The sequence below is a fragment of the Leclercia sp. M50 genome (assembly GCF_037150775.1).
GTDB lineage: Bacteria > Pseudomonadota > Gammaproteobacteria > Enterobacterales > Enterobacteriaceae > Enterobacter.
Genome location: NZ_JBBCPK010000032.1, coordinates 1 through 46,361, shown reverse-complemented (window position 1 = coordinate 46,361; position 46,361 = coordinate 1). Strand labels below are relative to the sequence as shown.

Sequence of the window (46,361 nt, the reverse complement as noted above, 5' to 3'; positions counted from 1 at the left end):
TTACACCTCAACGAAAACACGGAGGAAGTACAGATGTCTTTAATTAATACCAAAATCAAACCTTTCAAAAACCAGGCGTTCAAAAACGGTGAATTCATCGAAGTTACCGAGAAAGATACCGAAGGTCGCTGGAGCGTCTTCTTCTTCTATCCAGCTGACTTCACCTTCGTCTGCCCGACTGAACTGGGTGACGTTGCTGACCACTACAGCGAGTTCCAGAAGCTGGGCGTAGATATCTACTCTGTCTCTACTGACACCCACTTCACGCACAAAGCATGGCACAGCAGCTCTGAAACCATCGCGAAAATCAAATATGCGATGATCGGCGACCCAACTGGCGCCCTGACCCGTAACTTTGACAACATGCGTGAAGATCAAGGTCTGGCAGACCGTGGTACCTTCATCGTTGACCCGCAGGGCATCATCCAGGCGGTAGAAGTTACAGCTGAAGGCATCGGCCGTGACGCATCTGACCTGCTGCGTAAAGTGAAAGCGGCTCAGTACGTTGCTTCTCACCCAGGCGAAGTTTGCCCGGCGAAATGGAAAGAAGGCGACGCGACTCTGGCTCCGTCCCTGGACCTGGTTGGCAAAATCTAAATTTCCGTCGTATTTCGCGCCATAGCGGCGTTGGCGTCGCCTGCTCACCCCGGTCACTTACTTATGTAAGCTCCCGGGGACTCACAGGCTAGCCGCCTTGCTCTGACGCGAACCACTTTGGAGATTCGTTTGCAACGCCCGGCGGCGCTGCGCTTGCACAGGCCTACAAAACGCAGGCCGGGTAAACGAAGTGCCACCCGGCATTCAATGGGCGCATCCGCGCCCATTTCATTCCAGCACCATGATGCAAGTTGCACTCAGGCAGCCAGGATTAGGCCGCTTGCATGATGATGTTTTTTAAGCAGGAGATAAAGAATGCTCGACACAAATATGAAAACCCAGCTCAAAGCCTACCTTGAGAAGCTGACCAAACCTGTTGAGCTGATTGCCACGCTGGATGACAGCGCTAAATCGGCAGAAATCAAGGAACTGCTGGCGGAGATCGCCGACCTGTCCGAAAAGGTCACTTTTAAGGAAGACAACACCCTTGCGGTGCGTAAACCCTCTTTCCTGATCACCAACCCAGGTTCGACCCAGGGGCCGCGCTTTGCCGGTTCTCCGCTGGGACATGAATTTACCTCACTGGTGCTGGCCCTGCTGTGGACCGGTGGTCATCCGTCGAAGGAAGCGCAGGCATTACTTGAGCAGATCCGCGACCTGGATGGTGATTTTGAATTCGAAACCTACTACTCGCTCTCCTGCCATAACTGCCCGGACGTGGTGCAGGCGCTGAACCTGATGGCGGTGCTGAACCCGCGCATCAAACACACCGCCATTGACGGCGGGGTGTTCCAGAACGAAATCACCGATCGTAACGTGATGGGTGTTCCGGCGGTGTTTGTGAACGGTAAAGAGTTTGGACAGGGTCGTATGACGCTGGCTGAAATCGTCGCTAAAGTGGATACCGGCGCGGAAAAACGTGCAGCAGAAGAGCTGAACAAGCGTGATGCCTATGACGTGCTGATTGTCGGTTCCGGCCCGGCGGGTGCGGCGGCTGCGGTTTACTCTGCCCGTAAAGGTATTCGCACCGGTCTGATGGGCGAACGCTTTGGCGGCCAGGTACTGGATACGGTGGATATTGAAAACTATATCTCCGTGCCTAAAACCGAAGGTCAGAAACTGGCTGGCGCCCTGAAAGCGCACGTCAGCGAATATGAAGTGGATGTGATCGACAGCCAGAGCGCCAGCAAACTGGTGCCGGCAGCGCAGGAAGGCGGTTTCCACCAGATTGAAACGGCATCTGGTGCGGTGCTGAAAGCGCGCAGCGTGATCATTGCTACCGGTGCCAAATGGCGCAACATGAACGTGCCTGGCGAAGAACAGTATCGCACCAAAGGGGTAACCTACTGCCCGCACTGCGACGGCCCGCTCTTCAAAGGCAAACGCGTGGCGGTAATTGGTGGCGGTAACTCCGGTGTGGAAGCGGCCATCGACCTCGCCGGTATCGTGGAGCACGTTACGCTGCTGGAGTTCGCGCCAGAGATGAAAGCCGATCAGGTCCTGCAGGATAAAGTGCGCAGCCTGAACAACGTCGACATCATCCTGAACGCGCAGACCACCGAAGTGACAGGCGATGGCAGTAAAGTGACCGGCCTTGAGTACCGCGACCGCGTGAGTGGTGACGTACACAGCGTTCAGCTTTCGGGGATCTTTGTGCAGATTGGTCTGCTGCCGAACACCACCTGGCTGGAAGGCGCCATTGAGCGTAACCGCATGGGCGAGATCATCATCGACGCCAAGTGTGAGACCAGCGTGAAGGGCGTATTTGCGGCGGGCGACTGCACCACCGTACCGTACAAACAGATCATCATCGCCACCGGCGAAGGGGCGAAAGCGTCACTGAGCGCCTTTGATCATCTGATTCGTACCAAAACAGCATAAGAACGTAAGACAACACCTGCACTGTAAAGAGGCTACCCTGGGGTAGCCTCTTTTTTTTATCTCACGACCAGCACCGGCACAAAGGCGTGGCGGATCACGCTGGAGGCGTTCGACCCCAGCAGATGGGTGGAGATTGACGGGTTACGTGACCCGATCACCACGATATCGGCCTTCAGCTCGCTGGCCATCTCATTCACGACGTCACGCACGTGACCAAAACAGACATGGGTTCTGAGACGTGAGGAGTCGATGCTGAAGTGGCCGATCATGGTCTGCAGCCGGGCTTGTGCTTCTTTTTCGATATGCTCTTCAAAGCGGCGCATATCGGCGGCAAAGCGATGCAATCCGAAGGTGGACGAGCCCGGTAAAACATGCAGTAAGTGAATAATACCATCCTGCTGCGCCAGGAATTCAGCGTGGCGAATCGCCTTGTCGCTCAATTCCATCTCAAAAACATCCACCGGCATAATAATCGTCTAGTACATACCCGTTTCTCCCTGTTTATTTACGCTTATTCCATTCAAACACAAAATATAAGCAAATTCTGATAGCTGGCAGGCATTTTTTAATATCGTCGCGCTTGTAGGCCAGGAATAATCCCAAAGGCGTGCAATTTCCCGGTATATCCCCGCTGATGGCTACCCTTTTAAGGTAAACCCGCATTTTTTCTCTGAATCCGGAGGTCGAATGAAAGCATTGACGTATCATGGCCCACATAACGTTAAGGTTGAAACGGTACCCGATCCGGCCATCGAGCAAGCTGACGATATTATCCTGCGCATCACCGCCACCGCGATCTGCGGTTCTGATCTGCATCTCTATCATGGGAAGATCCCGAAGGTGGAACATGGCGATATCTTCGGCCATGAGTTTATGGGGGAAGTGGTGGAGACCGGCCGAGAGGTGAAAAATCTCGCTAAGGGCGATCGCGTGGTGATCCCCTTTGTGATTGCCTGCGGCGACTGCTTTTTCTGCCGCCTGCAGCATTATGCCGCCTGTGAAAATACCAACAGCGGGCGCGGCGCCTCCCTGAATAAAAAACAGATCCCACCTCCGGCTGCGCTTTTTGGCTATAGCCATCTTTACGGTGGTGTGCCCGGCGGCCAGGCGGAATATGTCCGCGTGCCAAAAGGCAACGTCGGCCCCTTTAAGGTGCCGCCGCTGCTGTCAGATGATAAGGCCCTGTTCATGTCGGACATCCTGCCCACTGCCTGGCAGGCCGCCAAAAATGCCCAGATCACTCAGGGCAGCAGCGTCGCGGTATTTGGCGCCGGGCCAGTAGGCCTCCTGACCGTTGCCTGCGCACGTTACCTCGGGGCCGAGCAGATTTTTATCGTCGATCATCACGACTACCGACTGCGCTTCGCCCAGGATCGTTACGGCGCGATCCCGATTAACTTTGATCGCGACGACGATGCCGCAGAAAAAATCATTGAGCAGACCCGGGGCCAGCGTGGGGTGGATGCTGTTATCGATGCGGTAGGTTTTGAGGCGAAAGGGAGCACTACGGAAACGGTGCTGACCAACCTCAAGCTCGAGGGCAGCAGCGGTAAAGCCCTGCGGCAGTGTATTGCTGCGGTACGGCGCGGTGGGATCGTCAGCGTGCCGGGCGTCTATGCCGGCTTTATTCATGGTTTCCTGTTTGGCGATGCCTTTGACAAAGGGCTCACCTTTAAAATGGGGCAGACTGACGTTCATGCCTGGCTGGGTGAACTGTTGCCGCTGATCGAGCAGGGGCTGCTCACGCCTGAAGAGATCGTCACCCATTATATGCCGTTTGAAGAGGCGGCTCGCGGATATGAGATCTTTGATAAGCGTCAGGAAGAGTGCCGGAAAATTATTCTGGTGCCTGGTGCACAAAGCGCGGAAGTGGCAAAAGAGCGGGTCACGGGGCTGGTCAACCCTATGCCTGGCGGCGTGATCTGATAGCGGAAGGCCGGAAAGAGGATGCCCCGGCATCCTCTGGGTTAAGCGCGTAAACGCTTATTCAGATGGGCTTAACGCAGGTATTCGCCTGCTGCTTCAGGCTGCCAGAGCAGTTCCAGCACCTCCAGATGCGTGGCGGTACCGCCTGGCAGTTCCCAATGGATAGTGTCGCCGGTACGCAGGCCAATCAACGCGGCCCCCACCGGTGCCAGGACCGACAGTTGCGTGCTGCTGTCGGTCATCTGCGCCGGGTAGACCAGCGTGCGGGTACGCACTTCGCCAGTGGTCAAATCGCGGAATTTCACCTGGCTGTTCATGGTGACCACGTCAGACGGCATGTCCTGCGGGGCACACATCTGGGCACGATCCAGTTCAGCGTTCAGGGCATCTGCGACGGGCAGCGATGCAAAGGCCGGTTGCTCCAGCAGGCGGTCGATACGTTCAGCATCGAGTTCGTTAATGATAATGGTGGGTCTGGACATTATTTACTCCATGTCGTTAATGCTGCGACAACCGCAGAAGATGCCAAAAGAAAACCCTCGCCATCCGGTAGCGAGGGTTTAACGATAACTGATAATACTGAGTCTGCGCCCGGGTTTGAAGTGATGGCTGTCACATTCATGGTGTGGATTGAGTTCCAGGCTGTCATCTGCCTCTATAGTATGAATTTTGTACGAAAAACGTGATCGTTCGCCGATTTGGATTATCCTTTTTATGCGCCCTTACAAAGTGAGCGCCGCTGATAAGCGTTGATAAACGACACATATTCATTCTTCATTTCATACGGATTGCGTTACGCTGATCCTCTTGGGGCAGGGGGATGAGCGAAGCGTAATCCGTGCCTGCCGGTTTACATTCCAAACCTGTTCAGAGAGCGCTATGTACTTTTATCAACCTTCCCAGGGACACGGCCTGCCGCACGATCCACTTAACGCCATTGTTGGCCCACGTCCGATTGGCTGGATTGCCTCGTGCGATCCTGAAGGACGCCCCAATCTGGCCCCCTACAGCTTCTTCAACTGTTTTAATTACCATCCGCCCATCATCGGTTTTGCCAGCACCGGCTGGAAGGACAGCGTGCGCAATATTGTCGAGACCGGGGAGTTTGTCTGGAATCTCACCACCCGTGAGCTGGCCAGCGCCATGAATGAGACCTCTGCCAGCCTCGCGCACGGGGAGGATGAGTTTTTACGTGCCGGGCTGACTAAAGCGGAGAGCCAGCTGGTGAAGGTGCCGCGCGTCGCCGAAAGTCCGGTCAATTTTGAGTGCCGCCTGTCCCAGTGTATCCAGTTGACTGCCGCCAGCGGCGCTCCGGTCGATACCTGGCTGGTGCTGGGGGAAGTGGTGGGGATCCACATTGACGAAAACCTGCTGCAGGACGGGATCTATCAGACGGCGAAAGCCCAGCCGGTGCTGCGCGCCGGTGGCCCGACGGCGTACTTCGCCATTAGCGAGGATCAACGCTTTGACCTGGTCCGCCCGGACGCGCGAAAAGGGTAAGATCTCAGTAACCGATTTTGTCGATCACAAACTGTTTGCCACAGTTGCCCGGATGCGGCTGTGGCACAAATGAGGAGGTTGCCAGCGGGGCGTTGATGCTGGCCGCGGTGAGGGAAAGCTGTACTTCCGTGAGATAGGCCGGATTACCGCTGCAGCTGAGCTTGACGGCTTTCACCGTTGTCGGCCCCCAGCTTCTGGCGACGGCGGCGTCAAAGGCGCTGCGGGTGACGGTTTTGCCGTAGTTGGCCGCGAGGAACTGCCCCAGCGGGCTGGCTTTGACTTCCTGGTTCATGCGCACCATGGTGCCGAAATAGGCGTCGGGATCGAACCCAAAGCAGACGCCGTGTTTGGCATATTCGTAACGTTCGAGGCAGGAGTTGCCGCCTGCGCCGGGCATCACCTCATTTAGCTTCGCTGCACCGGTCAGCGACAGGCCGGTCTCGGCGGCGTCGCATTTACGGCTGGCTTTTGCCTCCGGCATATTGGGAATGGGGCGGGTGGCGCAGCCATAGCGCATCCAGCGGCGATCGTCGACGCCGCGAGCGGCGATAGATTTCGGCAAGCCCGGCCACAGGCCGTGAACGGTGAGGATCGTCGTTTTGTCGTTACGCTCTTTTTGCAGGCGGCACTCATCTGGCGCTGCGCGGTTGCGGTCATGCAGGCTCTGGCAAAAACCAGATTGCCATGAGAGCGCCAGCACGTAGCGATCGAAATCCGCATATTGCGTCGCCTGAAGCGGGGCGGCCTGCCCCGGGAAAGCGCACAGCGCAACTGCGGTTACGCTGACAGGCAAAACGAAATCCTTTCTGAACATGTCAATTCCTGATGGTTGAATGCAAAATATTGCTGGTGCTTATTAAAGCACAAAAAGCGCCCGCAGGCGCTTTATGCTGTGGCGTGGCTTAGCCCACGGCGGTGCCAGGCACCAGTACTTCCGTGGCAATAATCACGATAATCAGCCCAACCAGCACCGGAACAGAGGTGCGTTTTACCACTTCGAACGGCGAAATCTTCGCCATCCCGGCAACGGCGACCACGACACCGGAAACCGGGGAGATGGTGCGGCCCAGGTTGGAGGCCTGCAGCATCGGGATGGTGAGATAGGCCGGGTTAATACCGGACGAGTGCGCCAGTTTCGGGATCATTTCCACGAAGGCGTAGAACGGCGCATTACCGGAGCCGGTGGTCATCGCCGCCAGCATGGTCAGGACAACCAGCACCATCATCAGGATGATACTCGCCGAACCAAACGAGGTGGCGATGGAGATCAGGCTCTGGATAAAGCCGATAGTGCTCAGCCCCTGGGCAAAGACCCCGGCCGCCACCAGCAGCATCACCACCCCGGCGAAAGCATCCGCCATGCCGCGATAGGCCACTTCCAGGCCGCTAAAGACTTTCTGAGTATTGAAGCCGCGAACAAATTCCAGCAGTGCGGCAATCAGCATGCAGAGCACCAGAATGGTGATGATATGCAGTTCCGGACCCCATTTGCCGTCGAAAATCAGCACGCCGACGATGGGCGTAAACGGCAGAATCGCATAGAAGGAGGGGGCGGTGGTGGTGATTTCGCTGACGTCGAGGCGTTCGTGCGAGATGTTCTCTTTATTATCGAGGTAGCGCTGCCAGAAGAAGTGCGCAATTGCCATGCCGATAATGGCGGCAATAGAGATCGGCAGTGTGGTTTTAAAGGCGAAATCGATCAGCGGCATCTCGGCGGCTTTAGCGGCCAGTACCACGTCACCGGAGGTGGGGGAGAGAATAATCGCTGCCGGGGAGGCACAGATGGCTGCCGCCGCACCGCGACTGATCCCCACGTTGACCATTACCGGGAACAGGGTCGCCATCAACAGTACCCCGAGGCCCGTCGCTGACGACACGGCCAGTGACATCAGGCAGGCGACAAAATAGGCGGCAATCATCAGCAGGTAAGGGGAGTTGATATAGCTCAGCGGCTTTGAGGCCAGCTTAACGACCATATCATTGGCGCCGATGTGGGTCATATAGGCGGCAAAGCCGCAGAGCATCATGATCATCATCCCCAGATCGCCACCGCGGCTCATCAGCAGGATTTTGATATATTCAATGATGTCGGTTGCGGTGTAACCGGTGCTGGTGGCACTGGACGGCAGCACCTGGTGACCCATCAGGGCACTGACAATCAACAGAGTCAGACCGCCGACAAAGAGCACCCCGGTAGCGGAGTAACCTTTAATGATGTAGCGTGCGACGCCGACAATGACAACCACCCCGATCAGGAGCTCGATAAACGTTAGCATGGTTTCCTCTGTTTCCCGACGCCCCCAGAGCGAAGGATAAAGTAGCAATGAAAATAAGGTGACAAAATGTGCCGAAATAATGGCCCGGTCTCGCTGACTAAAATCAATAAATCGGCGACTAAAGCGTCGTTGTTGCCGATTTTCTGCTGCAGCGCTATGTATCTTCGCTGGTTGGTCCTGGTTCGCGTGTGGACGCGCGATCACCACACTCCTTAAACCCGCCTCTGGCGTCTCTCTGCTGCAGAAAGGAACCCGATACATTCAGATAATCAAATTTCAATACGCTTTAACCGTCACTTCGCGGATAATATTTTACCGCTCGGATCGCTCTTAAAATATATTTAAGATGGGCTTATGCGGATAAAAATATTACCTTTTTAGCCGTTATTTCAATGCGGATAAATATCCGGCAAAGGCGTCCTGGCGCGATGCGTGTTGCCAGCCTGAGGGGTGGGCGGTTGAGGGGTTCTCGACGGTATAGGAGCCGCGCAACACCGCTGCGATAGGGGGTAAGCTATTCGTATGCTATATAAGCTATTGCATCATCATTAATTTTTCTTAAAACCATCTTAATATTTTGCGGTAAGCCATTTTTTATCAGGACAATTCTTATCTGCTGCGCTGAATAATTAAGATAAACGCCAATGTCGTCATGTTTCCATTCCGCTATTCTGTGCGAGAAGATGCGGTGAATATGAAAATGGTAATTTGATTGTGACGTTTTTTAATAAATCTTTCCTTATTTTTTCTTTTATTTTTGCTCAGTTACCTTTTTCAACTGCGGCAATGGCTAAAGATGTACCTACTCTCAGGGACTGGGTCAAAACGATCCACAACGATATGGTTGAAACCTGGGAGGCACCCCAGCATTACGATCTCTATGTCCCCGCCATCACCTGGCATGCCCGCTTTGCCTACGATAAAGAGAAGACCGATCGCTATAACGAACGTCCGTGGGGCGCGGGAGCGGGCCAGTCGCGCTGGGATGAAAAAGGTAACTGGCATGGACTTTATGCCATGGCGTTTAAAGACTCTTACAATAAATGGGAGCCGATTGCGGGCTACGGTTGGGAGAAAACCTGGCGGCCGCTGGCCGATGACAACCTCCACCTGGGGCTCGGATTTACTGCTGCAGTGACGGCGCGCGATAACTGGAATTACATCCCCGTTCCGGTGCTCTTACCGCTGGCTTCTGTGGGATATGGTCCGGCAACCTTCCAGATGACCTACATCCCCGGTACCTATAGCAACGGCAACGTTTACTTCGCCTGGATGCGGTTTCAGTTTTAACTGAAAAAACTTTACACGCTGGTGATTTAATAGCCAGTTATTGAATAGTAAAGGATAAAAATTGGGCAGGAAAAATTAACGCGACTTTTGTCACTTTTCTTCAAAAAGCCACTGGACAAAACCGCTAACAATTGTTGTACTGATACCCGACACAGCATTTGTGTCCAATTTTCATGTAAAGGTAATTTTGATGTCTAAGATTAAAGGTAACGTTAAGTGGTTTAATGAGTCCAAAGGATTCGGTTTCATTACTCCGGAAGATGGCAGCAAAGACGTGTTCGTACACTTCTCTGCAATCCAGAGCAATGGTTTCAAAACTCTGGCTGAAGGTCAGCGCGTTGAGTTTGAAATCACTAACGGTGCCAAAGGCCCTTCTGCTGCTAACGTAATCGCTCTGTAATTCAGACGAGACAGCAAGAATTTCAAAACCCGCTCACCGAGCGGGTTTTTTTCGTTTTCAGCTCAGCTAAACATGTACAGTTTCAGAAAGCTGGCGATAATCAGTATGCCCAGCATCACCGCCCCTGCGCTTGCCATTTTCTCTTTCATTCCCACGCCCTCTCAGTCAACTGCCTCAAGGGTGCCTGAGAAAAATTAAGCCAACATTAAGGGCCGTGGTTTTAGTGCGCGTTAATTGCAGAAACTAACCAAAATGCGAGCGCGGTCATCATTAGCGAGCCCAGCAGATTGACCGCGACGTTCAGCAGCGCCCAGGCGGCGCGGCCATCCTGTAACAGGAACACCACTTCCGCCGAGAAGGTTGAGAACGTTGTCAGCCCGCCGCAGAAGCCGGTGGTGATCAATAATTTCCACACCGGATCGATGTGGGTCATCCTGTTGAACCACGCCAGCCCCAGGCCAATAATAAAGGCCCCCGTGAGATTCGCTGCCAGCGTGCCGAACGGGATTTGCTGATGCAGCGGATTAAACCGCATGCTCAACAGCCAGCGCGCCACGCTTCCTGTGCCCCCACCGATAAAAACGGCTAAAAGTAGTTGAAACACGAACAATACCTGCTGTTTGATGTGTAAGGGCTATGAGTGTAACGCCGTTTGAGGCAGGGGGAAAATATGTACGTGGCGGTTGGACAATTTGCAGTAACAGCGGAGTGGCAAAAAAATGCCGAAACCTGCGTGTCGCTGATGGCGCAGGCGGCAGAGCAGGGGGCATCGCTGCTGGTGCTGCCCGAAGCGCTGCTGGCACGTGATGATAACGATCCCGACCTCTCTGTAAAGTCCGCCCAGCAGCTCGACGGTGGCTTTCTGACGCGGTTGCTGGAGGAGAGCGCACGTAATCACCTGACCACGGTACTGACCGTACATGTTCCTTCAAGCGCAGGCAGGGCCATTAACACCCTTGTCGCCTTGCGCGACGGCAGGATCGTTGCGCAGTACGCCAAACTCCATCTTTATGATGCGTTCAGTATTCAGGAGTCCCGTCTGGTTGATGCGGGCTCGGTTGTACCGCCGCTGATTGAGATCGACGGCATCCATCTGGGGCTAATGACCTGCTACGATTTGCGCTTCCCGGAGATGGCATTGAATCTGGCGCTGGCGGGAGCAGAGGTATTGGTTTTACCTGCGGCATGGGTCAGAGGGCCGCTCAAGGAGCACCACTGGTCAACGCTTCTGGCGGCCCGGGCGCTGGATACAACCTGCTATGTGATCGCAGCAGGCGAGTGCGGCAATAAGAATATCGGTCAGAGCCGCATTATCGATCCCCTGGGCGTGACCATTGCAGCCGCGGCTGAAGGCCCGGCACTGTTGCTGGCTGAGATCGACCGGGAGCGCATCATCAAGGCGCGCCAGCAGTTGCCGGTCCTGCGCAACCGACGTTTCGCGCCACCGCAATTATTGTGAGTTTTTTAAACAACGCTTGATTCACCTTGTTACAGATTGCTATTGTGTGCGGGCGCCAAATGACCGTTAATAAGGTCGGGTTTTTAAGGCGCGAAATGCAGCCTGTTTACGTCAAGAAGGTATCTATGGGTGAGATTAGTATTACCAAACTGCTGGTGGTAGCCGCACTGGTTGTCCTGCTGTTTGGTACCAAAAAATTACGTACGCTGGGTGGAGACCTGGGTGCTGCCATCAAAGGCTTTAAAAAAGCGATGAACGACGATGACGCAACGGCAAAAAGAAGTGCCGACGCGGATATCACTGCCGAGAAGCTCTCTCACAAAGAGTAATGGCGACGCGATAAAGCGTTTGATAAAAAAAACCGGCCTGTAGCCGGTTTTTTTATGGGTGAACTGTAAGCTTTTGTGACGGGCTTACTTCACTTCTTCGCCTTTCGCCTGCATATCGGCGTGATAAGACGAACGCACAAACGGACCACAGGCGGCGTGGGTGAAGCCCATTGCCATCGCTTCGGCTTTCATCTCGTCAAACTCTTCCGGGCTGACGTAACGCTGCACCGGCAGGTGGTGACGGCTTGGCTGCAGATACTGGCCCAGCGTCAGCATGGTGACGCCATGACGACGCAGATCGCGCATCACCTCAACGATCTCTTCGTTGGTTTCACCCAGACCGACCATCAGGCCCGATTTTGTCGGGATATCCGGATGGGCTTCTTTAAAGCGCTCCAGCAGCTTCAGGGACCAGTTGTAATCTGCGCCCGGGCGTACCTGACGATAGAGGCGCGGTACGTTTTCCAGGTTATGGTTAAAGACATCTGGCGGGTTGGCGTTGAGGAGCTCCAGCGCGCGATCCATACGGCCACGGAAGTCTGGAACCAGCGTCTCAATCTTGATGGACGGGCTTTTTTCACGGATGGCAGTGATGCAGTCAGCAAAGTGCTGAGCGCCGCCGTCGCGCAGATCGTCACGGTCGACGGAGGTGATAACCACATAGCGCAATGCCATATCAGCAATGGTCTGCGCCAGTTTCTGGGGTTCATTGGCATCCGGGGCGACAGGACGTCCGTGGGCAACGTCACAGAATGGGCAACGGCGGGTACAGATTGCGCCGAGGATCATGAAGGTCGCGGTGCCGTGGTTGAAACATTCAGCGAGGTTCGGGCAGGAGGCCTCTTCACAAACAGAGTGAAGGCCGTTTTTGCGCATCGCCGCTTTAATTCCCTGAATACGCGAAGAGTCCGCCGGAAGTTTAATTTTCATCCATGCCGGTTTTCTTAACAGCGCTTCGCGCTCCGTAGCCACGTTTTTAACCGGGATTAGGGCCATTTTATCGGCATCGCGGTATTTAACACCGCGTTCCATCACAATGGGTTTACTCATAGCGTGCGTCTTCCAGTTGCGAATATCGAAGGAAAGCGTTTCAATTCAAGGGAATGTTGTATTTATCAACTATTTTTGAACGAACGACAGGCAGTATATCATTGATACGGACGATAAAGCAGCCTGCCCGGTCGCCAAATTGTAAAATAGTTGTTGTTTTGAGCCTTTTGTGCGGCATAACCCGCTTTTAGGGATGTGGATAAGGCTTAAAAGGCCTAGCGGATGACGTTGATGAGATTTTCCAGCACCGGGTCGCGCAGGCTCAGCTTGTTGTAATACAGCGAGATTTCTACGCATTCAGCATTGAGCGGGGCGAAGGGGATCTGCTCCAGCGGCCAGCAATGGCGTACCAGGTTAAACAGGCGCTCCGGGATGATACCAATCAGATCGCTGTTGCCAATCAGGGCGGCAATCGTAAAAAGATTGTAACTGCTGAAGTTGACCTGCTTTTCCGGGAAAATGTCGTTAATGCGCTGTCGCAGCCCATTCAGATTTTGGCCTTCCAGCGTCAGCAGCGTTTGCTCATAGCGCTGCAAATTGTCTACCGTAGCGGCCTGGCTCAACGCCGGATGGTTTTTACGGCAGATTAGCAGCAGTCTGTCGGCGAAAAGTACGTGGTGGCTCAGTGCACGGGCATTGAGGGAATTGCTGTCCACAATCAGATCGGACTGGAACTGGCCTAACTGCGTCTCGGCGTCAACGATCGAAATATTACGCAGCATCAGGTGTGGCGCATGAATCTTGACGGCCTGGTAGATTGGCGGCAGAACCAGAGCGCCTACGGTCGGGGTCGTGCCAATGGTGATAGTGCGCTGCTTATCGTAGCTGCCGGTGAGATCCAGCGCCCCGAGAATCGATTCCAGCCCCTGGCTGATATATTCGTGCAGATGTGTGGCGTAGGCGGTGGGGGTTACCCCCTGGCCTTTACGAATAAAGAGCGGATCGGGAAAAATGGTCCGTAATTTTTGAATGGACTGGCTAATTGCCGAGGGAGTGAGATTCAGAATTTTCGCAGCATTAACGATCCCTTTATGGACATATACCGCTTCAAAAATCGTCAGTAAGTTGAGATCGATATTACGTAAAGTCCGAAAAATTTGCGGTTTTGCATCACTGTCGATTTCACTCAAGCGCTTTTCTGAAACTTTATTATTATCCACGCTATCCCTCCATATATATTCACGATATAAATAATAGTTGAATTTAAATAATGTGCTTATTGAGATGGGCAAACTGCTTCTGTTAATTGAGGTTCTTTACATTAACTCTTTGAATGACATTGCTTTTAATCAGGCGTGACTGCGCCAGCCGGTTGGCCATGCCGACGCGGAAAAACAGGTGAAACGCGATTGTGCAGACGTGTTGCAGGCGTTTTGAAAATATAGAAAACAGGGGGTGTTGTAAAGGATAAATGGTTCAAATAAGAATGGCTCATCAAATAAATGAGCCAATCGGGAAGGGGAATTAAGCAGCAATATATTTATGTGGTGGATTGTTTAGCAGCGCTAAAATAGAGTTAACCAAATGTGGGCGCGCCATCTCGGGCGTAATGCCCTGGACCCACTCGCACATTTGCGCCATTTCCATCCCGGCATAACCGCAAGGGTTAATGCGCTGGAAAGGCGAAAGATCCATATTGATGTTTAATGCCAGACCGTGAAAAGAGCACCCTTTACGGATTCGCAGGCCGAGGGAGCATATTTTTCTTTCGCCGACATAGACGCCGGGCGCGTCCGCCCGCGGGTGCGCTTCAATATCAAATTCAGCCAGCGTATTCACCACCGTCTGTTCCAGCACCGTCACCAGCTCGCGCACGCCGAGCTTTCTGCGTTTCAGGTTGAGCAGAACATACATCACCTGTTGACCCGGCCCATGATAGGTAATCTGCCCACCACGATCGCTCTGGATAACCGGTATATCGCCAGGCATTAACAGATGCTCAGCTTTGCCCGCCTGACCCTGGGTAAAGACGGGGGGATGCTCTACCAGCCAGATCTCATCCGGCGTGTTCTCGTCGCGTGTGTCAGTGAATTCATGCATAGCCTGGGAGACAGGCTCATAGGGCTGCAGCCCTAGCTGGCGAACGAGAAGGGTATCCTGATACAAAACGATCTCTCCGAACGAAGGAACAAACTGTAGCGGGGAGTATATCACAGAGGGGAAGCAGGTTACCCGGCGATGCGGGTAACCGAAAGGCGTTAAAGCACCATACGAACGATATCGATATTGCCGAGCTCTTCGTACAGGGTCTCGACTTGTTCAATATGCGTGGCCGTGATGGTGATCGACACAGAGTGGTAGTTACCTTTGCTGCTTGGTTTCACCGTCGGAGAGTAGTCACCTGGCGCATGGCGCTGTACCACCTCAACCACCTGATCAACCAGCTCAGGCAACGCCTGTCCCATTACTTTGTAAGTAAAAGGAGTAGGGAATTCAAGCAGTTCATTAAGTTTGGTTTTCATGGGAGCTCCGGCAGTACGTCAAAAAAATAATAACTCCCACATCAGGTGGGAGTTATCAGGTTACATAGTATATGGGGACAGAAATCACACTTTCAAGTGTTCAATTCTTAACCAAACCAGTGATGGAACATCAATTTAATGTAATCAATGATTTTGCCGAAGAAATTGCCTTCAGGGATTTCATCCAGCACCACCAGTGGGCGCTGATCGATGGTTTTACCATCGAGCTGGAAGTTGATGGTGCCGACAACCTGGTTTTTCTTCAGCGGGGCGTGCAGCTCGCTGGCGTTCAGCACATAGCTGGCCTTCAGATCTTTCATGCGTCCACGAGGAATGGTCAGGTAGAGATCTTTATCTACACCCAGGGAGGCACGATCGTTATTACCGAACCAGACCGGCTCAGAAGCAAACTCTTTCCCTGCTTTAAGCGGGTTAACGGTTTCGAAGAAGCGGAAGCCCCAGGTCAGCAGCTTCTTGCTCTCAGTCTCGCGTCCTTTAAAGGTACGACCGCCCATCACGGCAGAGATAAGACGCATCTGGCCTTCCGTCGCCGAGGCGACCAGGTTGTAACCCGCTTTTTCAGTGTGGCCGGTTTTGATGCCGTCAACGTTCAGGCTGTTGTCCCACAGCAGGCCGTTACGGTTGGTCTGACGAATACCGTTAAAGGTGAACTCTTTCTCTTTGTAGATGGTGTATTCGTTCGGTACGTCACGGATCAGCGCCTGACCAATCAGCGCCATATCGCGCGCAGAGCTGTACTGACCTTCAGCATCCAGGCCGTGAACCGTCTGGAAGTGGCTGTTTTTCAGACCCAGCGCGCTCACGTAGCTGTTCATCAGGCCGACGAAGGCATCCTGGCTGCCAGCCGCAAAGTCTGCCATCGCCACGCAGGCATCGTTACCGGACTGCAGGTTGATGCCGCGGATCAGCTGAGAGACAGGCACCTGCATACCCGGTTTCAGGAACATCAAAGATGAGCCCTTAAATACCGGGTTGCCGGTAGCCCATGCATCGTTACCGATGGTGACCAGGTCGGTCTCTTTGAATTTACCTGCTTTCATGGCCTGACCGATGACATAGCTGGTCATCATTTTGGTCAGACTGGCCGGATCGCGTCGTGCATCAGCGTTCTGTTCAGCCAACACTTTGCCGGAGTTGTAGTCGATCAGGATGTAGGATTCCGCGTCGATCTGCGGAACGCCTGGGATCATGGTCTTGATATTCAGGTCATCGGCGTGAGCAACAGAGAGCGTGGCAGCGCAAAGCGCCGTAGTGAGCGCCATGCGCTGCATAAAACGAGCGGAGAAAGTGGTCTTCATGGTCAGAACAACGACATCCGTGATGGAATTAAAAAAAGTGCCTTACTATAGCAAATGCTATACAGGCAGGCATCCGACTTTCAGCATGAGAATGTGAATCATCATGACAAAAACTGACAATTCGGATACCGCCGATTATCATTTTGCAACAGCGATAAATGACTGTAACTGCGCTTCATTCTGCAGGCGCTGCTGCAACGCGGCGGCCTCAGATTTGCTGGCAAACGGGCCTAACTGGATACGCCAGACTGCGCCATTTTGCTCAACACGACCCGGAACACCAAACTGCTGGCCGAGGCGCTGCTGATACTGCTGCGCACGTGCCCGATCGCTGACTGCGCCAACCTGCACGACATAGCCACCGGCCTGGGCAGGGGCGGAAACGGGGGCCGTAACCGGCGCCTGAGTCGGAGCGGAAACTGGCGCAGTGACCGGAGCCGTCTGGTTCACCGGCGCGGTGACGACCGGCTGCGGCGCTGGCGGTTCGCTGCCTTCCAGTACACCTGGCGCAAGCGTGGTGGGTGCGCCGAGGAAGCCGCTGCTGCTGACCGGTGCGCCCATGCTGTCTTCGCTTTTCAGCGTGTCGTTACTGATGGGGCGCACGTCACCCTGCGGCGCAGCTTCGGAAACGGACGACGCGCTACCCATACCGCCGCTCAGATCGGGACGCGCGGGCAGGGCATAAGTCTGTTTTGCCACGGTAGTACAGGCCATACCCGGGCCGGATAGCGAACCGTCCTGGGCGACAATAATCGGGTCGATCCGCACTTTGGTGTTGTTTGACGTGTTCAGGCGGTCTGCCGCGGCGCGCGAAAGCGAGATGACGCGATCGTTGCCGTAAGGGCCCCGGTCATTAATACGCACCACGATCATCCGGCCATTCGCCAGGTTGGTGATACGCGCATAGCTCGGGATCGGCAGGGTCGGATGCGCAGCCGTAAGCTGCATTGGATCAAACACTTCACCGGATGCGGTCAGGTTGCTTCCCGGCTCAGCATCATAAATAGCCGCCAGGCCTGCCTGACTGAAGCGGGAAAGATCCTGGACGATTTTGTAGCTCTTACCGTCTCGCTCGTAATCCTGGTTCGCGGTAGCGCTGAGCGGTTCAAAACGCGGATCGGCTCCGCTGATCTCAACCACCGGACCATTACATACTGCCGGCTGCGGCGGTGCGATGGTCGCTTGCTGCTGACCATCGTCACTTGTACAGGCTGCCAGTAAACTCACTGCGATGCAGATCCCAGACCACTGCTTACGCATTGCGTGCCCCTTATACGCTTTTTGACAACATTTTTCTGTGTGTGTGGATCGACATGACGATCCCGAACCCGGCCATCAGAACAATCAGGGCCGAGCCTCCGTAACTCACCAGGGGAAGCGGTACGCCTACCACCGGCAGAATACCGCTCACCATACCAATATTTACGAAAACATAAACGAATAAAATCAACATCAAGCCACCGGCCATCACGCGGCCAAAGGTGGTTTGCGCCCGGGCAGCTATCCACAATCCACGCATGATCAACAGCAGGTAGAGCGCCAGCAGAATCAAAATCCCCACCAGACCTAACTCTTCGGCCAGTACCGCGAAAATAAAGTCGGTGTGACGTTCAGGCAGAAACTCAAGCTGCGACTGTGTTCCGTGCAGCCAGCCTTTACCGCGCAGGCCGCCAGAGCCGATTGCAATCTTCGACTGTATAATATGATAGCCTGCTCCCAGCGGGTCGCTCTCCGGATCCAGCAGCATCATCACACGCTGGCGCTGATAATCGTGCATCAGGAAGAACCACAGAATCGGTACAAAGGCTGCGACCAGCACCACCGCAATGCCGATAAGCCGCCAGCTCAGGCCAGAGAGGAACAGTACAAACAGGCCGGAGAGGGCGATCAGGATTGAGGTGCCGAGGTCTGGCTGCGCCGCCACCAGCAGCGTCGGCAGGAAGATCAGCACCAGCGCGATAGCCGTATTTTTCAGCGACGGCGGACACACATCACGGTTGATAAAGCGCGCCACCATGAGGGGGACGGCGATTTTCGCAATCTCTGAGGGCTGAAAACGCACAATACCCAGGTCGAGCCAGCGCTGCGCGCCTTTCGAAATCGCCCCGAACGCATCGACCGCCACCAGCAGAATAATACAGAAGATGTAGAGATAGGGGGCCCAGCCTTCGTAGACGCGCGGCGGGATCTGCGCCATCACCACCATGATGATCAGACCCATGGTGATCTGGCCGATCTTGCGTTCGGTCATCCCGAGGTCCTGGCCGCTGGCACTCCAGATGACCAGGGCGCTATAAACCAGCAGCGCCAGCAGGATCAGCAGCATGGCCGGGTCGATGTGGATCTTGTCCCACAGCGATTTTTTATTCGGATTATCCGTCACGATTATTGGTCCTCCGCGCCGGCGGCAGCCGGGCTCTCGCTCGGCAGGTCAGTGTTGTTGTCACCCAGCATAATGTGGTCAAGGATCTGGCGCATAATGGTGCCGACCGCCGGGCCGGCACCGCCGTTTTCCAGAATGATCGACACAGCAACCTGTGGGTTCTCATAAGGGGCAAACGCAATCATCAGCTTATGGTCACGCAGGCGTTCAGCAATTTTGTGTGCGTTATAGGTTTCGTTCGCCTTCAGGCCGAAGACCTGCGCAGTACCGGATTTGGCAGCAATTTTGTACGGTGCGCCGGCAAAGTACTTATGGGCTGTACCGTTCGCGCGGTTAGCAACGCCGTACATCCCGTCTTTGGCAATTTCCCAGTAACCGGAGTGGATGTCTCCCACCGGCGGTTCATGGGGCTGCGCCCACGGCACTTTTTTGCCATCTTCGACGGTGCTCATTAGCAGGTGCGGCACTTTCACCACCCCGTCGTTGATAAGGATCATCAGCGCTTTGTTCATCTGGATCGGGGTCGCGGTCCAGTAGCCCTGGCCGATGCCTACCGGAATGGTGTCACCCTGATACCACGGCTTTTTAAAGCGTTTCAGCTTCCATTCGCGGGTTGGCATGTTACCGGAACGCTCTTCGGCCAGGTCGATACCGGTGTAATGACCATAGCCAAATTTGCCCATCCATTCCGAGAGACGGTCGATGCCCATATCGTAGGCCACCTGGTAGAAGAAGGTGTCCGCCGACTCCTCCAGCGATTTGGTGACGTTCAGATGACCGTGCCCCCACTTTTTCCAGTCGCGGTAGCGTTTTTCAGATCCCGGCAGCTGCCACCAGCCCGGGTCGAAGAGACCGGTGTTGCGGGTGATGACCCCGGCGCTCAGGGCCGAGACCGCCACATAAGGTTTCACCGTTGACGCAGGCGGATAGACCCCCTGGGTCGCGCGGTTGACCAGCGGCGTATTCGGGTCGTTGAGCAGGCCAGAATAGTCTTTGCTGGAGATGCCATCCACAAACAGGTTCGGGTCATAGCTCGGGGTTGAAACCAGCGACAGAATGCTGCCGGTGCGCGGATCGGTGACAATCACCGCCGCACGACTGCCTGCCAGCAGGGTTTCGATATACTGCTGGAGCTTAAGATCCAGGGTCAGATAGATGTCATGTCCGGCCTGCGGCGGCACCTCTTTCAACTGACGGATCACCCTTCCCCGGTTGTTAACCTCAACTTCTTCATAACCGGTCTGGCCGTGGAGAACGTCTTCGTAATAACGCTCAATACCCAGCTTACCGATATCGTGCGTTGCCGCGTAGTTGGCGAGCTTGCCATCTTTATCCAGCCTGTCGACATCTTTATCGTTGATTTTCGAGACATAGCCGATAACGTGGGTCAGGGCAGAGCCGTACGGATAGAAGCGACGTTTGTAGCCTTTAACTTCCACGCCGGGGAAGCGGTACTGGTTCACGGCGAAGCGGGCAACCTGCACTTCGGTGAGGTTGGTTTTTACCGGGATCGAGGTAAAGCGGTGCGAGCGTGAGCGCTCTTTTTTGAAGGCGGCGATATCGTCATCAGTAAGATCGACCACGTTGCGCAGCGCATCAAGCGTCTGCTGCACGTTATCGACCTTCTCCGGCATCATTTCAATCTGGTAGATGGTGCGGTTCAGCGCCAGCGGCGTACCGTTGCGGTCATAGATGATGCCGCGACTGGGGGCGATGGGAACAAGTTTGATGCGGTTTTCGTTGGAGCGGGTCTGGTAATCGGTAAAACGGACAATCTGCAGATTATAGAGGTTGGCGATCAGCACGCCAGTCAGCAGCAAAATCCCCAAAAAGGCGACCAGCGCCCGGCGCACAAACAGCGCGGACTCAGCCGTATAGTCGCGAAAAGAATTCTGTAGTTTCATCCGCTGCTTAATTTATCCAGGACTTAATCATTACTCACGGTGATAAGGGTGGTTGGTCGTGATGCTCCACGCGCGGTAGAGGCTTTCAGCAACCAGAACCCGAACCAGCGGGTGGGGGAGCGTCAGCGCGGAGAGAGACCAACTCTGTTCTGCTGCCGCTTTGCAGGCGGGGGATAACCCCTCCGGTCCGCCAATTAACAGGCTGACGTCGCGACCGTCCTGCTTCCAGCGTTCCAGCTCAACCGCCAGTTGCGGCGTATCCCAGGGTTTGCCCGGAATATCGAGAGTGACGATGCGGTTTTTACCGGCAGCAGCCAGCATCAGCTCACCCTCTTTATCGAGAATACGTTTGATATCCGCGTTTTTACCGCGCTTGCCAGCGGGGATCTCCACCAGCTCGAACGGCATGTCTTTTGGAAAACGACGCAGATATTCAGTAAACCCCGTTTGTACCCAGTCGGGCATTTTTGTACCGACGGCTACCAGTTGCAGCTTCACGCATTAACCCCAGAGTTTTTCCAGTTCATACAGGCGACGGCTCTCTTCCTGCATGACGTGGACAATCACATCGCCAAGGTCAACGACGACCCAGTCAGCGGTCGCTTCGCCTTCAACGCCGAGCGGCATCATGCCGGCAGCGCGAGACTCCTGAACCACATGATCGGCGATGGAGGCAACATGGCGCGTAGAAGTGCCGGTGCAGATAATCATGCAATCGGTGATGCTTGATTTGCCCTGAACGTCGATGGCAATGATGTCCTGACCTTTCAGATCATCAATTTTGTCGATAACAAAATCCTGGAGTGCTTTACCCTGCAAGTTTTCCCCCTGGGAGAGTGAGATTGAACAACTATAAATTCGTAGCCAGACAGTATACCTGAACTGGCTGCAGTGTCGGGACAAATGTCACCGGACGGGCATGAGAAGGCGGGTATCATCCCACCCTCAGCCGAAGATTGCATCGCCATTTTTGTAAAACAGTTTTTGTAAAACAGTGCTGGCGGGAAGTCTGGCAGCGGAGGATATCAGCCTGGTCGGGGGTGTCAATGGCGAGAGCGCGAATGGCGCGCTTTTTCTCCCGGGCGCCAGTCAGTTGCTGCTTTTCTGATACAACCCCTGCTGTTGAATATAACGCAACACCGGCATCGGTAACATCTCATCACAGGGGAGCCCCTGCTGCAGACGCTGGCGGATAAGCGTGGCTGAGATATCAAACCAGGGCGTCTCCGCGAGGTAAATTTTGCCGGCAGGCTGGTTGTGCAGATCTTCAGATTGATAAGTCAGGTGCTGCTCCAGCCACAGCTGATGCCGCTCCTCTTTCATCGCCAGGGGATAGCCTGGCCGACGGCAGACGATTAAATGGCTGTTATCAAGGATTGTTTCGTACTGATACCAGCTCGGGAAATTGAGCAGCGAGTCCTGGCCGATAATAAAGGCCAGCGGTTTTTCCGGCCCCTGTTCGCGTCGCCACTCCTCTAGCGTCTGTGCCGTATAGGAAGGGCTGTTCCGGCGCAGCTCGCGCTCATCAAGAACAAACAGCGGTTTATCGGCGATCGCCAGCTCCAGCATCTGTTTGCGCTGGGCGGGGGTAGCCTCGGGCTGCGGGCGATGCGGCGGCACGTTGTTCGGCATAATAGTGACGCATTGCAGGCCAATCTGGTTGGCCAGGATCTCGACCGGTTTCAGATGCCCATAGTGGATGGGATCAAAGGTGCCGCCATAGAGTGCCTGTAGAGAGTGCATCTCTTACCCTTCTATAAAAATGTCCGCCAGCGCCTTGTGGCACAGCAGCAGCGAAAGACTTTCCAGCTCAGACCAGATCGACTGACCGTAATCCTGCTTCAGGGTCAGTTCGGTGCGTGTCAGAAGCTGAACGGCCTGGCGCAGCTGTTCCGGGCTCAGCCGGTTCAGGGCTTCGGTGGTCATGACGCGACGGTTCTGCCAGACCCGGTGTTTATCAAACAGCGCGCGCAAAGGCGTATGCGCTGACTGGCGTTTAAGCGTCACCAGCAGCAGCAGTTCCCGCTGTAAGGTTCGCAGCAGAATCACCGGCTCGCTGCCTTCGAGACGCAGCTGCTGCAGAATATGCAGAGCGCGTTTGCTCTTAGCGGACAGCAGGGCATCGACCCAGTGGAAAGGGGTAAAGTGCGCCGCGTCGTTAACTGCCTGCTCAACGCGCGGTAAGGTCAGTTTGCCATCGGGCCAGAGCAGCGCCAGCCGCTCCAGAGCCTGGGCCAGCGCCAGCAGATTACCTTCGTAACAGTAACAAAGGAGCTGATTGGCCGCGTCATCCAGCTGCAGATTGCGCTGCTTTGCCCGGGCTGCCACCCATTTTGGCAGATGCGCCTGCTCCGGTGTCTGGCAGGTCACCAGCACCGAATGGTTTGCCAGCGCCGTAAACCAGGCGGCATTTTCCTGCGCTTTGGTCAGTTTATTGCCGCGAACGATCAACAGCAGATCGCTGTGCAGCAGGCTAACCAGCGTGGCAAGCTGTTCGTTGATCGCCGCGTTAGGGCCGTTTTCCGGGAGCTGGATAAGCAGCGTTTGCCGGGCAGCAAACAGGCTCATGGCCTGGCAAAGGGAGAAAATCTCCTGCCAGTCGGTGCTGTTATCCAGGGTGAAACTGTGGTGCTCCTCAAAGCCCTGAGTGGCCGCAAACTGACGCACGGCGTCCTGGCTTTCCTGGAGCAGCAGCGGATCGTTTCCGAGAAGCAGATACGCCGCGCGCAGCCCTTCATTGAGCTGCGCGCGGAGTTGTTCAGGGTACAACCTGAGCATTACTGACCCAGCGTCGTGGAGACGCGCGAGGAGGATGCCGTTGGCTGAGCAGCAGGCTGAGCTTTCAGGTCATTCTCTTTTTCAGCAGTCTGGACGCTCGGCAGCTTACGGATCAGCTGTTCCGCCGCCTTGTCGTACATTTCGTTGATGATAATGGTCTGCTCAGCGTCTTTCGCCAGTGCCGTCTGCGGGTTATCGAAGAACGAACGGTAGACCTTGGTGCTGATAGGGTAAATGTCGCTACCCGGGATCAGTACCGCAGCGTGCACTTCCATCACCATCTGGTATTCCGCAGTACGACCATCCTGGAAGATGGAGGCGGTATCCTGGCTCAGGGTAGAGTTCAGGATGCGGAACGATGGGATGTCCTGGCGCAGCGTACCTTTTTCGATCAGTTCAACGCCGTTTAGACGCAGCTGGTTACGAATGGCACGGCTAAGCGGACCATTTGGATCGCCCGAATCGAAAATCATCGTTTTCATCTGCTCCGGCACCTGTGTGGTGTTACGCAGATGCCAGCCACATCCGGCGGTGACCAGCACCGCCAGCGATAACAGTAATGTTGCCAGTTGTCGCACGCTTCCTCCCGCGCTTAGCCAACGACCAGGTTCAGCAGTTTACCAGGCACGTAGATCACTTTACGTACGGTAACGCCATCAAGATACTTCGCCACCAGAGTTTCCTGGCCAGCACGCTCGCGGACCTGCTCTTCGGTTGCATCAACCGGAACAGTAATCTTACCGCGAACTTTACCGTTGACCTGCACGACGACCAGCGTGGTGTTTTCCACCATTGCGGATTCATCAGCCACCGGCCACGGCGCATTGTCGATATCGCCTTCGCCGTTCAGCTCCTGCCACAGGGTGAAGCTGACGTGCGGGGTGAACGGGTTCAACATACGTACCACTGCCAGCAGCGCTTCACGCATGATGGCGCGATCCTGCTCGCCCTCCTGCGGGGCTTTCGCCAGCTTGTTCATCAATTCCATAATAGCCGCAATTGCGGTATTGAAGGTCTGACGGCGACCAATATCATCAGTCACTTTGGCAATCGTTTTATGCACATCGCGACGCAGTGCCTGCTGATCTTCCGTCAGCGCCGCGGTATTCAGTGCCGGTGCGTCACCCTGAGCGGTGTGCTCGTAAACCAGTTTCCAGACACGTTTCAGGAAGCGGTTAGCCCCTTCCACGCCGGACTCCTGCCATTCCAGAGTCATATCCGCCGGCGAGGCGAACATCATGAACAGGCGCACGGTATCGGCACCGTAGCGCTCAACCATCACCTGCGGGTCAATGCCGTTGTTTTTGGACTTCGACATTTTGCTCATGCCGGTATAAACCAGCTCGTGGCCCGCGGCATCTTTCGCCTTCACGATACGGCCTTTTTCGTCGCGCTCAACGATGGCATCAACCGGGGAGACCCAGTTACGCTCGCCGTTTGCGCCCACGTAGTAGAAGGCATCTGCCAGCACCATGCCCTGACACAGCAGCTGTTTGGCTGGCTCGTCAGAGTTCACCAGGCCCGCGTCGCGCATCAGCTTGTGGAAGAAGCGGAAGTAGAGCAGGTGCATAATGGCGTGTTCGATACCGCCAATGTAAATATCTACCGGCAGCCAGTAGTTTGCGGCTTTGGAATCCAGCATCCCTTCCTGATGCTGCGGGCAGGTGTAACGCGCATAGTACCAGGAGGACTCCATAAAGGTGTCGAAGGTGTCGGTTTCACGCAGCGCAGGCATACCGTTTACGGTAGTCTTCGCCCACTCAGGGTCGGCTTTGATTGGGCTGGTGATGCCGTCCATGACCACATCTTCCGGCAGGATCACCGGGAGTTGATCTTCTGGCGTTGGCATAACGGTGCCATCTTCCAGGGTGACCATTGGAATTGGCGCGCCCCAGTAACGCTGACGGGAAACGCCCCAGTCGCGCAGACGGTAGTTAACTTTACGCTCGCCGACGCCCAGCGCGGCCAGTTTGTCAGCAATGGCGTTAAAGCCCTCTTCAAAGCTCAGGCCGCTAAATTCACCGGAGTTAAACAGGGTGCCTTTTTCGGTCAATGCCTGTTCAGACAGGTCAGGCTCGCTGCCATCTGCTGCCAGGATAACCGGCTTGATCGCCAGGTTGTATTTGGTGGCAAATTCGTAGTCGCGCTGATCGTGACCCGGAACGGCCATCACCGCACCAGTACCGTATTCCATCAGGACGAAGTTGGCGACCCAGACCGGGATCGCTTCGCCCGTCAGCGGGTGTTTGGCATAGAAACCGGTGGCAACGCCTTTTTTCTCCATCGTTGCCATGTCAGCTTCGGCAACTTTGGTGTTGCGGCATTCGTCGATAAAGGCAGCCAGTTCCGGGTTGTTCTCTGCCGCTTTCTGCGCCAGCGGGTGACCTGCGGCCACGGCCAGGTAGGTCGCACCCATGAAGGTGTCCGGACGGGTGGTGTAGACGGTCAGCGGCCGATCGTAGTTTTCAACGTTGAAGGTGATCTCTACCCCTTCAGAGCGGCCGATCCAGTTACGCTGCATGGTCTTCACGGTATCTGGCCAGTGGTCCAGGTTATCCAGATCGTTCAGCAGTTCGTCGGCGTAAGCGGTGATTTTGATAAACCACTGCGGGATCTCTTTGCGCTCAACTTTGGTGTCGCAGCGCCAGCAGCAGCCGTCGATAACCTGTTCGTTCGCCAGAACGGTCTGATCGTTCGGGCACCAGTTAACGGCGGAGGTTTTTTTGTAGACCAGCCCTTTTTTGTAGAGCTCGGTGAAGAACTTCTGCTCCCAGCGGTAATATTCCGGGGTGCAGGTCGCCAGCTCGCGGCTCCAGTCATAGCCAAAGCCCAGCATCTTGAGCTGGTTTTTCATGTAGGCGATGTTGTCGTAGGTCCATGGCGCAGGCGCAGTGTTGTTTTTTACCGCGGCACCTTCTGCAGGCAGACCAAACGCATCCCAGCCGATTGGCTGCAGGACGTTTTTACCCAGCATACGCTGATAACGGGCGATCACATCACCGATGGTGTAGTTACGCACGTGGCCCATGTGTAGTCGGCCAGAAGGATAGGGAAGCATCGACAGGCAGTAATACTTCTCTTTGCTCTCGTCTTCGGTGACTTCAAAAGTGCGCTTCTCGTCCCAGTGTTGCTGGACTTTCGATTCTATCTCTTCCGGGCGGTATTGCTCTTGCATGGCAGCCAGTGGTCCTGTGTTCAATACAGCTACAAACGTAGCCAATGGATGTGGTAATTCAGATCCGCATAGCATAGCCCAAACGCCCGCGTCAAAACAGCCTTTACCACTAAAAGCGCCTTGCAGGAATTTACGTAGAGTGTGGATGACCTGACAAAGCGGGGCGCAAATAAGGTCTATCATTAGAGAGGTTTACTTACCCGGGAGGCAAAATGATGAACAAGGTTGCTCAATTTTACCGTGAACTGGTCGCCACATTGACAGAACGTCTGCGGAATGGTGAGCGTGATATTGATGCGCTCGTCGAGCATGCACGCGTTAAGGTGATGCAGACGGGTGAGTTAACGCGCACCGAAGTGGAAGAGGTGACCCGCGCGGTTCGCCGCGATCTGGAAGAGTTCGCCCGTAGCTATGGCGAGAGCCAGGATGAGGCCACCGACAGCGTATTTATGCGGGTGATCAAAGAGAGCCTCTGGCAGGAGCTGGCGGACATTACCGATAAAACCCAGCTGGAGTGGCGTGAGGTCTTTCAGGATCTGAACCACCACGGGGTGTATCACAGCGGTGAGGTTGTCGGGCTGGGGAATCTGGTGTGCGAGAACTGCCATTTCCACATGGCGATTTATACACCGGAGATGCTGCCGGTCTGTCCTAAATGCGGCCACGATCAGTTCCAGCGTCGGCCATTTGAACCCTAATGTTGTCGTAATATAAGCTGGCACAGTGATGCCAGCTTTTTCAGTTCAAAGGTGGTGCGTGGCGTTAAGCGTAAAACGCCAGCCGTTCGGCTAATAAATCAACAAAGGCTTCACGGTTAATATTTGTCATAACAGTGGTATTCGGCCTGTTACCCGTCAGGAAGTAATAGTCCACCACCGTCATTCCCTGAGTGTATTTCCCCTGCGTTTCCACGCCTACCCAGCGCTCCACGGTGGTAAATATCTCCGGTTTCAGTAGCCAGGCGATGGTACAAGGGTCATGCAAGGGTGCCCCCTGGAAACCCCACTTCTCGGTTTTATGGTACTCCATAAAGAAGTCGAGCAGCTCCGCCACGGTGGTTGCCACCGGGTTGCCGATCCGGCGAAAACGTTCGATATCCTCCGCCATAATTTGCGCCTGATGCGTCACATCCAGCCCGGCCATGACCACCGGAATGCCGGACTGAAAGACGATCTCGGCCGCCTCGGGGTCAACAAAGATGTTGAATTCCGCCGCAGGCGTCCAGTTACCCAGCCCCATCGCACCGCCCATGATCACAATCCGGGCGATTTTCGCATGCAGTTCAGGGTGGCTGTTCAGCAGCAGGGCGACGTTGGTTTGCGGACCGGTAGAGACCAGCGTTACCGGCTCGGCGCTTTCGCGCAGTACGTTTGCCATCAGCTCCACTGCCGTGCAATCCTGCGGCGCAAAATCTGGCTCGGGCAGGGCAGGGCCATCAAGCCCACTTTCCCCGTGTACATTGTCGGCAATGATCAGATCGCGCATCAGGGGCTTAATCGCGCCGCCTGCCACCGGAATATCGCTGCGTTTCAGCAGGGTAAGCATGCGCAGCACATTGCGCAGGGTTTTGTCAGGGGTCTGGTTACCGGCAGAAGAGGTTACAGCCTTGAGCTCAAGCTCGGGTGAGGCGAGGGCAAGGACGAGTGCTATCGCGTCATCATGACCCGGATCGCAATCGAGGATAATGGGCAGTGCCATAGAAATCTCCATTTCTCAGTGTTGTTTGGCGACAAGGCTAACGCTGAAGGCAGAGGCAGACGAGATAAAGAGATAAAAAGCGTGAAGCGGTGCGCAATCTGAGCGATTGCGCACCGGGGAGATTAATGCAGAATTTTGGCGAGGAAGTCTTTAGCGCGTTCAGACTGCGGGTTATTAAAGAACTCCTCTTTCGCGGAGTCCTCGACGATTTTCCCCTCATCCATAAAGATCACGCGGTTTGCGACTTTACGCGCAAAGCCCATTTCGTGCGTGACCACCATCATGGTCATCCCTTCCTGCGCCAGTTGCACCATAACATCCAGCACTTCATTGATCATCTCCGGATCAAGGGCGGAGGTCGGCTCATCAAAGAGCATCGCGACGGGATCCATACAGAGCGCACGGGCAATCGCCACGCGCTGCTGCTGGCCGCCGGACAACTGCGCCGGGAATTTATCGGCATGGGCGGAGAGGCCCACGCGCTCCAGCAGCTTCAGCCCTTTCTCACGTGCGGCCGCCTTATCGCGCTTGAGGACTTTTACCTGCGCCAGGGTCAGGTTCTCAATGATCGACAGATGCGGGAAGAGTTCAAAGTGCTGGAACACCATCCCGACGTTGGAACGCAGCTTCGCCAGATTGGTCTTCTTGTCATTCACCCTGGTGCCGTTGACGATGATCTCGCCCTGCTGCACCGGCTCAAGACCGTTCACAGTTTTAATCAGCGTGGATTTACCCGAGCCGGAGGGCCCGCACACCACTACCACTTCGCCCTTTTTCACTTCCGTGGAGCAGTCGGTCAGCACCTGAAAGTGCCCATACCATTTAGAAACATTTTTCAGGGAAATCATTACACTGTCCTTTTCTTCAGCCAGCTGACCAACAGCGACGCGCTTAAACTAATTGCAAAATAGACCGCACCTGCGAACAGGATCATCTCAACCTGGGTACCATCGCGCTCGCCGATGGTAGAGGCGGTACGGAAGAAGTCTGCCAGGCTCAATACATAAACCAGCGAGGTATCCTGGAACAGCACGATACCCTGGGTGAGCAGCAGCGGAACCATGGCGCGGAACGCCTGCGGCAGAATGATGAGCTTCATCGACTGCCAGTGGGTCATGCCTAACGCCAGCGCAGCGCTGGACTGCCCGCGGGAGATACTCTGGATCCCGGCACGAATAATTTCTGAATAGTAAGCCGCCTCAAACATGGAGAAGGCCACCATCGCGGAGATCAAACGGATATCGGATTTCGGCGACAGGCCTAAAACGTTCTGCAGGAATCCAGGAACGATCAGATAGAACCACAGCAGCACCATCACCAGCGGGATGGAACGGAAAACGTTCACGTAAGCGGTCGCAAACCAGGCCACAGGCTTAAAGCTCGACAGACGCATTACCGCCAGCAGGGTACCCCAGACAATCCCGACAATCACCGCCGTCAGGGTGATCTTCAGCGTGATGATCAGGCCATCGATCAGGTAGGGCATGGAGGGAACAATAGAGCTCCAGTCAAATTCGTACATTATTTGCCCCCCAGGTTGCCCGGCAGGCGAACTTTACGTTCAACCAGGTTCATCACCAGCATAATGACAGCATTAATCAATACATAGGCCAGGGTAATGGCGGTGAAGGATTCCCACGCATGGGCGGAATAATCCAGCAGTTTGCCCGCCTGCGCGGCCATATCCACCAGACCGATGGTCGAGGCGATGGCCGAGTTTTTCACCAGGTTCATCATCTCCGACGTCATCGGCGGTACAATCACGCGGTAGGCGTTGGGCAGCAGCACATAGCGGTAAGCCTGCGGCAGGGTAAGACCCATCGCCAGCGCCGCATTTTTTTGTCCACGTGGCAGAGACTGGATAGCCGCACGCACCTGCTCGCAGACGCGGGCGGCGGTGAACAGGCCCAGACAGAGCATCGAGGAGACGAAGAACTGCACGTTTGGATCCAGTTCCGATTTGAACCACATGCCGATATCTTCCGGCAGCAGTTCCGGGATGACCAGATACCAGGTAAAGAACTGCACGATTAACGGAACGTTACGGAACAGTTCGACGTAGCAGGTGCCAATGGAAGAGAGAAAACGGTTAGGCACGGTACGCAAAATACCGAACAACGAGCCGACAAGAAACGCAATAATCCAGGCGGTGATCGACAGCGCGACCGTGACCTGAAAGCCGCTCCACAGCCAGCCAAGATAGGTGGTGTTGCCGAACGGGGCTTGCTGCAGGAAAATGCCCCAGTTCCAGTCAATTGACATAGTAAACTCCAGAAAAAAAAGGGTAGCAGCGCTACCCTCGAAGATTGGTGAGAAGCTTTAATATTCGCGCTGAGTGGGGAACGACCACTCAGCGTTTAGTCTGTCCGCGCTTCCCGACAATCGAGAGGGCAGGAGAACCCGCCCCTTAGTGGTTCTAATTAGTTAAGTGCCTTGTCATTCGGTTCTTTAAACAGTGCTTTCATATCGTCAGACAGTTCAAAGTTCATGTTGAGATTTTTTGGTGGGATTGGGTTTTTAAACCACTTATCGAACCATTTCTCTGCTTCACCGGAGGTCTGAACCTGAGCGATGGTGTCGTCGACGAGTTTCTTAAACTCCGCGTCGTCTTTACGCATCATGCAGCCGTAGGCCTCTTTGGATTGCGCGGTGCCGACGATTTCCCAGTTATCCGGTTTCTTCGCTTTAGCGCGTTCACCGGCCAGCAGAGCATCGTCCATCATAAACGCGACGGCGCGGCCGCTTTCCAGAGTACGGAAAGAGTCACCGTGGTCTTTGGCGCTGATGATACGCATGTCCATTTTCTTCTCTTCATTCAGCTTGTGCAGGAGAACTTCAGAGGTCGTCCCGGAGGTCACAACCACCGCTTTGCCTTTCAGATCGGCGAAGTCTTTAATATCGCCGCCTTTTTTGGTCAGCAGACGGGTACCCACCACGAAGATGGTGTCGGAGAAGGCAGCCTGTTTCTGACGCTCAAGGTTGTTGGTGGTGGAGCCACACTCAAAATCAAAGGTGCCGTTTTGCAGCAGTGGAATACGGTTTTGTGAAGTGATTGGGATCAGCTTCACTTCCAGATCCGGTTTGTTGAGCTTTTTCTTTACCGCGTCGACGATCGCGTTGGAATAAGCCTGTGAGTAGCCCACGACTTTTTGCGTGTTGTCGTAGTATGAGAACGGAACAGACGATTCACGGTGGCCGACCACAATCACGCCGTTTTTCGCGATTTTTTCCAGGGTACCGCCCGCTGCCGGAGCAGCATCTTCAGCGTGCACGACGCCTGCGGATAATCCCATCACCAGCATTGCTGTGGCCAGTTTACGTAATTGCATATCCAACTCCTTTATTATCAGCGCCAGAGACGCATTGATATTCGGTGTGATGTTGTTATAGCTCGCGCGATACGAGTGCAGTGTTATACCTGTTTGTTAACATTTAGTTTGGCTTAATGTAAAGATTTTGCTGCGTTATTGTTTATTTTTGCGAAGCGCGCCGCACCATTCAGAGGCATAAATCTTCCGTTGCACCGTTTCGGTGCTACCGGTGAGCTACCCTGGTGCGACCGGGTTGCACAGTAAGCCAAATCGCGTTTACGTAAATAGATAAAGCAATCGCCGTGCCAGAGTTGTGTCGCAGTGACAATTGCCGGATGGCGGCTTCGCCTTACCCGGCCTGCAAGATCGTAGGCCCGGCAAGCGTAGCGCCGCCGGGCAAAGAGGGGGAGGGGACTACTTGCGGCGCTGGCGCAGGCTCATCAGCACGGCGCCAAAACCGAACAGCGCGGTGAGGATCCACAGGGGCCAGTTGCCGGTGCGGGCGTAAGGCGTCAGCCCGGTCGTCGGCGTGACTTTTGTGGTCAGCACGTCGCGGGTGAACTGCGGCAGCATGGCCTGAATTTCACCCTGCGGACCAATCACGGCGGTAATGCCGTTGTTGGTGCTGCGCAGCAGAGGGCGCGCCAGCTCCAGGGAGCGCATCCGCGCCATCTGGAAATGCTGCCATGGGCCGATCGACTTACCGAACCAGGCATCGTTGGAGATGGTCAGCAGATAGTCGGTGTTCGGGCGGAAATTATCCCGCACCTGCTCACCGAGGATGATCTCGTAGCAAATGGCGGCGGTCAGTAAAAAGCCGTGGGCGCTCAGCTGAGGCTGAACGTAGGCGCCCCGGCTAAAGGAGGACATCGGCAGATCGAAAAACGGTGCCAGCGGACGCAGAATCGACTCCAGCGGCACAAACTCACCAAACGGCACCAGGTGATTCTTGTTGTAGCGGTTCGTCGACTCATAGCTGTAGGGATTATCTTTTCCCAGCGTGATAATGGTGTTGTAAGTGTCGTAACGGTTCTGCTTGTTCAGCCGCGCGTCAACGATACCGGTGATCAGAGTGGAGTTTCGCGCCCGCAACAGATCGTCCATCATGATCAGAAAACGCTGCTGGTTGATCTCCAGATCCGGGATTGCCGACTCAGGCCAGATAATCAGCTGGGATTTGCCCATCTCTTTCTGGGTGGCATCCAGATAAATTTTCAGGGTGTTGATCAACTGACCTTCATCCCATTTCAGCGACTGGGGAATATTACCCTGCACCATCGACACCTGGGTGGCGCGTTCCGGCTCAAGGGTAAACCACTGGATATAACGCAGCGGGAAAGGCAGGGCAAAAAGCACCACAGCCATGACCAGCGCTCGCCCGTTGCGCTGCACCAGCGCCAACACCAGCAGGCCGCTTACCACCATCAGCAGGAAGTTGATCGCCTCGACGCCCATCACCGGCGCCAGGCCCTTTAGCGGGCCATCTATCTGGCTGTAGCCGAACTGCAGCCACGGAAAGCCGGTCAGCACCCAGCCGCGCAGGAACTCGGTAATTTGCCAGACCACCGGGGCGGCAATCGCCACCCGCAGCCAGCTGGTTTTTGGCCACAGGCGGGAGAGGATCCCGGCAAACAGACCCGTGTAGAGCGAGAGGTACGCCGCCAGCAGCACCACGAGGAAAACATTCACCGGGCCTGGCATGCCGCCAAACTGGGCAATACTGACGTAAACCCAGTTAATACCGGAGCCAAACAGGCCCAGCCCCCAGAAATAGCCAATCGCCGCCGCCTGAACAGGGCGTCGGTTAAGGGTCAGCCCCTGGAGTCCCATCAGGGAAAGGAGGGCCGCTGGCCAGAAGTCATAAGGGGAAAAAGCCAGCGTACCGCTGGCTCCGAGGATCAGCGCCAGCAGCAGACGCGTGCGCTGGCGTTCAAGCAAGGGGGCAAATGCCATTTAAATCAATCATCCAGTGTGGGTTGCGGAGCATTGTCCGGCATTCTGACATGAACCTGAATAATACGTCGACTGTCGGCCATCGCCACCTTGAACTGATAGCCGTCAATTTCCACGGTTTCGCCACGCGCCGGCAGGTGACCAAAGGCCTGCATCACCAGCCCGCCGATGGTATCTACCTCTTCGTCGCTGAAATGCGTGCCGAAGGTGTCATTGAAATCTTCGATTGGGGCGAGCGCACGCACGGTCCAGGTGTGGCGGCTCAACTGACGGAAGTCGATATCCTCTTCTTCGTCATATTCATCTTCAATTTCGCCAACAATCAGCTCAAGAATATCTTCGATGGTGACCAGGCCCGAAACACCGCCAAATTCATCGATAACAATCGCCATGTGGTAGCGCTGAGAGCGGAACTCTTTCAGCATGCGATCGACCCGCTTACTTTCCGGGACCACTACCGCCTGACGTAACACTTTTTCCATGCTGAAGGCTTCGGCATCGCTGCGCATAAACGGCAGCAGATCCTTGGCCATCAAAATTCCTTCAATGTGGTCTTTGTCTTCGCTGATCACCGGGAAACGTGAGTGAGCGGATTCGATAATGACATCGAGGCACTCATCCAGGGTCTGGTTGCGTTTCAGGGTAATCATCTGCGAACGGGGGATCATGATATCGCGAACGCGCTGGTCGGCGATGTCCATTACCCCTTCAAGCATCTCGCGCGTATCTTCATCGATAAGCTCGTTCTGCCCGGAGTCACGGATAAGCTCCAGAAGGTCATCACGGTTTTTAGGTTCACCGTGGAACAGCTGGCTCAGAAGGAGGGAGAAAAATCCTTTTTTGCTGTTTGGTGTGTCGCTACTGTGTGAATTGTCGTCGCTCATGGCGTTTGTTAAGGGTTCTCATGTTGGTCTGTTGACTGCCGTCGCGGACTTTTGTCATACGCAACGGCACATTATGCCAGTAAGGCGCAAACGCGCCCTACAGACTACTCTTTCTCGGCAATGTACGGATCCTCATAGCCCAGAGCAAGCATTATCTCTGTCTCAAGGGATTCCATCTCTTCCGCTTCGTCATCTTCAATGTGGTCGTAGCCCAGCAGATGCAGGCTGCCGTGCACCACCATGTGCGCCCAGTGGGCCTCGAGGGGCTTCTGCTGCTCCTTCGCTTCCTGCTCAACCACCTGGCGGCAGATGATCAGATCGCCAAGCAGCGGCATTTCGATACCCGGTGGGGCTTCGAACGGGAAAGAGAGCACGTTGGTCGGCTTATCTTTCCCGCGGTAGGTCAGGTTCAGGTCGTGGCTTTCTGCTTCATCCACCAGGCGAATCGTGACTTCTGACTCCTCCTGAAACTGCGGGATGACGGCATTCAGCCACGCCTGGAACTGGCTCTCTTCCGGCAGGCCGGCGTTATCTTCACAGGCCAGCTGTAAATCGAGGATCACCTGACTCATTTCTGCTCTTGCTCCTGGGCTTCGCGTTTACGTTCCGCGGCCTGTTCTGCTTTACGTTTTTGATCTGCGGCTTCCCACGCTTCATACGCCGTGACGATGCGGGCAACCACCGGGTGGCGCACCACGTCTTCACTGTGGAAGAAGTTGAAGCTGATTTCGTCCACTTCGGACAGGACTTCAATAGCGTGACGCAGACCCGACTTGGTGCTGCGTGGCAGGTCAACCTGGGTGATATCGCCGGTGATCACCGCTTTGGAGTTAAAGCCAATACGGGTCAGGAACATCTTCATCTGTTCGATGGTGGTGTTCTGGCTCTCATCCAGGATGATGAACGCATCGTTCAGGGTACGGCCACGCATATAGGCCAGCGGAGCCACTTCGATGACGTTACGTTCAATCAGTTTTTCGACCTTCTCAAAGCCAAGCATCTCAAACAGCGCATCGTACAGCGGGCGCAGGTAAGGATCGACCTTCTGGCTCAGATCACCAGGCAGGAAGCCCAGCTTCTCGCCCGCTTCAACGGCCGGACGGGTGAGCAGAATGCGGCGGATCTCCTGGCGCTCAAGGGCATCCACGGCAGCAGCCACCGCAAGGTAGGTTTTACCAGTACCTGCCGGGCCGACACCGAAGGTGATGTCATGATCGAGGATATTGGCGATGTACTGCGCCTGGTTTGGCGTGCGCGGCTTAATGACGCCACGCTTGGTCTGAATGTGGATAGCCTTGCCGAATTCCGGCACGCTCTCCGCGCTCTGCTCCAGCACTCGCGATTCTTTGATCGCCAGATGGATCTGTTCCGGCTCAATATCCTGAGTTTCACCGCGCATCGGCGCGGTATCAACGTACAGACTACGGAGAATATCCGCAGCGGCATTGACGCAAATGGCGCGTCCGGTGAGTTTGAACTGGTTATCGCGACGATTAATCTCGATACCCAGACGTCGCTCCAGATGTTTGATGTTGTCATCAAACGGCCCGCACAGGCTCAGCAGGCGAGCGTTGTCTGCTGGCTCAAGGGTAATTTCACGTGTGTCTATATTCAAACCGTTCCTCTTAATGTCTCGGGTGTCATAGGGCAGTGGGTCTGTCTTATGAAAGTATTCACGCCACGGAATAAAGGCGCAAGCATTGCGAAGGATATGGGGGAGAGCAGGGAGAAATACAAGGCCTGTCAGAAACGACAGGCCGAAGGATCACGGCTGATAAACGCTGACGCCGAGATCGTTTTCTTTACGGGTACGGGCAATCACCGATTCCGGCGACTGGGCGACGCGCAGGCCCATTTCATCTTCGGTGCGCACCAGTTTGCCACGCAGGGAGTTGGTCAGCACTTCGAGGATCTCAATATCGACGAACTTGCCCACCAGATCCGGCGTACCTTCGAAGTTCACCACGCGGTTGTTCTCTGTACGGCCAGAGAGCTCCATGATGCTCTTACGTGAAGTGCCTTCTACCAGTACACGCTGTACGGTGCCGAGCATCCGGCGGCTCCAGGCGTTGGCCTGCTGGTTAATGCGATCCTGCAGAATATAGAGACGCTGCTTTTTCACCTCTTCCGGCACGTCGTCAACCATATCGGCGGCAGGCGTCCCTGGACGCGCCGAGAAGATGAAGCTGTAACTCACGTCGAAGTTCACATCACCAATCACCTTCATGGTGCGTTCAAAATCGTCGTCCGTTTCCCCCGGGAAGCCGACGATGAAGTCAGAGCTTATCTGAATATCCGGGCGCGCTTCACGCAGCTTGCGGATAATCGCTTTATATTCCAGCACGGTGTGGGTGCGGCCCATCAGGTTCAGTACGCGGTCAGAACCACACTGGATCGGCAGATGCAGGAAGCTCACCAGCTCTGGCGTATCGCGGTAAATCTCGATGATGTCATCGGTAAATTCGATCGGGTGGCTGGTGGTAAAGCGGATGCGGTCGATACCGTCAATCGCCGCCACCAGACGCAGCAGTTCAGCAAACGAGCCGGTGCTGCCGTCATAGTTCTCGCCGCGCCAGGCGTTAACGTTCTGCCCGAGCAGGTTCACTTCGCGCACACCCTGTGCCGCCAGTTGGGCGATCTCAAACAGGATGTCGTCGCAAGGACGGCTGACTTCTTCGCCGCGGGTATAAGGCACCACGCAGTAAGTACAGTATTTATTGCAGCCTTCCATGATGGAGACGAAGGCGGTCGGGCCATCTGCGCGCGGCTCCGGCAGACGGTCAAATTTTTCGATTTCCGGGAAGCTGACGTCAATAATCGCCTTGCGATTACCGCTTCCGCGTACGGCGTTGATCATCTCCGGCAGACGGTGCAGGGTCTGCGGACCAAAAATAATGTCGACGTAGTGGGCGCGCTGACGAATCAGCTTCCCTTCTTGCGAGGCAACACAGCCGCCAACGCCGATGATGATATCCGGGTTTTTCTGCTTGAGGAGCTTCCAGCGACCTAACTGGTGAAAGACTTTTTCCTGCGCCTTCTCACGGATTGAGCAGGTATTCAGCAGCAGCACATCTGCCTCTTCCGCCACGTCGGTGAGTTGATACCCATGGGTGGCATCCAGCAGATCGGCCATCTTGGATGAATCGTATTCGTTCATCTGACAGCCCCAGGTTTTAATATGGAGTTTTTTTGTCATCGACTTGCTCATGCTCAGGATTGCAGGGCGCGTATTGTAATGCTTTGGTGCGGTTGTGACCAGTATGAAGGTTGTCAGCCTCAAGGCCAAAAAAATCCGGTAAACTTAGGAGATTATCAAATAAGGACAAATGACCATGACTATCCAACAAGCCGGGATCGCCGTCGTCGGCGGCGGTATGGTCGGCGGGGCGCTGGCGCTGGGGCTGGCGCAACACGGGTTCGACGTCACCGTTATCGAACAGGCACCACCTGCTGCTTTTGACGCGTCACAGCAGCCGGATGTACGCATTTCGGCGATCAGCGCCGCGTCAGTTGATCTGCTTCGTGGGCTGGGGGTATGGGACGCGGTGCTGGCCATGCGCGCGCATCCGTATCGTCGCCTGGAGACCTGGGAGTGGGAAAACGCCCACGTGGTGTTTGACGCCGCGGAGCTGAAACTCCCGCTGCTGGGTTACATGGTTGAAAATAGGGTGCTGCAACAGGCGCTCTGGCAGGCGCTGCAGGCGCATCCGCAGGTGACGCTGCGCGTTCCTGCGTCGGTGAAGGCGCTCCACCGCCACAACGATCAGCATCTGATTGAGCTGGATAATGGCGAGCAGCTGGCGGTAAAACTGCTGGTTGGGGCCGACGGCGCAAATTCCCGGGTGCGCGAGCTGGCCGGGATCGGCATTCACGCCTGGCAATATCAGCAATCCTGCATGCTGATCACCGTCGCCTGTGAGAACGATCCGGGTGACAGCACCTGGCAGCATTTCACCCCGAACGGTCCGCACGCGTTTTTACCGCTGTTTGACCGTTGGGCATCCCTGGTGTGGTATGACACCCCCGCGCGGATCCGCCAACTGCAGGGGCTCTCTATAGAACAGCTGCAGCGCGAAATCGTCCACCATTTCCCGTCGCGTCTGGGTAAGGTCACGCCGGTCGCCGCAGGGGCATTCCCCCTGACGCGTCGTCATGCGCTGAAGTATGCGCGCGAAGGGCTGGCGCTGGTCGGCGATGCGGCGCATACCATTCATCCGCTGGCGGGGCAGGGGGTTAACCTGGGCTATCGCGACGTCGAAGCGCTGATAGATGTACTCAGTAATGCCCGCAGCCACGGCGAAGCCTGGGCCAGCCATCAGGTGCTTAAGCGTTATCAGACGCGACGGATGGCAGATAACTTTATTATGCAGTCAGGTATGGATCTCTTTTACGCCGGGTTCAGCAACGATCTCGGGCCGCTGCGCATCCTGCGTAATGTGGGATTGATGGCGGCACAGCGCGCCGGTGGACTGAAACGTCAGGCGCTGAAGTACGCCTTAGGGCTCTAGATATTCCCTGGGCCGGGTAAGGCGAAGCCGCCACCCGGCTTATTGAGTTAGGGAACGCAGAAAAGCAAAAAGCTCGCCGAAGCGAGCTTTTTTTATGTGGCTGGGGTGCAGGGATTCGAACCCCGGAATGCTGGTATCAGAAACCAGAGCCTTACCGCTTGGCGACACCCCAATTGCGTTAAACAAACAGCTTAACGACTTTTTAAATTGGCTGGGGTACGAGGATTCGAACCTCGGAATGCCGGAATCAGAATCCGGTGCCTTACCGCTTGGCGATACCCCAACAATTTTTTTTGCTTTACCGACCGGAATCGATACAAGCTGATATGGTGGCTACGACGGGATTCGAACCTGTGACCCCATCATTATGAGTGATGTGCTCTAACCAACTGAGCTACGTAGCCAGACTGCTTTCTTCGATGGCTGGGGTACCTGGATTCGAACCAGGGAATGCCGGTATCAAAAACCGGTGCCTTACCGCTTGGCGATACCCCAATAACCGCGGAGAACCGCAAAATCGAAGAAATATGGCTGGGGTACCTGGATTCGAACCAGGGAATGCCGGTATCAAAAACCGGTGCCTTACCGCTTGGCGATACCCCATCCGTGCAACGCTTACCTGGGAATGGTGCGGGAGGCGAGACTTGAACTCGCACACCTTGCGGCGCCAGAACCTAAATCTGGTGCGTCTACCAATTTCGCCACTCCCGCAAAAAAGATGGTGGCTACGACGGGATTCGAACCTGTGACCCCATCATTATGAGTGATGTGCTCTAACCAACTGAGCTACGTAGCCATCTTTTTTTCGCGTTACCTTATCGGCGTTGCGGGGCGCATTATGCGTATAGACCCTTGCAGCGTCAACACCTTTTTCAACGAAAATGTCTGGAATGTGACTGTTTGGTTAGGTTGCGAACAGCGTGACCGAATATTCGGCAATTATTGGTTATTAATCGTTTTTGTCCAGCGAAACGCGAGGCAACAAAAGAGGCCCCGAAGGGCCTCATGGCGATCTGACTGATTACTTATAGGCGGACTGATGCACACCCACGGCACGACCTGATGGATCGTTCATGGTTTTGAAAGCTTCATCCCACTCAATGGCTTTCGCCGAGGAGCAGGCGACGGAAGGACCGCCCGGAACACACTCTGCTGCGCTTGGCAGCGGGAACAGCTCTTCGAAGATCTCACGGTACAGATAGGCTTCTTTCGAACCCGGCGTGTTGTACGGGAAGCGGAAGCTGGCGGTTTCCAGTTGCTGATCGGAAATCTGCTTCGCTGCCACCTCTTTCAGGGTGTCGATCCAGCTGTAACCTACGCCGTCAGAGAACTGCTCTTTCTGACGCCATGCCACGCTTGCAGGCAGGTAAGATTCGAAGCATTCGCGCAGAACGTGTTTCTCCATCTTGCCGTTGCCGCACATTTTGTCCTGCGGGTTGATACGCATGGCCACGTCGAGGAATTTTTTATCCAGGAAGGGGACGCGCGCTTCAACACCCCATGCAGACATCGCTTTGTTGGCACGTGCACAGTCAAACATGTGCAGGGCCTGCAGTTTACGCACGGTCTCTTCGTGCAGCTCTTTGGCATCCGGCGCTTTATGGAAGTAGAGGTAGCCGCCGAACACTTCGTCAGAACCTTCGCCGGAAAGTACCATTTTAATGCCCATCGCTTTGATTTTACGGGACATCAGGTACATCGGCGTAGAGGCGCGGATGGTGGTCACATCATAGGTTTCAATGTGATAGATAACGTCGCGGATCGCATCCAGCCCTTCCTGCACCGTAAAGTGGATCTCATGGTGCACGGTGCCCAGGTGATTTGCCACCTCCTGCGCGGCTTTCAGGTCCGGGGATCCTTCCAGGCCGACGGCGAAGGAGTGCAGCTGCGGCCACCAGGCTTCGGAGCGCTCCTGATCTTCCACCCGACGTGCGGCATACTTTTTGGTGATCGCCGAGATAACGGACGAATCCAGACCGCCGGAGAGCAGCACGCCGTAAGGCACGTCCGACATCAGGTGGCTTTTCACTGAATCTTCCAGCGCCTGGCGCAGCTCGTTTTTATCGGTGACGTTGTCTTTAACGGCATCGTAATCGAACCAGTCGCGCTGATAGTACTGGCGAATTTCGCCATCCTGGCTCCACAGATAGCTGCCTGCCGGGAACTCTTTGATGGTGCGGCAAACCGGCACCAGGGCTTTCATTTCAGAGGCAACATAGAAGTTGCCGTGCTCATCATGGCCCATATAGAGCGGGATAATCCCGATGTGGTCGCGGCCAATCAGGTACGCATCTTTTTCGCTGTCGTACAGCGCAAAGGCAAACATACCCTGCAGATCGTCGAGGAACTCGGGTCCTTTTTCCTGGTAGAGGGCCAGAATCACTTCGCAGTCAGAACCGGTCTGGAAGGTATAGCGATCGCCGTACTCCGCGCGCAGCGCCTGGTGGTTGTAGATTTCACCGTTGACCGCCAGGGCATGGGTTTTTTTCTCGTTATATAACGGCTGGGCACCGGCATTGACATCCACAATCGACAGACGCTCGTGCGCCAGGATGGCTTTATCGCTGGCGTAGACACCGGACCAGTCCGGGCCGCGATGGCGCATCAGACGGGAGAGTTCCAGTGCTTTTTTACGCAGTTCGCCTGCGTCAGTTTTGATATCCAGTACGCCGAAAATTGAACACATAACCTTCTCCATTAACCCTGTTGCAGTGTGATGTTGCTTGCTTATGAAAATGCCGCAAAAGCGGAGGGGCGGCAAGCGATTTGCCGGGTAAAAAGAAAAAAGTGCAATACCTGTTGATGAATGTTGAAAAAAGCGTACGCCTTAAGCTGGATTATTGATGTTTATTCAGTAAAAGGCGTTTTTTATTAGATGGATTTCTATTTTTGACGAGGCAAAATGAAAAAACCACGTCCGGGGACGTGGTTTTGGGTTACAGGACATCAATTTCCGCGACCGAGGGGTAAATCCAGCTTGGTCGGAACGGCATCGAATCGATATCGTCCAGGGTGGATACCCCCGACAGGACCAGGATGGTTTCCAGCCCGGCCTGGAAGCCGGCCAGAATATCGGTGCGCAGGTTATCGCCCACAATCACCGTATCTTCCGAGTGGGCCTGCATTGTGTTGAGTGCTGCACGAATGATCCACGGGCTGGGCTTACCAACATAAAACGGCATGCGGCCGGTCATTTTCTCAATACCGGCACAGAGTGCGCCGCAGGCCGGGTAAAAGCCGCGGCCATGGGTATCCGGGTTGGTGGCGATAAAGCGGGCGCCGTTGGCGACAAAGAAGGCCGCCTTGTGCATCATCTCCCAGTTATAGGAGCGCGTTTCGCCAACGATAACAAAGTCGGGGTTGACGTCGGTGATGGTAAAGCCCGCTTTGTACAGTTCATGGATCAGTGCGCCTTCACCGACTACATACGCTTTTTTGCCTTCCTGACGCTTCAGGAAATCTGCGGTGGCCATTGCCGAGGTATAGAAGACGCTGGCGGGCACATCGATACCGGCGGTGGCAAAACGGTTCGCCAGATCCTGTCCGGTCTGCGACGGGAAGTTGGTGAGCAGCACCAGCGGCATACCCTTTTCCATGATGCCGTTAAGAAACTCTGCAGCGCCCGGCACGGCAACGTTGTCGTGCATCAGCACGCCGTCGATATCACAAATAACATTCTTAATGGTCATGAACTTCCCGACATCAAAAAAAGAAGGCGTCACTATAAAGCGCTGTCAGCTTTCCAGCAAACGCTGCAACAGGATACCGTTAAGCATGGCGCGTTTTACCAGGGCAAAAGCGCCAATCGCGGAACGGTCGTTCAGCGCGGAGCGAACCACCGGCAGGTTCTGGCGAAACGCCTTCAGCGCCTGAGTATTGATGCACCCTTCGATGGCAGGCAGCAGCACTTTTTCGGCCTCGGTAATTTCACCGGCGATCACCACTTTTTGTGGGTTAAACAGGTTGATGGCGATGGCAATGGTTTTACCCAGATGACGGCCAACCTGCTCAATCACTTCACTGGCTAATGCGTCGCCCTTATTGGCCGCCCGGCAGATGGCGCTGATTTTACAGTCATCGAGCGTGACGCGGCTCTGATAACCCTGCTCCAGCAGATGGCGCACCCGCTGCTCAATGGCGGCGTTGGCAGCGACGGTTTCCAGACAGCCAAAGTTGCCGCAGTGGCAGCGCTCACCCAGCGGGTCAACCTGAATGTGGCCAATCTCGCCCACGTTACCGTTACGGCCAATAAAAATGCGGCCATTAGAGATAATACCGGCGCCCGTACCGCGGTGAACGCGCACCAGAATTGAGTCTTCACAATCCTGACTTGCACCAAAGTAGTGCTCGGCCAGCGCCAGGCTGCGGATATCGTGACCCACAAAGCAGGTTACGGCGAACCGCTTTTCCAGCGCGTCGATCAGCGCCCAGTTTTCGACCTGAATATGCGGCATATAGCGGATCACGCCGCTTTCGGGATCGACGAGCCCGGGCAGGATCACCGAAATGGCAATCAGCTCGCGGATTTTGCGCTGGCAGGATTCGATAAACAGCTCGATGGCGTTAAGCAGCGCATGTTCGAGGGTCTCCTGAGTGCGTTCCGGCAGGGCATAGTGCTCTTCAGCAATGGCCTTACTGCTCAGATCGTAGAGCGTCAGGGTGGCGTCATGACGTCCAAGGCGCACGCCAATGGCGTGGAAATGACGGGTTTCGGTAACAATTGAGATAGCGCGACGGCCTCCGGTGGAGGCCTGCTGATCCACTTCTTTAATCAGCCCGCGCTCAATAAGCTGACGGGTAATTTTCGTCACGCTGGCGGGGGCAAGCTGGCTCTGTTCTGCAATCTGAATCCGCGAGATGGGTCCGTGCTGGTCAATCAGTCGATAAACCGCCGCACTGTTCAGCTGTTTTACCAGATCAACGTTGCCAATTTGAGCTTGTCCGCCAGGTGTCATACTTTCGCTTACTCTGTAACGACCTCGTTACCATTAACGATGGTCTTGATGATTTTATAATCGTGTGTGAATGCGGTGAGGTTAGCGACCATCCCCGGTGCAATACTGCCCAGCTGTTTATCTAAGCCTATCGCGCGTGCCGGATAGAGCGTTGCCATACGCAGCACTTCATCGAGGGCAATGCTGCAATGTTCAACCAGATTGCGCACGCCTTCGATCATGGTCAGAGCCGAGCCGCTTAACGTTCCGTTCTCATCCACACAGAGTCCATTCCGGTAGTATATTGTTTTACCAGCAAAAATGAACTGTTCAATATTTGCCCCAGCTGGTGCCGTGGCGTCTGTTACCAGACACAGTTTGTCACCTTTCAGGCGCTTAGCGTTACGCACGTTGGCGTAATCGACATGTAAACCGTCAACAATAATGCCGCAATAGACATCTGGTTCGTCGAAGATCGCCCCGGCGAGACCGGGTTCGCGTCCGGTAATATAAGGCATAGCATTATAAAGATGGGTCGCGAAGGTGATACCGGCGCGGAAGCCCACTTTGGCCTCTTTTAGCGTGGCGTTGGAATGCCCTGCAGAGACCACAATACCTGCGCCCGCCAGCTTGCGGATCACCTCAGGATCGACCATTTCTGGCGCCAGGGTCACTTTGGTGATCACATCCGCGTTGGCACAGAGAAAATCAACCAGTTCACCGTCAGGTTTACGGACGTAATCAGGATTATGGGTGCCTTTCTTGACAATATTCAGCCACGGCCCCTCAAGGTGCAGACCCAGCGCCTGGTGTGGATATTTCGCCAGATATTCACGCATCACGCGAACGCCTTGCTTCATCAGGTCGTCGCTGGTGGTGATAAGCGTCGGCAGGTAGCTGGTGCAGCCCGATTTTTCATTGGCGCGCTGCATAATTTCCAGCGTTTCAACGGTGACGGCTTCGGCGGTATCGTTGAACTGCACGCCGCCACAGCCGTTAAGCTGTACGTCGATAAAACCGGGGGAGATGATTGCTCCATTGAGCGAGCGTTGTTCAATGTCCGCTGGCAGTTCGGCCAGTGGGCAGACACGTTCAATCAGGCCATTGGCGATAACGATCGCATGGTCATCCAGAATTTCATGGCCGGTATAAATCCGACCGTGGGTTAAAGCGTACATAACGACCCCCGGTTTAAAAATAGCATGCCGTCTCTGCAGGCAGAGACGGCGTCACATTACAGACCTTTAATGTTTTCTGCTTCTAATTCGTTGAAATACTTCAACGTCTTCACTTTCAGTTCCATGGTAGACGGTTCATCGCATACCACAACTGCTTTCGGATGCAGCTGCAGACAGCTGATGGTCCACATGTGGTTGACGTTGCCTTCTACCGCCGCCTGCAGCGCCTGCGCTTTTACGCTACCCAGCACCAGAATCATCACTTCTTCCGCATCCAGCAGGGTACCCACGCCAACGGTCAGGGCATATTTTGGCACCTGGTTAACGTCGCCATCAAAGAAACGGGAGTTTGCCACACGGGTGTCATGTGTCAGGGTTTTGATACGGGTACGGGAGGCCAGAGAAGAAGCAGGTTCGTTGAAGGCGATATGACCGTCGTTACCGACGCCACCCATGAACAGGTGGATTTTACCGTAAGCACGGATTTTTTCTTCGTAATGACGGCACTCTGCATCAATATCCGGGGCATTTCCGTCCAGCAGATTAATATTTTCCGGTTTAATATCAATGTGATCAAAGAAGTTCCGGTGCATGAAGCTATGGTAGCTCTCCGGGTGCTCTTTTGGCAGGCCTACATACTCGTCCATGTTGAAGGTGACAACATGTTCAAAGCTAACCTGGCCCGCTTTATGCATCTCAACCAGTGCTTTATAGGCGGTAAGAGGTGTGCCACCGGTAGGCAGACCCAGTACAAAAGGACGATCGGCTGTCGGTTTGAACGCGTTGATACGTTGTACGATATGGCGAGCAGCCCATTTGCCGACTTGTTCTGCGGTTGCCAGGGGGATCAGTCTCATTATTCACCTCTGAAGTTTTAGTAAAAGTTGGCGGATTGCTTGTCGGGGTATGATATAAGCCTAACCTGTTTCACACCGAGAGGGGTCAATCCGTCCTGATTTTTCGTATCATAAAATAAGTTTTCACTGTTTGCCAGTACAGGGGAGGGGAAGAAACAATATTTGGTGACAAAACTCACAAAAAGCACGCGTTTAATTTGCGATACGAATTAATTTTTCAGACACTCTCAAAGCCAGTGAATCATCAACTGTATTTATCGTTCGTTACACAATAAAAAACATAGTTTATGCGCGAGCCTTAACAAAGGG

The 46,361-nt window shown here is 54.9% G+C and carries 44 protein-coding genes and 7 tRNA genes; 10 read left to right on the top strand and 41 right to left on the bottom strand.

All coding sequences use genetic code 11. The features are described from left to right. Positions 1 to 33 precede the first annotated feature (33 nt). Both ahpC and ahpF read left to right on the top strand, forming a co-directional pair. Positions 34 to 597 carry an alkyl hydroperoxide reductase subunit C gene (ahpC, locus tag WFM46_RS10130; RefSeq protein WP_103178649.1) on the top strand — a complete coding sequence of 188 codons (564 nt, stop codon included), beginning with the start codon at positions 34 to 36 and terminating at the stop codon, positions 595 to 597. A 315-nt stretch (positions 598 to 912) separates the two neighbouring features. Beyond that, a complete protein-coding gene (ahpF, locus tag WFM46_RS10125; RefSeq protein ID WP_103178650.1) occupies positions 913 to 2,478 on the top strand; it encodes an alkyl hydroperoxide reductase subunit F in 1,566 nt (521 codons plus the stop codon). Positions 2,479 to 2,534: 56 nt separating this feature from the next. Here the strand turns inward: ahpF and uspG are convergent, their stop codons facing one another. After that, on the bottom strand, positions 2,535 to 2,945 hold the full coding sequence (gene uspG, locus WFM46_RS10120; protein ID WP_336997571.1) for a universal stress protein UspG: 411 nt from the start codon (positions 2,943 to 2,945) through the stop codon (positions 2,535 to 2,537). 220 nt (positions 2,946 to 3,165) lie between these two features. Here uspG and WFM46_RS10115 point away from each other — a divergent pair, with 220 nt between their 5' ends. Continuing rightward, entirely contained in the window at positions 3,166 to 4,404 is a 1,239-nt protein-coding gene (locus WFM46_RS10115; RefSeq protein ID WP_159339297.1) for a zinc-dependent alcohol dehydrogenase, read from the top strand. A gap of 71 nt (positions 4,405 to 4,475) precedes the next feature. On the opposite strand, the gene rnk is transcribed toward WFM46_RS10115, so the two are convergent. Next, positions 4,476 to 4,886, bottom strand: a complete 411-nt coding sequence (gene rnk / locus WFM46_RS10110) for a nucleoside diphosphate kinase regulator (protein WP_103178653.1) — start codon at positions 4,884 to 4,886, stop codon at positions 4,476 to 4,478. Between the two features lie 397 nt (positions 4,887 to 5,283). On the opposite strand from rnk, the gene WFM46_RS10105 reads away from it, so the two are divergent. Further along, the gene (locus WFM46_RS10105; RefSeq protein ID WP_336997570.1) at positions 5,284 to 5,904 is read left to right on the top strand and encodes a flavin reductase family protein; all 621 of its coding nucleotides are present in this window, start codon (positions 5,284 to 5,286) and stop codon (positions 5,902 to 5,904) included. 4 nt (positions 5,905 to 5,908) lie between these two features. Here WFM46_RS10105 and rna read toward each other — a convergent pair whose 3' ends face one another. Together rna and dcuC are read right to left on the bottom strand one after the other, a co-directional pair. Further along, on the bottom strand, positions 5,909 to 6,718 hold the full coding sequence (rna, locus tag WFM46_RS10100) for a ribonuclease I (protein ID WP_336997569.1): 810 nt from the start codon (positions 6,716 to 6,718) through the stop codon (positions 5,909 to 5,911). Positions 6,719 to 6,806: 88 nt separating this feature from the next. Then, the gene (dcuC, locus tag WFM46_RS10095; RefSeq protein WP_114387673.1) at positions 6,807 to 8,180 is read right to left on the bottom strand and encodes an anaerobic C4-dicarboxylate transporter DcuC; all 1,374 of its coding nucleotides are present in this window, start codon (positions 8,178 to 8,180) and stop codon (positions 6,807 to 6,809) included. Positions 8,181 to 8,894: 714 nt separating this feature from the next. On the opposite strand from dcuC, the gene pagP reads away from it, so the two are divergent. Together pagP and cspE are read left to right on the top strand one after the other, a co-directional pair. Further along, complete coding sequence (gene pagP / locus WFM46_RS10090) at positions 8,895 to 9,470, top strand: lipid IV(A) palmitoyltransferase PagP (RefSeq protein WP_336997568.1); 576 nt, start codon at positions 8,895 to 8,897, stop codon at positions 9,468 to 9,470. A gap of 190 nt (positions 9,471 to 9,660) precedes the next feature. Then, entirely contained in the window at positions 9,661 to 9,870 is a 210-nt protein-coding gene (cspE, locus tag WFM46_RS10085; RefSeq protein ID WP_002439184.1) for a transcription antiterminator/RNA stability regulator CspE, read from the top strand. 220 nt (positions 9,871 to 10,090) lie between these two features. Here cspE and crcB read toward each other — a convergent pair whose 3' ends face one another. Next, complete coding sequence (gene crcB, locus WFM46_RS10080) at positions 10,091 to 10,474, bottom strand: fluoride efflux transporter CrcB (protein WP_103178657.1); 384 nt, start codon at positions 10,472 to 10,474, stop codon at positions 10,091 to 10,093. Positions 10,475 to 10,540: 66 nt separating this feature from the next. Here crcB and WFM46_RS10075 point away from each other — a divergent pair, with 66 nt between their 5' ends. Together WFM46_RS10075 and tatE are read left to right on the top strand one after the other, a co-directional pair. Then, entirely contained in the window at positions 10,541 to 11,329 is a 789-nt protein-coding gene (locus WFM46_RS10075) for a deaminated glutathione amidase (RefSeq protein WP_336997567.1), read from the top strand. A 125-nt stretch (positions 11,330 to 11,454) separates the two neighbouring features. Then, the gene (gene tatE, locus WFM46_RS10070) at positions 11,455 to 11,658 is read left to right on the top strand and encodes a twin-arginine translocase subunit TatE (protein ID WP_336997566.1); all 204 of its coding nucleotides are present in this window, start codon (positions 11,455 to 11,457) and stop codon (positions 11,656 to 11,658) included. 84 nt (positions 11,659 to 11,742) lie between these two features. Here tatE and lipA read toward each other — a convergent pair whose 3' ends face one another. The 14 genes from lipA to leuS all read right to left on the bottom strand — a co-directional run bounded on the left by lipA (position 11,743) and on the right by leuS (position 26,729). Continuing rightward, a complete protein-coding gene (gene lipA / locus WFM46_RS10065; protein ID WP_336997565.1) occupies positions 11,743 to 12,708 on the bottom strand; it encodes a lipoyl synthase in 966 nt (321 codons plus the stop codon). Between the two features lie 215 nt (positions 12,709 to 12,923). Then, the gene (locus tag WFM46_RS10060; RefSeq protein ID WP_336997564.1) at positions 12,924 to 13,868 is read right to left on the bottom strand and encodes a YbeF family transcriptional regulator; all 945 of its coding nucleotides are present in this window, start codon (positions 13,866 to 13,868) and stop codon (positions 12,924 to 12,926) included. A gap of 304 nt (positions 13,869 to 14,172) precedes the next feature. Then, on the bottom strand, positions 14,173 to 14,814 hold the full coding sequence (gene lipB / locus WFM46_RS10055; protein WP_336997563.1) for a lipoyl(octanoyl) transferase LipB: 642 nt from the start codon (positions 14,812 to 14,814) through the stop codon (positions 14,173 to 14,175). Positions 14,815 to 14,906: 92 nt separating this feature from the next. Then, positions 14,907 to 15,170, bottom strand: a complete 264-nt coding sequence (gene ybeD / locus WFM46_RS10050; RefSeq protein ID WP_003022706.1) for a DUF493 family protein YbeD — start codon at positions 15,168 to 15,170, stop codon at positions 14,907 to 14,909. Between the two features lie 107 nt (positions 15,171 to 15,277). Next, a complete protein-coding gene (gene dacA / locus WFM46_RS10045; RefSeq protein WP_103178663.1) occupies positions 15,278 to 16,489 on the bottom strand; it encodes a D-alanyl-D-alanine carboxypeptidase DacA in 1,212 nt (403 codons plus the stop codon). Between the two features lie 138 nt (positions 16,490 to 16,627). Continuing rightward, positions 16,628 to 17,749: an endolytic peptidoglycan transglycosylase RlpA gene (rlpA, locus tag WFM46_RS10040; RefSeq protein WP_336997562.1), complete on the bottom strand. Its 1,122-nt coding sequence runs from the start codon at positions 17,747 to 17,749 to the stop codon at positions 16,628 to 16,630. 10 nt (positions 17,750 to 17,759) lie between these two features. After that, entirely contained in the window at positions 17,760 to 18,872 is a 1,113-nt protein-coding gene (gene mrdB, locus WFM46_RS10035; protein ID WP_103178665.1) for a peptidoglycan glycosyltransferase MrdB, read from the bottom strand. A 2-nt stretch (positions 18,873 to 18,874) separates the two neighbouring features. Beyond that, the gene (gene mrdA, locus WFM46_RS10030) at positions 18,875 to 20,776 is read right to left on the bottom strand and encodes a peptidoglycan DD-transpeptidase MrdA (RefSeq protein WP_103178666.1); all 1,902 of its coding nucleotides are present in this window, start codon (positions 20,774 to 20,776) and stop codon (positions 18,875 to 18,877) included. Between the two features lie 30 nt (positions 20,777 to 20,806). Beyond that, a complete protein-coding gene (gene rlmH / locus WFM46_RS10025; protein ID WP_103178667.1) occupies positions 20,807 to 21,274 on the bottom strand; it encodes a 23S rRNA (pseudouridine(1915)-N(3))-methyltransferase RlmH in 468 nt (155 codons plus the stop codon). Between the two features lie 3 nt (positions 21,275 to 21,277). Next, entirely contained in the window at positions 21,278 to 21,595 is a 318-nt protein-coding gene (gene rsfS, locus WFM46_RS10020; RefSeq protein WP_103178668.1) for a ribosome silencing factor, read from the bottom strand. A 270-nt stretch (positions 21,596 to 21,865) separates the two neighbouring features. Further along, a complete protein-coding gene (gene nadD, locus WFM46_RS10015; RefSeq protein ID WP_336997561.1) occupies positions 21,866 to 22,519 on the bottom strand; it encodes a nicotinate-nucleotide adenylyltransferase in 654 nt (217 codons plus the stop codon). A 3-nt stretch (positions 22,520 to 22,522) separates the two neighbouring features. After that, entirely contained in the window at positions 22,523 to 23,554 is a 1,032-nt protein-coding gene (holA, locus tag WFM46_RS10010; RefSeq protein WP_156654092.1) for a DNA polymerase III subunit delta, read from the bottom strand. Then, on the bottom strand, positions 23,554 to 24,132 hold the full coding sequence (lptE, locus tag WFM46_RS10005) for an LPS assembly lipoprotein LptE (RefSeq protein WP_103178672.1): 579 nt from the start codon (positions 24,130 to 24,132) through the stop codon (positions 23,554 to 23,556). The genes holA and lptE overlap by 1 nt, the downstream gene beginning before the upstream one ends. Before the next feature lie 14 nt (positions 24,133 to 24,146). Beyond that, positions 24,147 to 26,729, bottom strand: a complete 2,583-nt coding sequence (gene leuS / locus WFM46_RS10000; RefSeq protein WP_336997560.1) for a leucine--tRNA ligase — start codon at positions 26,727 to 26,729, stop codon at positions 24,147 to 24,149. A 215-nt stretch (positions 26,730 to 26,944) separates the two neighbouring features. Here leuS and WFM46_RS09995 point away from each other — a divergent pair, with 215 nt between their 5' ends. Further along, complete coding sequence (locus WFM46_RS09995) at positions 26,945 to 27,427, top strand: zinc ribbon-containing protein (protein ID WP_103823619.1); 483 nt, start codon at positions 26,945 to 26,947, stop codon at positions 27,425 to 27,427. A gap of 64 nt (positions 27,428 to 27,491) precedes the next feature. On the opposite strand, the gene rihA is transcribed toward WFM46_RS09995, so the two are convergent. From rihA to miaB, 10 genes are all read right to left on the bottom strand, one after another. Then, positions 27,492 to 28,427, bottom strand: a complete 936-nt coding sequence (rihA, locus tag WFM46_RS09990) for a pyrimidine-specific ribonucleoside hydrolase RihA (protein WP_180209994.1) — start codon at positions 28,425 to 28,427, stop codon at positions 27,492 to 27,494. Positions 28,428 to 28,549: 122 nt separating this feature from the next. Continuing rightward, the gene (locus WFM46_RS09985) at positions 28,550 to 29,275 is read right to left on the bottom strand and encodes an amino acid ABC transporter ATP-binding protein (RefSeq protein WP_103178677.1); all 726 of its coding nucleotides are present in this window, start codon (positions 29,273 to 29,275) and stop codon (positions 28,550 to 28,552) included. Next, positions 29,275 to 29,949: a glutamate/aspartate ABC transporter permease GltK gene (gene gltK, locus WFM46_RS09980; RefSeq protein ID WP_103178678.1), complete on the bottom strand. Its 675-nt coding sequence runs from the start codon at positions 29,947 to 29,949 to the stop codon at positions 29,275 to 29,277. The genes WFM46_RS09985 and gltK overlap by 1 nt, the downstream gene beginning before the upstream one ends. Further along, entirely contained in the window at positions 29,949 to 30,689 is a 741-nt protein-coding gene (gene gltJ / locus WFM46_RS09975) for a glutamate/aspartate ABC transporter permease GltJ (RefSeq protein ID WP_103178679.1), read from the bottom strand. Before gltJ ends, gltK begins: the two co-directional genes overlap by 1 nt. A gap of 158 nt (positions 30,690 to 30,847) precedes the next feature. Further along, on the bottom strand, positions 30,848 to 31,756 hold the full coding sequence (locus tag WFM46_RS09970) for an amino acid ABC transporter substrate-binding protein (protein WP_168192006.1): 909 nt from the start codon (positions 31,754 to 31,756) through the stop codon (positions 30,848 to 30,850). A gap of 396 nt (positions 31,757 to 32,152) precedes the next feature. Continuing rightward, positions 32,153 to 33,691: an apolipoprotein N-acyltransferase gene (gene lnt, locus WFM46_RS09965; RefSeq protein ID WP_336997559.1), complete on the bottom strand. Its 1,539-nt coding sequence runs from the start codon at positions 33,689 to 33,691 to the stop codon at positions 32,153 to 32,155. A 5-nt stretch (positions 33,692 to 33,696) separates the two neighbouring features. Beyond that, on the bottom strand, positions 33,697 to 34,575 hold the full coding sequence (gene corC, locus WFM46_RS09960) for a CNNM family magnesium/cobalt transport protein CorC (protein ID WP_103178682.1): 879 nt from the start codon (positions 34,573 to 34,575) through the stop codon (positions 33,697 to 33,699). Between the two features lie 104 nt (positions 34,576 to 34,679). Beyond that, positions 34,680 to 35,147: an rRNA maturation RNase YbeY gene (gene ybeY, locus WFM46_RS09955; protein ID WP_103178683.1), complete on the bottom strand. Its 468-nt coding sequence runs from the start codon at positions 35,145 to 35,147 to the stop codon at positions 34,680 to 34,682. Then, positions 35,144 to 36,190: a PhoH family protein gene (locus tag WFM46_RS09950; RefSeq protein WP_103178684.1), complete on the bottom strand. Its 1,047-nt coding sequence runs from the start codon at positions 36,188 to 36,190 to the stop codon at positions 35,144 to 35,146. The genes ybeY and WFM46_RS09950 overlap by 4 nt, the downstream gene beginning before the upstream one ends. Before the next feature lie 150 nt (positions 36,191 to 36,340). Beyond that, positions 36,341 to 37,771 (bottom strand): tRNA (N6-isopentenyl adenosine(37)-C2)-methylthiotransferase MiaB, encoded by a 1,431-nt coding sequence (gene miaB / locus WFM46_RS09945; RefSeq protein WP_336997558.1) that lies wholly within the window; start codon positions 37,769 to 37,771, stop codon positions 36,341 to 36,343. Positions 37,772 to 37,907: 136 nt separating this feature from the next. On the opposite strand from miaB, the gene ubiF reads away from it, so the two are divergent. Next, entirely contained in the window at positions 37,908 to 39,083 is a 1,176-nt protein-coding gene (gene ubiF, locus WFM46_RS09940; RefSeq protein WP_336997557.1) for a 3-demethoxyubiquinol 3-hydroxylase, read from the top strand. Between the two features lie 97 nt (positions 39,084 to 39,180). On the opposite strand, the gene WFM46_RS09935 is transcribed toward ubiF, so the two are convergent. The 12 genes from WFM46_RS09935 to nagB form a co-directional block, all read right to left on the bottom strand. Further along, positions 39,181 to 39,255, bottom strand: a tRNA-Gln gene (locus WFM46_RS09935). Positions 39,256 to 39,291: 36 nt separating this feature from the next. Then, positions 39,292 to 39,366, bottom strand: a tRNA-Gln gene (locus tag WFM46_RS09930). 44 nt (positions 39,367 to 39,410) lie between these two features. Then, positions 39,411 to 39,487: transfer RNA gene (locus WFM46_RS09925), tRNA-Met, on the bottom strand. A gap of 16 nt (positions 39,488 to 39,503) precedes the next feature. Then, positions 39,504 to 39,578 (bottom strand) — tRNA-Gln (locus WFM46_RS09920). A gap of 33 nt (positions 39,579 to 39,611) precedes the next feature. Then, a tRNA-Gln gene (locus WFM46_RS09915) sits at positions 39,612 to 39,686 on the bottom strand. Positions 39,687 to 39,709: 23 nt separating this feature from the next. Continuing rightward, positions 39,710 to 39,794: transfer RNA gene (locus WFM46_RS09910), tRNA-Leu, on the bottom strand. 8 nt (positions 39,795 to 39,802) lie between these two features. After that, positions 39,803 to 39,879, bottom strand: a tRNA-Met gene (locus WFM46_RS09905). Positions 39,880 to 40,104: 225 nt separating this feature from the next. Continuing rightward, positions 40,105 to 41,769: an asparagine synthase B gene (gene asnB, locus WFM46_RS09900; RefSeq protein WP_103178688.1), complete on the bottom strand. Its 1,665-nt coding sequence runs from the start codon at positions 41,767 to 41,769 to the stop codon at positions 40,105 to 40,107. A 250-nt stretch (positions 41,770 to 42,019) separates the two neighbouring features. Further along, positions 42,020 to 42,772, bottom strand: coding sequence for an HAD-IIA family hydrolase (locus WFM46_RS09895; protein WP_103181044.1), 753 nt, complete (start codon positions 42,770 to 42,772; stop codon positions 42,020 to 42,022). Between the two features lie 45 nt (positions 42,773 to 42,817). Beyond that, positions 42,818 to 44,038: a DNA-binding transcriptional regulator NagC gene (gene nagC / locus WFM46_RS09890; RefSeq protein WP_103178689.1), complete on the bottom strand. Its 1,221-nt coding sequence runs from the start codon at positions 44,036 to 44,038 to the stop codon at positions 42,818 to 42,820. Positions 44,039 to 44,046: 8 nt separating this feature from the next. Beyond that, the gene (gene nagA / locus WFM46_RS09885) at positions 44,047 to 45,195 is read right to left on the bottom strand and encodes an N-acetylglucosamine-6-phosphate deacetylase (RefSeq protein ID WP_336997556.1); all 1,149 of its coding nucleotides are present in this window, start codon (positions 45,193 to 45,195) and stop codon (positions 44,047 to 44,049) included. A gap of 56 nt (positions 45,196 to 45,251) precedes the next feature. After that, a complete protein-coding gene (gene nagB, locus WFM46_RS09880; RefSeq protein WP_103178691.1) occupies positions 45,252 to 46,052 on the bottom strand; it encodes a glucosamine-6-phosphate deaminase in 801 nt (266 codons plus the stop codon). Positions 46,053 to 46,361 lie beyond the last annotated feature (309 nt).

Bases quoted from the DNA above. Each gene is read 5' to 3' on its own strand.
- ahpC (WP_103178649.1), top strand. From the start codon at position 34: ATGTCTTTAATTAATACCAAAATCAAACCTTTCAAAAACCAGGCGTTC.
- ahpF (WP_103178650.1), top strand. From the start codon at position 913: ATGCTCGACACAAATATGAAAACCCAGCTCAAAGCCTACCTTGAGAAG.
- uspG (WP_336997571.1), bottom strand. From the start codon at position 2,945: ATGCCGGTGGATGTTTTTGAGATGGAATTGAGCGACAAGGCGATTCGC.
- WFM46_RS10115 (WP_159339297.1), top strand. From the start codon at position 3,166: ATGAAAGCATTGACGTATCATGGCCCACATAACGTTAAGGTTGAAACG.
- rnk (WP_103178653.1), bottom strand. From the start codon at position 4,886: ATGTCCAGACCCACCATTATCATTAACGAACTCGATGCTGAACGTATC.
- WFM46_RS10105 (WP_336997570.1), top strand. From the start codon at position 5,284: ATGTACTTTTATCAACCTTCCCAGGGACACGGCCTGCCGCACGATCCA.
- rna (WP_336997569.1), bottom strand. From the start codon at position 6,718: ATGTTCAGAAAGGATTTCGTTTTGCCTGTCAGCGTAACCGCAGTTGCG.
- dcuC (WP_114387673.1), bottom strand. From the start codon at position 8,180: ATGCTAACGTTTATCGAGCTCCTGATCGGGGTGGTTGTCATTGTCGGC.
- cspE (WP_002439184.1), top strand. From the start codon at position 9,661: ATGTCTAAGATTAAAGGTAACGTTAAGTGGTTTAATGAGTCCAAAGGA.
- WFM46_RS10075 (WP_336997567.1), top strand. From the start codon at position 10,541: ATGTACGTGGCGGTTGGACAATTTGCAGTAACAGCGGAGTGGCAAAAA.
- tatE (WP_336997566.1), top strand. From the start codon at position 11,455: ATGGGTGAGATTAGTATTACCAAACTGCTGGTGGTAGCCGCACTGGTT.
- lipA (WP_336997565.1), bottom strand. From the start codon at position 12,708: ATGAGTAAACCCATTGTGATGGAACGCGGTGTTAAATACCGCGATGCC.
- ybeD (WP_003022706.1), bottom strand. From the start codon at position 15,170: ATGAAAACCAAACTTAATGAACTGCTTGAATTCCCTACTCCTTTTACT.
- dacA (WP_103178663.1), bottom strand. From the start codon at position 16,489: ATGAAGACCACTTTCTCCGCTCGTTTTATGCAGCGCATGGCGCTCACT.
- rlpA (WP_336997562.1), bottom strand. From the start codon at position 17,749: ATGCGTAAGCAGTGGTCTGGGATCTGCATCGCAGTGAGTTTACTGGCA.
- mrdA (WP_103178666.1), bottom strand. From the start codon at position 20,776: ATGAAACTACAGAATTCTTTTCGCGACTATACGGCTGAGTCCGCGCTG.
- nadD (WP_336997561.1), bottom strand. From the start codon at position 22,519: ATGCACTCTCTACAGGCACTCTATGGCGGCACCTTTGATCCCATCCAC.
- holA (WP_156654092.1), bottom strand. From the start codon at position 23,554: ATGCTCAGGTTGTACCCTGAACAACTCCGCGCGCAGCTCAATGAAGGG.
- leuS (WP_336997560.1), bottom strand. From the start codon at position 26,729: ATGCAAGAGCAATACCGCCCGGAAGAGATAGAATCGAAAGTCCAGCAA.
- WFM46_RS09995 (WP_103823619.1), top strand. From the start codon at position 26,945: ATGAACAAGGTTGCTCAATTTTACCGTGAACTGGTCGCCACATTGACA.
- rihA (WP_180209994.1), bottom strand. From the start codon at position 28,427: ATGGCACTGCCCATTATCCTCGATTGCGATCCGGGTCATGATGACGCG.
- WFM46_RS09985 (WP_103178677.1), bottom strand. From the start codon at position 29,275: ATGATTTCCCTGAAAAATGTTTCTAAATGGTATGGGCACTTTCAGGTG.
- gltK (WP_103178678.1), bottom strand. From the start codon at position 29,949: ATGTACGAATTTGACTGGAGCTCTATTGTTCCCTCCATGCCCTACCTG.
- gltJ (WP_103178679.1), bottom strand. From the start codon at position 30,689: ATGTCAATTGACTGGAACTGGGGCATTTTCCTGCAGCAAGCCCCGTTC.
- WFM46_RS09970 (WP_168192006.1), bottom strand. From the start codon at position 31,756: ATGCAATTACGTAAACTGGCCACAGCAATGCTGGTGATGGGATTATCC.
- lnt (WP_336997559.1), bottom strand. From the start codon at position 33,691: ATGGCATTTGCCCCCTTGCTTGAACGCCAGCGCACGCGTCTGCTGCTG.
- corC (WP_103178682.1), bottom strand. From the start codon at position 34,575: ATGAGCGACGACAATTCACACAGTAGCGACACACCAAACAGCAAAAAA.
- ybeY (WP_103178683.1), bottom strand. From the start codon at position 35,147: ATGAGTCAGGTGATCCTCGATTTACAGCTGGCCTGTGAAGATAACGCC.
- miaB (WP_336997558.1), bottom strand. From the start codon at position 37,771: ATGACAAAAAAACTCCATATTAAAACCTGGGGCTGTCAGATGAACGAA.
- ubiF (WP_336997557.1), top strand. From the start codon at position 37,908: ATGACTATCCAACAAGCCGGGATCGCCGTCGTCGGCGGCGGTATGGTC.
- asnB (WP_103178688.1), bottom strand. From the start codon at position 41,769: ATGTGTTCAATTTTCGGCGTACTGGATATCAAAACTGACGCAGGCGAA.
- WFM46_RS09895 (WP_103181044.1), bottom strand. From the start codon at position 42,772: ATGACCATTAAGAATGTTATTTGTGATATCGACGGCGTGCTGATGCAC.
- nagC (WP_103178689.1), bottom strand. From the start codon at position 44,038: ATGACACCTGGCGGACAAGCTCAAATTGGCAACGTTGATCTGGTAAAA.
- nagA (WP_336997556.1), bottom strand. From the start codon at position 45,195: ATGTACGCTTTAACCCACGGTCGGATTTATACCGGCCATGAAATTCTG.
- nagB (WP_103178691.1), bottom strand. From the start codon at position 46,052: ATGAGACTGATCCCCCTGGCAACCGCAGAACAAGTCGGCAAATGGGCT.